We start from the raw sequence: 56,750 nt of genomic DNA, 5'->3' as shown, positions 1-56,750 counted from the left end.
CAGCGCTGCTGACGCGCCTCTTCGCCTTCGCCGGCTTCCCTGACTACGTTCAGGGACTGATTGGCGAGGACATGTCGCCGCTGCTCATAATCATCTCCGTTTCGCTGATCTATCTCGTTCTGGGAATGTTCCTCGACCCGATCGGCGTGATGCTTTTGACGCTGCCCGTTCTGCTGCCGATCTTCGAGACCGCAGACATCAGCCTCATCTATGCGGGCGTGATGATCACCAAATATTTGGAGATCGGCCTCATCACACCGCCTGTCGGGCTCAATGTGTTCGTCATCAAAAATGTCATTGCGGACAGGGTGTCGGTCAGCGACGTCTTCCGTGGCGTAGGCTGGTTCCTGTTTGCCGATTTGGTGACGGTGGCCATACTCATAGTCTTCCCCGCGACCATTCTGTGGTTGCCCAGCCTGATAAGCGGGTGACATCATGACCGAGACTCCTACCCTTGAAACCCTGAACCAGCGAATGATTGCTGAGATGGAAGCCTTGCCGCGTCGACTTGCCGATGGCGCACGCTATCTGCTTGATCATCCCGATGATGTGGTGCTCCTTTCGATGCGAGAAATCGCCACGCGCGCCGGCATCGCGCCGGCAACGCTGGTGCGGTTGGCGCGCACGCTGGAGTTTGCCGATTGGACGGAATTGCGGGCGGTCTATGCCGACAGTTTTCGCACCGGCCCGGCCCGCTATGCCGACAAGGCGGTGGCGGCGGTACAGCAAGACAGGGGAGCGGGGCTTCTGGCCGAAACGTTTCGCGCGCAGGAGGCGTGCCTCGCCTTTGCGCTTGAAAGTAATACGCTTGAGGACATCACGGCGGCGGCGCGCACTCTTTCCTACGCCGAGCGCATATATGTGGCCGCTTTCATGAGCTGCAGGGGACCGGGCCTCACCTTCACCTATCTGTGCAAGATGCTGCGCCCGAATGTGGAGTTTCTCGGCAGCGAAGGTTCATCGTTGGTGGCCGACCTTTCCATGCTTACCGGGGGTGATGCGGTTCTCTCGATCAACTTTCAGCCCTATGCGCGCGAGATCGACATGGTGGCTGAAGCTGTCGGGAAGTCTGGGGCGAGCCTGATCAGTCTGAGCGACAGCCGCGCCACACCTCTTCAGCCGCACGCCTCCACCTGCCTGCTGTTCTCCGCAGAGAGCCCCTCCTTCTTCCCCTCCGTCATATCTGCGGTCGGTGTTGTCGAGGGGCTTGCAGCGGCCATGCTGACCGAGCTGCAGGAAACGGCCACTGAGCGGATCGGCCGCATCGAAGAACAACTTTATGCGTCCGGTTCCTACCACGCGCACCGCCGTGTGCGATAACAGAGACGTCCCAATGACCCACGTGTTTCATCGCTCCCCTAAAAACCCGCTGCCACTCGCAGTGAAAGGGGCTGGCGCCTATATCACCGACGAGAACGGCAAGCGTTATATCGATGCCTGCGGCGGTGCGGCCGTTTCTTGCATAGGACATGGGGACGTGCGCGTTCTCGAGGCTGTTCAGCGTCAGATGAGTGAAATCAGCTATGCCCATACGGGCTTCTTCTCGTCGGCACCTGCCGAGGCGCTTGCAGACCATCTGTGCGCGGCAAGCTCCGTGCCACTCGACAAAGTCTATCTTGTGGGCTCCGGTTCAGAGGCCGTTGAAGCGGCCATCAAGCTGGCGCGCCAGTATCACCTGGAGCACGGAGAAGCGTCACGCAAGCTCGTGATATCCCGCCACCAGAGCTATCACGGTAACACGCTGGGAGCGCTTTCCGTTGGAGGCAACCCACCACGGCGCAAGCCCTATGGCCCCTTACTTCTGGAAGAGCCGAAGATTGAGCCCTGCTTTGCCTATCGCTATGCGAAGGAAGGCGAGAGCGTGGAAGACTACGCCCTGCGCGCGGCGAACCTTTTGGAAGACAAGATCCTTGAGCTCGGTTCGGAAAATGTCGTGGCGTTTCTGGCGGAGACTGTGGTGGGGGCAACGGCCGGCGCAGTGGTAGCAGAAGTCGGTTACTTCCGCCGCATACGCGAAATCTGCGACCGCTACGGCGTGCTTCTCATCCTTGATGAAGTGATGTGTGGCTCTGGCCGGACGGGCACATTCTTCGCCTGCGAAGAGGAGAATGTCATGCCGGACATCCTGACGCTCGCCAAGGGACTGGGCGGCGGATATCAGCCCATCGCGGCTGTGATGTGCACAGCGAATGTCTATGACACCATCGTCAAGGGCAGCGGCGGTTTCGTACATGGGCACACCTACTCGGCCCATCCACTCGCATGCGCGGCAGCGCTTGCGGTTCAGCAGGTCATTCGCGACGATGACCTGCTTGCCAATGTGCGTGCGCGTGGCGCGCAACTGCAGGAGCGGCTTCAGGCGCGTTTCGGCAGCTGTCCCCATGTGGGCGATGTGCGCGGGCGCGGACTTCTGCAGGCCGTCGAACTAGTTGAGCATCGCGATGCCAAGACGCCGTTTCCGCCCGAGCGACGGATCGGCGCGGCGATCAAGAAGGAAGCGATGGCCGCTGGCCTTATGGTCTATCCAGGAGCCGGCACTATCGATGGCGTCTCGGGCGATCACGTGTTGCTCGCGCCGCCTTACAATGTCGACGCAGAGACCATTGACCTGATTGTCGACAAGCTGGGACTGGCGGTGGACTCGGTCCTCTCCCGTTGAGGTTGGCTTAAAGCGACGAACGTTGGGTTTCAGCTGGCCGTGGAGTTCGAATGCCCGATCACCGACCAAAACCCGTTCCGAGAGAACAAAAGAACGATCAAATTGTCGCACAATCCGAACGGGTGTTTGGGTATAGAATAAGGTTAGCGAAATGAATTGGTGAACTTTTATTCGAGGAGCTGCTCTTGATGGATAGTCTCCGCTTTTTGAGCGTTTGGGACCACATTTCGAAAATTAGATTGGCTTTTGATAGTGGTCAACGACGATATTGGATTCACGGATACTCTACGGCCGAGATACGGGCGTTAAAAACAAAATTAAAGAAAGAATTTCCGGCGATGGAAATGAGAGAGATGTCGGAGCTCGATATTGCTGTGTTTTGCGCGAATCCGGAAGAATACCACGCTCCGAACTTGTGGAACATAGCCTATGAAAGGCAAAAGCTCCTCGAAACAGGAAAGACAAAAGATTTACCTACATGAATCTTGATCAATAGTTACGAGGCTAAGTACCCTTAGTAAGGTCTAATTACTATCAAAACACTCACAATTTTGACATAGAACCTCAAACACGCGTCAGAATTTTGATCAACCCCACCTGAGTGGTCCATTTTGATTGTTAGTGCACGACTGGGCTTTGGTCCATCCGGGCGATAGTTTCTGCTGCCGGTGGTCGGTAGCCCAAGGCGCTGTGTGGACGCTTGGTATTGTAATGTTTTCTCCATTGTTCAGTCAGGATCTGTGCTTCCTTCAAGCTGTAGAAGAATTCACGGCATTGCCAAGTTGTTTTGGGCAGCCAGTACGAGTCCCATCTTGGACGGATTTCAGGCGTTCATTTCGACGGCGTATTCCTCCCATATGTCGAACGCATCAGCTCTTGCATGCCGGTATGAGGGCGCGGACAGTTTGTATCGGCCCGGCCGGAAGATCGTGTTGATCTGATCGTGGGCGGACAGAAACCGTTGATCTTGGCGGGGCGATTTGAACCGGCCAAAAATCTTCTCCCGCTTGCGTGTCGGACGATGACGCCCCGCTCGGCGAGCAGATCCTCTACATCCGCCGTGCTCAGCTCAAACCGGTGGTAGACCCAAACAGCGTAAGCGACGACTTCGCGAGGGAACCGGTAGTCTTTCAAGCGTAGCATCTCAGATGATATCTTCATGAAGACCGCCTAAACTCCACTGCAGGCGACGACAAGTTGGCAATGCCGACCAAGCATTTGCAACAGGTGTCGAGAGCGATCATTTCAGGGTGAAGAAGAACATGCCGAAGGTCGGCGATTTCCGTTCGTTCAATTCAGCCAGAAAATCCATCGCCGGTTTGAAGCCATGCTGAGACTCAGGAAGGGCTTCGACTTTGCCGTTCAGTGGAGCGTCAGTGAACAGAACGATCTGCTTACGATGTTCTTCGGAATTGAAAAAATTATTCAAGCCTTAGAGCCGCTCCCAAATTGGGACAGATCTGCCTTTTGGGGAGTGCCCTTCAGGCGGCGAATGCTTGGCCATGACACCTGGAGATCGGGAATTAAGCAGCCTTTGCGAACTCCCGACACCAAGGTTTCATGATCTGGATGCGATATCTGCTTCTAGCGTTTCCTTGGCTAAGCAAAATCACACACACCTTTTCGGCGACTGGCAGAAGTTTTCGCAGCTCCGACCTCGACACCGTGCAAAGGCGTGAGACGGGTGAATGGCCGGTTCAGCAAGGCAGCACTGCGACGAGATCCAACACAACGAATGGTGGCTTTGGGTCGTTCGTGTGGCCACCCGTAGCTAAAATTCAGCTGATGCTGCGGAGCATCGGAGGTCGGCTCTGAGCCCAAACCAATTGATGCTGCTAGCCGACGAATGACTGCTCAATTCCGATTTCTCAATCAGAATTGATGATTGCCGTTGTAATCGCCTGCCATTGGTCCCGCGACACCGCTTGTGGGCTGGCGAGCAGCCAATAGCTTTGGTGATGAGAAAGAGACCCGGGGTCCAAGCGCACCAACGCTCCCGTTGATAAGGCCTCCGCGCACAAAGGCAGCGATGCCAGAAAAACGCCCAACCCCGCCTTGGCCGCGCCAAGTGCCGACAGATGGGTATCAAAGCGCAGGTCGGGCAATGGGGTGGTCGGGATGCCGAACGCGGCTGCCCAGGCGTGCCAGCCGGGTCGCTGACCGGCGCAAGCGATGCGTGGTAACATTGTCCAATGCTCCGGGCGGGCAACCAGAGAGGGCGCCGCCACCGGGGCGATTTGTTCGGCATAGAGCCGGGCGCGATAAGGGTGCGGCCAGTCGCCTGTCCCATAACGGATGCGAATGACGTCATCCTGCGGGGCGTCATGTGTGCCGACAACCATCGACTGAATCGAGAGTTCGGCTTTTGTCAGGGTTTGCAGATGACCCAGCCTGGGGAGCAACCACAGGTCGATGATGGTCTGGCTGGCGGACAGTGTCAGGTGTCGGTGTCCGGTGCCGAAAACCGCTTCGGTGCTGTCGCGCAGCCCTTCCAGCGCAAGGCGGACGTGGGGCAACCAGGCCTCGCCCTCGACGGTTAGAGAGATGGCCCGCGCCCGACGGTCGAACAGGGGTGTGCCGAGGTGTTTCTCCAACTGTCCGATCCGCTGGCTGACCGCGGCCTGCGTCAGGCCGACATCTTCGGCGGCGGCGGTAAAGCTGCCAAGCCGCGCCGCTGCCTCAAAGGCGCGGATCCATTCGAGCGGAGGAAGACGATCCCTTTTCATAAGTCAAACGATGCCTCAGGCCATAAATTCCTGATTTGAAGTTATCCATTGCGCTTGCGAAACTCCAGCCAAGTCGCAATCAACTCTTGGGAAATCTCATGCTGTCCGTCACACTCGATCCGTCCGGAACCTTTCTGACGCTGGAATCCACCGCTGGCCCGCAGCGGTTTCATGCGATCTGGCTGCGGGACAACGCGCAGGATGCCGAAACACGCGCCCCGGGCAACGGGCAGCGGTTGATCGCCCTGCGCGACATCCCGGCCGACACCCGGATAGCGGCGGCCGAGATCGCCCCGGATGGCGCGCTTCAGGTGCGTTTCATGCCGGAGGACAAGACCGTTCGTTTTGATCCCGCATGGCTTGCAGCGCATGCCTATGACCATGCGGCACCAACCGCGCGCGGCTGGCTGCCTGACGGGATCCAGGCGTGGGATGCAGGGCTGATGGCTGCCGTGCCCTGCGGTGATTTTGCCCAGTTGCAACAAGGCGGAGCCCCTTTGCGCGACTGGCTGGGCCAGATCGTCCGCTTTGGGTTTGCCAAGGTGGTGAACGCGCCGGTCGAACCCGGGGCGCTGTTCCGGATCGTCGATCTTTTCGGCTTTGTGCGCGAGACGAACTATGGCCGCCACTTTGAGGTTCGGACCGAGGTGAACCCGACCAACCTCGCCTTCACCGGTCTTGGGCTTCAGGCGCATACCGACAATCCCTATCGCGACCCGGTGCCGACGATCCAGGTTCTCTACTGCCTCGAGAGCTCTGCTGCGGGGGGCGAGAACATGGTGGTCGACGGGTTCGCTGCGGCCTTGCGCCTGCGCGAGGAAAACCCCGAGGAGTTCGACCTGCTGGCCGATCATTGCGCACGGTTCGAATATGCCGGCGAGGCGGGCGTTTGCCTGACCTCGCGTCGGCCGATGATCGAACTGGCACCTGACGGCGAGCTGACCGGCATCCGTTTCAACAACCGCTCATGCGCGGCCATCACGGAGGTACCCTTCGACAAGATGGAGGCCTATTACGCCGCCTATCGCCGTCTGGGCGAGATCATCGACGACACGGCCATGGAGCTGACGTTCCGGTTGGAGCCGGGCGAAGCCTTTGTCGTCGACAACACCCGCGTGCTGCACGCGCGCAAAGGCTATTCCGGTGAAGGGACGCGCTGGCTGCAAGGCTGCTACGCCGACAAGGACGGGCTGCGGTCCGCTCATGACGCGATGTGCCGTGAAGGTGTGCTGGAGGCCGCGGAATGAGGCCAGATATCGACACTTTGACGGCCGAGACAATTGTCGCCTTCATCGGCTCCATCTTCGATCGGCGCGGCGGTGAGGAATACCTGGGCGAGCCCGTGACAATGGGCGAACACATGCTGCAGGGCGCCACGATCGCCGAGCGCAACGGCAAATCCGAAGAAATCATCGTCGGCGCGCTACTGCATGACATCGGCCATTTCACCAGCGAATTCGGGACCTTCACGATGGACGACACCGAGGATCGGCATCACGAAGACGCAGGCGCCGATGTGTTAGAGCGGTACTTTCCTTCTGTCGTGACCGATTGCTGCCGATACCACGTCGCGGCAAAGCGTTACCTCTGCGCGACCCGCCCCGAGTATTTCAAGCGCTTGTCCGAGGCCTCGATCCATTCGCTGAATCTGCAGGGCGGCCCAATGTCGCGCGAGGAAGTGGCCGAGTTCGAGAAGAACCCGAACCTCAAGCAGATCATCGCCGTTCGATATCTCGACGAGGCTGGGAAGGTCGCGGGGATGGAAACACCCGACTTCTGGCATTTCGCACCCATGGTGCAGCGGCTGGTCGACATACGTTGCGGGCGCGGTGCATGACCCGCGTTCTACTTGTCATCATGGACGGTGCTGGCTACGACGCGGCCCTTTCCGAATGCGGCTGGCTCGAAGGGGCTGTCGCGCTTGGGCAGGCACGCCGGTGGAAGATGCGCACAGCGCTGCCCAGTCTTTCGGGGCCAATGTACGAAACCATTCACACCGGCCTCTGGCCGCATCAGCATGGTATCGTCTCTAATGACGGGATGCGCGCATCCTCCTCACCCAACGTTTTTTCTCTGACCCGCGCGGCCGGCAAGCGCACGGGCGCGGTGGCGCAAGCCTACTTTCACCATCTCTACGTCGGACAACCGTGGGATCCTTTGCGCTCCATCGAGCATCTGGATAAGAATGCGGATATCCAAGCCGCCCGGTTTTATTCGATGGAGGGCTACGGCCCGATGAACGCCTGTGCCCCCGCCGAAATCGATCTTTGCGCACAGGCGACGCTGATGATAGAATGGCATGCTCCCGACTACATGCTGCTGCATTCCTGCTCCGCCGACACGCTGGGACATACGTTTGGCGGTGACAGCAAAGAATATCGCCGCCAGATTTGGCAAATCGACAATGCGCTGTCGCGATCGATCCCAGTGTGGCGCGATCTTGGCTACGATGTCATCGTCACCGCAGACCACGGCATGACATCAGACCACTGGCACGGTGGAACGGCACTGGCCGCAACCGAAGTTCCGTTCTATTTGTTTTCGGATGCTGAAGGCCCTGAAAAGGGGGCGGAGCTGTCCCAACTGGGAATCGCCGCCTCGGTTCTGGCGCTGATGGATGTCCAGCCAGCGGAGGGCATGGGCGATGCTTTTCTCATGCCACTACCACATGCCAAGTGACTTCCCAAACTTTTCCCGACCGAATTTTTCGCATCCGTTCCAATAAGACGAGCTGCGGTCGTCACAGACTTCTTCGGGTTTTGGGCAAACGCAGCGAACACGCGCTGCTCGTCATTGTTGCTTTTCAACACAAACAAAAAAGGACTGACAGCGGACGTTCAGCCCATTGGCGAGGTGTTCCTTAGCTCGTTGCAGCTTGCCAGCTTTGACGACCGGTTTGCGGCCACCTTTTCGTCCGCGCGCAGTGGCAGCAGTCAACCCAGCCTTGCTGCGCTCCAAAATCAGGTCGCGCTCGAACTAGCGCAGTGCACCGAATACATGGAAGGTGAGCCGTCCGCCCGGGGTTGTGGAGTCGTTGTTTTCGGCCAGAGACCGGAAACCGACACCGTTCGACTCAAGCGCGCTTAGCGTCTCGATCTGGTGATGCATCGAGCGGCTGAGCCGATCCAACCGCCAGACTCCCAGCACGCCGCCTTCGCGCAGGTAAGACAGTGCATCGTCCAAACCACGCAGATCGGCCCTGGCCGAAGAGGCAATGTCCTCGAATACCCGCGGGCAACCTGCTTTTGGCAGCGCATCCGTCTGAAGGGCTGTTTCCCGTCCCGCCGTCGATATCCGCGCGTAACCGATCAGAGCCATTTCCACGGTCTTTGTCCGTCGTCCCGTCCGCCTAGTTTATTGTCCGAACATCCGTCGTTCAAACAGGTTGCCGGACTATGTTCTGTATCACCGGCTAACGGACACTTGACGGACTGCAATGAACGGGCAAGTTGATCACTAGGGATCACCAAGTAATAGGAGGGTTGTAATGGCAACGTCGCTCAAGATCGACGATGTGCTGAAAGGCCGTGTCCAACACCTCGCTGTTAAGCGCCGCCGCTCGCCGCACTGGATCATGCTTGAAGCCATCCGGCAATTCTTCGAGAGGGAAGAGGCTCGTGAGTGCCTCAAGCAGGAAGCCTTAGCTTCCCGGTCGACTTATCAGGAAACCGGACGGCATCTGACCGGACAGGAAGTGCGCACCTGGTTGAACACCTAGGGCAACGAAGAGGAAAAGACGGTGCCTGAGTGCCACGAGTAATCGTTACCGAAGGCGCGGCGCTCGGCTTGGAACGATGTCGACGGTTTCTTGCAGTCAAGTCTTCGGAAGCTGGCAGACGAGCGGGTCAGGCCATCGAGCGCCAATTCTTGCTACTGGAAACGCCCCCCGACTTTGGCCGACCTAACCCTGATTTGCCTGAGCTGCGTGAGTTGCTGATTACCTTTGGGGATTCAGGCTATGTGTCCCTCTACCGCTATGAACCGGCGGTCGATGTGCTCTATGTCCTGGCATTCCGACACCAGAAAAAGCAGGCTACTGAGGAAAGAGTAAGCGTGGTTTAGCTGAAGCCTGTATCGGAGCGACCCCAGTCCCTGTAGGGAGAGAACCGGGGCCTGAAGCGAGCTTGCGGACATGCCTTTCTCCAAACTCAGTTCACTCTTGGAGAAGTTGGAAACTGAGTGGTGGTATCATAGTAAGTGCAATCAGAAGATGCCAGTGGATTATGCACTCGTATGCTGCCGCTCCTGCTGACACAGTCTTGATGTTTGTCTTGGAGAAAAAGATGGCGGCGTTACGGCAGTGGGTTGAAGGCGACGTAGCCGCGGATTTGGATCTGGCACAGGGAAGAGGTCGGTTCCTGGAGTAGAAGACGGCTTTCCAATGTGCGATGGCGCCGATCCGATGCAGATGGATGGTGAGGGATGAAGATTTCGAGCGAGGTGGAACGAAGAGATTTCGAACCGCGGAGAAGACATACAGGAAACGTTGCAATCCGCTCGGCGACCGAAATCCCTGCATACCCCGTTCTCGTTTTCGCAAAGACCGCTATTCGTCACACGCAAAATTTTTGCGACAGAACCTGCGAACACGCGTCATCCGTACTTGAATATCAACTCTTTGAATAGTTGATTGGTGTAGAGCTAACCCAAAGCTCCGACGACGTTTCATTACCCAAAACTTTCGAATAATGCGGTTTAGATGTGTCGTGGTGAATGCTGTCGCCGGGTCTCATGATGAAGACTTTGTCACCGAGGTGGTATTCTAGGCTACCTTCCAACAAATAACAGAAGACTTCACCTTCGTGCTTCATATGTTCGGAAATGTGCCCAGGTGGGCGATGAATGATGCACGGATATGTAAGTGCACCGGGAAAACCGGGCCCGAGTTTTTCATAGAGCCGTTTGGATTTTCCGAGAACATAAGTTTGACGATTGTCCTTCGAAACGAACTCTGAATAAGGTTCGGGCAACTTGATCAGTTGTTCCAGGCTAGTTTGAAGAGCTCCAGCTATCCTCTGAAACGAGGAAAGCGACGGCGATGAAATGCCTCGTTCCACCTGTGACAGGAACCCGATCGTCAGATTGGTTGCTTTGGCGACGTCGTCCAGAGTCATGCCGAGAGCCTTTCGCCGCTGCCGTATTATGGGACCGTAGTTAGGCGTGTCCTGGTCCGCTTGTCCTGTGGCTGTTGGTTCGCTCAGCGTCATTGCTTTTCTCCATTTCGGCAGCGTCTTATACCCGCCGGAGACAGTAAACACCAGTCGTATCGGAAAGTGACTTTATCTATGCTAAAAATTTTTTAAGCATAAAATTATCTCCCTTAAATTCTAATTACTCCATTATTTCATATACTTGAGCAAAAATCGAAGTTTAATATTGGTTCAAAAAAGTTGCAAAAACAAAAGCCTGACTAAAAAATCACTTGCAGCGGCAATAGTGTTGGATAAGCTCCGAGGCATCATCACATGTGCGTCTGGGAGGACACAAAATGAAGGCGACGGCACTTGCAACTGTGCTGGCAATGAGCACGGCCCTGAGCGTTTTCACATATGAAGCTGCAAGCGCAGTCGAGCGTGGCGGTACACTCCAATTCGCCCGTTACGACGGATCCAAGCTGATTGACCCTATCTATGCCGACCGCAATCCGGACATCTGGATGGTGGGCAGCCTATTCTCGACACTTCTGGAAAGCGACCCGCAAAGCGGCGCAATCATCGGTGCGCTGGCAGAAAAATATGAGGTCGCTGCCGACGGTATGTCGATCACCCTGACCCTGCGCGACGGCCTGAAGTTCTCCGATGGCAGCCCGTTGACAGGCGAGGACGTTGTGTTCTCGCTGGATCGGGCAAGAAATCCGGACCTTGGACCCTGGTCCGGGCTTTTCTCGGCGATCTCTTCGGTAACCGCGGACGGTGAGGCCATCACTATCTCGCTCGCCAACCCCGACCCGGCACTGCTTTCGATGCTGGCGACTTTTAATTCGGCTATTGTTTCCAAGAAGGCCTTCGAGGCAGCACCAGGTGCGACCGACCAGGAAAAATCCGCAGCTATCTTCGCTTCCGGTGGTCCCGGTGTCGGTGCTGGCCCATTTTATCTCAGCGGGTTCGAGCAGGGCTCATCAATGACATTTACCGCCAATCCGCACTACTGGAAAATGGGTGAGGACGGGAAGCCACTGCCCTATCTGGACAAGGTGCATTTCCAGGACATTCCGGACGACGCCACCCGCATTCTCAAGCTTACGGCAGGCGAGGTCGATATCGCCGAGTTTATACCGTTCTCGCGCGTTGCCGAGCTGGATGCGGATCCTGCCGTTAACATGTATCTGTTTCCGTCGACCCGGATCATCTATTCACCGATCAACACCCGCGAGACCCGCGCCGACGGATCGCCAAATCCTCTCGCCGACAAACGGGTGCGACAGGCCCTCAACTATGCCACCCACAAAGATGCGCTGATCCAGCTCGTTCTGCAGGGTGCCGGCAAACCGATGTCCTCGCCGCTGATGTCGTCATCGACTCCGCTGGCCATCGACATGAGCCCGCTTTACGGCTTCGATATTGAGAAAGCCAAGGCCCTGGTTGCCGAGGCGGGTCTCGCGCCAGGAACGGAAATTGCGCTGACCACCCTGGCGGGGTCTGCGGACGACGCCACCATCTTCGCCGCCCTGCAACAGATGTGGGCGCCGCTTGGCATCAACCTCGTCGCCGAACAGGTGGATGGTCCGACGCGTGGCGCCAAGAACCGCACTGGCGAGTTCGACATACACACCTATGGCTGGGTGGACGATGTCTCCGATCCGAGCCAGGTCACTGGCTGGCTCGGTTACTTCCCGACGCGCGAGGCGGTCGGAACGGGTTGGAATAATGCCGAATTCAATGCCCTATACGAAGCCTCCTCCACCGAGATGGATCCGGAAAAGCGCGCGGACCAGTATCGTAATATGCAGGAACTCTACGCGGATGCAGCTCCGCTCCTGTTCATGTACGAGACTCCGTTCGCGGTCGCTGTATCCGGAAAGGTCTCCGGCTACGTCCAGACGCCGCTCGGTGCGAACATCTTCGAAAAGGCCTCGATGGAACGATAGGGCATCTTGCGTTCGAATGAACGCAGACACGATGCCCGACACTTGGAGACGATCAGGTTTTCGATGTTCGAACGGCACTGATCCAACATCCGCTGATCTCACACGTTCCTTCCACGAGCGGGAGGCCCGAATGTCCATCCCACTGGCATGCGAGCCTCCCGAATCCTGTTCTGCAAATGATGGCACAATAAAATGGCTGGTGTGCAATACACCCTGAACCGACTGGTTCTGATGATCCCGACCTTCCTCCTGGTGATGATCATCATCTTTCTTCTGGTGCGTCTTCTTCCCGGCGACCCGGCCATCGCGATCGCGGGCGACAAGGCATCCGATGCCGATATAGCTGCGATCCGTGAAAAGCTCGGCTTGACCGCTCCGCTCTGGACGCAGTTCTGGCTGTTCCTAACGAACACCCTTCAAGGTGATCTCGGGCGATCCATCCTGTTGCGCGCCCCGGTGCTGGACGTAATCCTGGCGCGGCTGCCAACGACGATTTTCCTGACCCTTTATGCGGTAACGCTTTCGGTCCTGATCGCCGGGCCGCTAGCCTTTCTTGCGGCGGTCAATCGCGGCAAGTGGCAGGACAATTTCATTCGGGCGGTGTTCCAGGTCGGACTTTCCATGCCGGTCTTCTACATCGGCCTGATCCTGCTAACGTTTCTCGCAGCGCAGCTCCGGCTCTTTCCCGTCGGTGGCTACGGCGAAACCTTTGCTGATCGGCTCTATCACCTGTTCCTGCCGGCCGCCACCGTGGCGCTTTATACCTCGGCCATTCTGCTGCGGAACTTGCGCTCCGCTATCATTGAAGTGCTGGACGCCGAATTCGTGCAGTTCGCTCGGGCCAAAGGATTGCCGAACCGATTGGTTCTCGGTCGGCATGTCCTGAAAAATGCGCTGATCTCGACCGTAACCCTGCTTGGTCTTTCCATTGGACAGTTGATGAGCGGCACGCTCGTCACGGAAACGGTCTTCGCCGTGCCGGGTGTCGGCCGGTCAATGCTCGACGCAATCTTCGCTCGTGACTATCCGCTTATCCAAGGCCTGACCCTGACTTTCGCCGTGCTGGTATCGCTGGTCTTCCTTCTGACCGACCTCTTCCAGAGCTGGCTTGACCCGAGGATGCGCCTGACATGAGCGATATCTCCCTTGCCCCGAGTGCGGCCCTTTTAAAAAAGCCGGGTCTCTTGAAACAGGCCCTGTCGAAGCCGGGCTTCATGACCGGTGTCGGCATCATTGGCTTTTCCACCTTGCTTGCCCTCTTTCCGGGTCTCTTTGCACCCTACGATCCCAATCAGATCGATTATGTCGCGGTGCGCCAGGCGCCAAGCTGGGAACATATCTTCGGCACGGACCTGCTGGGGCGGGATACCTTTTCCCGCGTCATCTGGGCCTATTCCGTCGACATGCGCATGGCGTTTTTCGCCACCGTCTTTGCCCTTGTCATCGGCGTAGTCGTCGGGGCGCTGGTCGGTTATTACCGCGGCATCGCGGATCTCGTTTTCGGCCGCGTTGTCGATGCTGTCATCACGTTCCCGTTCCTGGTGCTGGTGATTGCCATCGTCGCTGTGCTCGGGCCCGGGCTCACCAACATGTATATTGCGATCACGCTGGTGAACTGGGTCTATTACGCCCGGCTGATGCGGGCTGAGGTGATCTCGCAAAAGGCAAACGACTATGCGTCGGCGGGCATCGTCATGGGATATTCCGATCAGCGTATCATCTTTCGGCATCTGCTGCCGAACGCGATCACACCGATTATCGTCTACTGGATGACCGACATGGCGCTCGCTATCCTGCTCGGCTCGTCGCTCGGCTACCTTGGCCTCGGTGCGCAGCCGCCTCAAGCGGAATGGGGTGTTCTGATCGCCGAGGGGCGCAATTTCATCACTACCGCCTGGTGGCTAAGCCTGATGCCGGGCATTGCCATCGTCATGACCGGGCTCGGTTTCTCGCTGATCGGCGACGGCCTGGCGGATCTGTTGAGGCCGCGCGGATGACCCTGACCTCTGTTCACACCCCTGTTCTGCAAGTGGAAGGTCTCTCGACCACCTTCAAGGCTGGCAGCCTGTCCATCCCCTCCGTGCGCGACGTCGGCTTCAAGCTCTGCAAGGGCGAAGTCCTCGGCCTTGTCGGCGAAAGCGGTTCGGGCAAGAGCGTGACCTTGCGCTCCATCCTCGGTCTTTCCCGGCGCTACGGCAGCACGACAGGCAAGGTCATGTGGCACGGCGACAATCTGGTCGAGTTGTCGGAGGCGAGACTGCGCAAGATCCGCGGTGGCGAGATCGCGATGATCTTCCAGGAACCGATGACCTCGCTCAATCCGCTGCTGACGGTCGGGCTGCAAATCGACGAAACGCTGAAGGCCCATACGGTGATGCGGGCATCGGAGCGCCGCAAGCGCGCTATCGAAATGCTGGATCTTGTCGGTATCCCGGCAGCTTCTTCGCGGCTCAATGAATATCCGCACCAGTTCTCCGGCGGCATGCGCCAGCGGGTGATGATCGCAATCGCGCTTGCCGCCAGACCGAAGCTTCTCCTGGCGGACGAGCCGACCACGGCTCTCGACGTCACGATCCAGGCACAGATCCTCGACCTGATCCTGTCACTGGCGAAGGATTTCGACATGGGCGTTATCCTGGTAACCCACGATCTGGGCGTCGTCGCCCAGACCTGTGATCAGGTGGCGGTGATGTATGCCGGACGGATCGTCGAAGAAGGGGCGGTGCGCTCCGTGCTGAAGGCGCCGCAACATCCCTATACGGTCGGCCTGATGCGCTCGGTGCCACAGGACGTGCCGCCGCGAACGCCGCTATATTCCATCCCGGGAACGCCGCCGAGCCTGCTTGCCCTACCAGTGGGCTGTGCTTTCGCGCCGCGATGCCCGAACAAGAGTTCGACCTGTGAACTGGTTCGGCCGGAGCTTCTACCCTCCGGCGACTGCCGCGCGATCGCCTGTTTCAACAAGTTCGAAAAACACAACGGAGCGGCGGCGTGAGCGAGACGGTTCTGGACATTTGCGACGTCAGCCTGACCTTCAAGGGCAAGCGGGGAGTGCTTGATATGGTCGCGGGCCGCACGCCGCGGGATGTCAACGCGCTGAACGGCGTCTCCTTGCAGCTGCACCGCGGAGAGACCCTCGGCGTTGTTGGAGAATCCGGCTGCGGCAAGTCAACCCTCGCGCGCTGCATCGTGCGGCTCTACAAGCCGAAAGTCGGCGAGATCCGGTTCAAAGGGACGAATATTTTTGCAGCCGGAGAGCTGCGGGACCGGAGCTACAACCGCCGCGTCCAGATGATGTTCCAGGACCCGTATTCGTCACTCAATCCGCGCATGACCACCGGTCAGATCCTGAAAGAGGCGCTGCTGGTGCATGAGATGTGCAGCGCGGCCCAGGTGCCGGCGCGACTGGCGGAGCTGATGGATCTTGTGCAGCTGCCTCATGACGCGCTGGAGAAACTGCCGCACGAGTTTTCAGGAGGGCAGCGGCAGCGCATTGCCATCGCCAGGGCGCTCGCCGTCGAGCCCGAAGTGCTGATTGCCGACGAACTTGTCTCCGCGCTGGATGTCTCCGTGCAGGCGCAGATCGTCAATCTGCTCTTACAGCTGCAGCAGCAGCTTGGTCTGACGATTTTGTTCGTCGCCCATGATCTGCGCCTTGTGCGCCACGTCTCCAACCGGGTTGCCGTCATCTATCTTGGCCGGATTGTGGAGATCGGCGACAGCGAAACCCTGTTCGCAAGGCCGATGCATCCCTACAGTCAGGCGCTGCTCAGCGCCGCGCCGTCGCTGGATCCGGACGACAAGGGCCGGAAAATCCATCTTGAGGGGGAATTGCCCTCGCCGATGGATATTCCGACGGGCTGCCCCTTTCACGTCCGCTGCCGCCACAAGACCCCGAAATGCACAACGGATTTGCCGGTGCTGCGCGCCATTGAAAGCCGCGGCTCGGTTGCCTGTCACCATGCCGAAGAGATTGAGAATGCCTGAAACGACCCGTGCCGTGATTGCCGGCCGTCTTACCGACCTGCGTGCGGAAATGTCTTCCCGCGGCCTGAACGCCCTGATCGTTCCGCGCTTCGATGCACATCAGGGCGAATATATCGCTCCACATGACATGCGCCTTGCCTTCGTTACCGGCTTCACCGGCTCGGCGGGTGTTGCCATCGTCACCGTGGACGGCGTGCGCCTCTTCGTCGATGGCCGCTATACGGTACAGGCGCAGAACCAGTGTCCGGCTGGGCTGATCGACCGGGATCATCTCCATGAGAGCCCGCCGGAAAGCTGGCTCGGCGTCGTGGCCGACCCCGGCTGGAGCATCGGCTATGACGCCATGCTGCTGCCTCCCGCCTGGGTGGCACGATTCGAGACTGCAGCAGCTCGCGCCGGGGCGAAGCTGATGCCGGTCGACTGCAATCCGGTCGATGCCGTCTGGCACGACCAGCCCGCGGAGCCCGCAGGCCTCATCAGCGCCTTTCCGATGCAGTTCGCGGGGCTCTCGGCGACCGAAAAGCGCGCCGGGCTGATCGCTGTTTTGGAGAAGGACGGTATCGATCTGCTGGTAGACTCCCAGCCGGACAACATTTGCTGGCTTCTAAACGTGCGCGGCGACGACGTTGCCTTCAATCCGATGCCGCTGTCGTTTTTTTTGCTGGAGCGTGAGGGTAAGGGGCACTGGTTTGTCAACGCGGACAATTTCGTGGGTGGTCTCAGAGATACGCTGCCCGGCTGGCTGACTGTGCATTCGAAAGACGCCTTTCTGAATGTACTGAACGAGAAATTACGCGCCGGCGCGAGAGTATTGGTTGACCCGGATTTCTCGCCGGCTGCCGTCGGTCAGGCCGTTGTTGCGGCTAAGGCCGAGCCGGTGGCGCATCGCAGCCCCGTGACACTTGCCAAGGCGCAGAAGAACACCACCGAACTGGAGGGCATCAGGGCCTGTCACATACAGGATGCGGTCGCCTGGGTGGAATTCGGTGCTTGGCTTCAAGAAACCGTCCCGGCGCGGGCCGCAGGTGGCGATCCGGTCAGCGAGTTTGAGGCGGAAGAGAAGATGCTTGCGTGCCGAAAGGCGCGTCCGGAATTTCTGTCGGAGAGCTTCCGGACAATCTCCTGTGCCGGGGGCAACGCCGCCATGTGCCACTATGCGGCCGATCCGAAGTCTTCAGCGCCGATCCTTCCCTCCACCTGTTACCTGATGGACAGCGGCGGACAATATGAGACCGGAACCACCGACGCGACCCGCTCCTATACCTTCGGTACTCTGCCGGAAGGGTATAAAGAAGCCTATACGGCCGTCTTCAAGGCACTGGTCGCGATGGCGACGTTGCGTTTTCCGAAAGGCACGCAGGGCCATCACATTGATGCCATCTGCCGCCGCCCGTTGTGGGATCTCGGCCTCGATTACGATCATGGCACCGGCCACGGCATAGGCCATCGCCTGTCGGTGCATGAACAACCGCAACGGATCGGCAAGCCACACAATCCTGTCGACCTTGGCGCCGGCATGGTGATGTCCATAGAGCCAGGTCACTACAAGGCTGGCCACTACGGTATCCGCATCGAGAACCTGTTCGAGATCATTGAGGCGGATGACGGTTTTCTGGAGTTTTCAAATCTGACGTGGATCCCCATCCAGACCGATGCGCTCATCGCAGAGCGGTTGAGTGCCGCCGAAATCGCCTGGCTGGACAGCTATCATGCACTGGTGGATAAGCAGCTTGGGCCGCATTGTGTGGGCAGGTCGGCGCACTGGCTGCACGAAGCCTGCAAACCCTTAACGAGAAAACAGGAGTGGCGTAAGGCGATATAGGCGCCTAAACCGATGCAGCCAAGTCGAACGATAGGCTTTATCGTCAGCGTTCGGGTAACATAATTTGGTTAGGTTGGGCCGCGGTCCGGAATTTATCGACGCTGTGGCCATAGAATCTGGTGACGATCTCCTTCTCCTCAAACGCGTGGACACCGGCCGGAACATGAATCGGTTCTACCACCTGTCGGTGGAGCAGACCCTGTTCGGCGGGTTTGGGGTCCGCCGGATATGGGGGCGTGTGGGCACCCGGGGCCGGTCGCGCCTGGATCTTTTTGCGGATGCTCCCTCGGCCCGCGCGCACCAGCAGCACCAAAGACAGGCGCGGGTATCGTCCGAAATGAGGCTGTTGCATGGTGCCTGATCCTTGACCCGTGAGATCCACCTCAGATAGCCAGGCTCTGTACCGGTCGAGGCCGGTGAGCTCGAACGGCGGCGCGGGGCCGAGCTGGCGGATCATGCGGTCGACGGCGGCGGCGGTGTCGCCAAGGTCATGGCGGGCCATGGGAATGGTGACAAGCGGGTGTTGCAGGAACAGGTCTTGTCGCAAATTATTGTTGGCCTCGTTGTGCTGAGATCGACAAACGGCGTGGCAGTCGAGGTGGAAGTTTCCTCTAAAGGTGCGCATCACCCGAAGGAAGTCTTTCTTGACGCGGTCTCTTGCGATCCGCGGTACGCGGTGTTGTATCGCGACCTTGAGGAAATCCTCGCTGAGCGTGGTTTGACGATCGATCATGCAACACTCAACGACCTGTGAAGAAATCGCGCCGATCAGCTTGGACAGGCTGAGGATGACCTCGACGGCCCGCTTCAACGTCGGGAAAGAGCCGAATGTCAATTTGAATGGATTTGGGGAGCTTTACAGGCAGCCTATGGCCTGGATTTCCCCCCTACATTGCCAGACTTGGCTTCCAGCGGAGCCTGATCCATTGCCGAACATTATGGGCAAGGATAGCTCATAGGGCTTCCGTCCGCGCCTTTTGAAGGCCCCGTACACGGAAACGCCGCAGGCCAAGCTTTTCCTTCAGCCAGGCATTCACGAATTCTGCCAGCCTTGCCCGTTCACGCATCAGACCACGTGCCTCGGCCGTCGTCTGACGTTCTCGGAAAGAACTGACGACTGGGTCTTCCTGCGTGACGACGATTGATCGTCCATATCGCTTGTTACTTGAGCAGCATTGTTGCTTGCTGGGGCAGGACCAGCAATCGTTTTGTTTGCTTGGTAGCGCGTCATCGTTCTGCCTGGACGTGCAGAATGGCTGTGGCGGGCCGTAAGGTTTTTTCCTTCCGGACAAACATAAACGTCGGAGCTCGGATCGTACCGGAACTGCTCGGGCAAGAAGGCATCAGTAACGCCGGCGCGTTGGAACCGCTGCTTCACCCGACCATCGGTTTGAACCCAAGGTCCGGCAAGCTCCACATTCATGTCGTGCGCCATTAGAACGTTCTGTCGACTTGTATAACCTGCATCCACCAACAATTTGTCAGGCAATTCGCCCAAGCGCTCTTCAATCTGTCGCATCGCAGCCGGCAGATATCCGTAGTCGGGCGCTGTTTGCCCAATGTCCACGCCAATGGCAATTCCGTGGCTGGTGTCAGTCACTATCTGGACATTGTAGCTCAAGGCATAGTGACCATCGCCGTGTCGCATGATCCGCGATTGCGGATCGCTCGAACTGGCACCGATCTGGCGCTTATGTGAGTTCCCGTAGCCTGCAGGCTTATCTGCGCTGATCTGGCGAACGTTATCGAGTGCCTCCTCTAGCCGTTCCACCCGCTCCCGGCGGGCTCGCGCCTGGGCGGCTTCTTGACGAGAGGTCGCCCCGCGTTTTCTTGGATCCCCCATTGAGGAAAGATGTTCCTTTGCGAACGCCAGATTTTTAACGAGTTGATCCTCCTTCCGGAACGTACCTGATCCCGCCTGCGCTGCGATCTTGGTTCCGTCCAGTGTGGCGGTCTCCAATGAAATCAATCCCTCAGCACTCTAAGCGGCAAGCAATTGTGTGAACAAGAGATCCAGGACCGAATGATGCGCAACCCGAAAATCCGACAAGGTGTGATGATTGATGATCATTAGCCCTGCAAGCCACCGAAACCCAGGATCGAACGCCAAGCGCCGTTCGATCTCCCGAGCAGAGCCGATCCTACGACTATAAGCGTAGATCCATAGCGAAACCAGGAGCGCAGGGTCATAGGCCGGGCGACCAGCGGCGCCTTCAAACGACCCAACACGCGATGCGAACGCAGAAAGATCGAGGCGGCCGACTAATTCCCAGATCGCGCGAACGGAATCATCGGGCCCAACCAGAAGCTCAACATCCAGCATCGTCCAGCACAACTGTCGACGATCGGCGTAGATCAGCCGAAGGGCCGGGTCTCCTGAAGGTGTATCAAAAACGCCACCGGATCGCGGGGCGTCAGGGGGGTTATTCATGCCAAAACCTCCCCAAATCACACTCATAAAAATAGCACGAAAGGGGTCCAAAAGTGATTTCTTCACAGGTCGTCAACCGCTGGGTGACGAAGCATGCCCGCCAGGTGACCGCCGAGGCCCGTCACCGCAAACGCCCGCTAAACCGTTGCCGGCAGATGGATGAGGCCTACATGCGCGTCAAGGGCAAATGGATCTATCTCTACCGAGCGGTCGACAAGTTCGGAAAGACGCTGGACTTCATACTGTCCAGACGTCGGAACAAGGCGGCAGCAATAGAATTCTTCGCGCGCGCCCCTGTAACGAACGGAATGTCGCGCAAAATCTTAATCGACAAGAGTGGCGCCAACACCGCCGGCATCAATGAAATCAATCGAATGTTGAAGAGCTTCGGCTGCCCGATCCCGATCGAGATGGTGGGGACCAAATACCTAAGTAACATCGTTGAGCTGGATTACCGATTTGTCAAACGCCGGATCCGTCCCATGCTCGGCTTCAAGTCCTTTGAAGCCGTCGCTTCGACGCTGGCAGGCATTGAGGCTGCCGGCATGATCCGCAAGGCTCAGTTCAGGGGTGAAGTCTGTCCATTTAAGCAGTTTGCGAACTTCGCCATCTGATCTGGGTATTGCAAAGACCGCTAATCGTCACCCGTAAATTCTTCCGACAGAACCAAGCCCAAACAGTTATGGACGATAAACCCAGCGACGCGGATTTCAAGGGAATGGCGGTCACGCTACTTATACAACATCAAACTTTAATATTTTGACAGTTTGCACACAGATCCCTTTGGTCTTGCGGGTGATGCCATCCCTGGGAGTCTTACCTACCTGCAGGAACCTTCAGATGCAGCGTGTTGATATCAAATGGCTATTCTCAGCACAGACCCTAATGTTCGCGCTCCGCAAACCGTTCGAGGAGGGCGACATTCATGCAAAGAATTTGCGCGTATCGGTGCGCTTTCTTCATTTGCATCGCCTTGGACGTGAAGATCGAAATTGCCGCAATCATGGCCTCGTCTTCACCGCAGTCCAGCGCTGTCTTTTCGAACGCCTCAGACAGGCTGTCGATTGCCCGGACTTCAGAGTGGACGGGGAGTGAAATTGCGTACCTTTGAGGTGCATTCTCAACCATTTGCGGAACTCCGAATTAAGTGAGGCTCAGTCCTTCCCGCTTCAACGTCGTGTCGTCCTGATCAGGTCTCCAAAAGACTTGCTTTCAGTCAGTCAGTCTGACCAGTCGTAGATAAGGACGCAGTGTCTTGAAGCCTTGCGGAAATTTTGCCATTGCTGCGTCGTCCGTGAGCTTGGGGGAAATGATGACTTCATGTCCTTTGGTCCAGTTCACAGGCGTGGATACGCCATATTTGTCGGTCAGTTGAAGGCTATCGATGCTGCGCAGGATTTCGGAAAAGTTCCGACCGGTGCTGGGCGGATAGGTTATTGAAAGGCGTATTCTTTTTGCAGGGTCGATTACAAACACCGTTCGGACCGTTACTGCCGGGTCGCATTCCGGATGGATCATGTTGTAAAGCTGGGAGACCTTCTGGTCGGCATCGGCCAGCATCGGGAAATTAACCGCGTATCCCTGCGTGGCTTCGATATCGCTTTCCCATTCCTGGTGAGACTCTACCGGATCAACTGAAATTCCTATCACCTTCACATTCCGGGCTTCCCACTGTTTCCGGAGGCGTGCAACTTCACCGAGCTCCGTAGTACAGACCGGCGTGAAGTCTTTCGGATGGCTAAACAGGACGCACCAGGAGTCTCCGAGCCATTCATGAAATCGGATTTTGCCATGGGTGCTCTCCTGCTCGAAATCAGGAGCCAGTTGTCCCAGCTGCAATGTCATTTCCCGCCTCCTTGCATCTTTTCAGCTACGTTCCCGGAAAAAAACACATGAAGCAAACGAAAATAATTGTTAGTTTATATAAGAAAATTTCATGTAAACTGACATGGGTATGTCGGGAATTTACGAAGCGTTGCGCCGAGGCCACTGATGGACATCAACGTCGCAAAGACTTTTCTTGAAATAGTAAAAACCGGTAGCTTCGGGGGAGCGGCTTCCAATCTCAACCTGACCCAGACAGCAGTCAGTGCGCGCATCCGTGCACTGGAAGACGTGTTGGAACGGCCCGTCTTCGTTCGCAACAAGGCAGGTGCCCGGCTTACTCCGGAAGGTGAAAGGTTTCTACGGTTTGCGACAAGCCTGGTGCAGGTCTGGGATCGCGCAAGACGTGCTGTTGCCTTGCCGCCCGGACATGACAACGTTGCCCTGGTCGGGGCCGAACTCAGCTTGTGGAATCCATTGCTAATGCACTGGCTTTTGTGGATGCGCCGCGAAGCACCGGGAGTTGCCATCAGTACAGTTATCGAGCGTTCCGAAACGCTGATGTCGCGCGTACAAGACGGCACGATCGATGTCGCGGTAATTTATGGAGCACCGCAACGGCCGGGAATCGTCACCGAGCTGCTATTTGAAGAAAAGCTCGTTCTTGTACAAACCGCGTCAGCCGGTGAGGCATTGGACCCGGGCTCACATGTGCTGGTCGATTGGGGAGGGGATTTTCTGGCCGGTTACAAGGCAGCCTTTCCGGACAACTCCAGCCCAGTGGTGACCATCGATTATGGCCCGCTGGCGCTCGAATACATGATCGCGGCGGGTGGCAGTGGCTATTTTCGGAAAGGCTTCGTACGGTCTCATCTGGAGTCGGGTCAGTTGCGGCTTGTATCCGATGCGCCGGAATTTCCCTATTCGGCATACCTGGTTCATTCGACCAAGTCCGACAAGGGAGTGATCGATCTTGTCCGGAGCGGTTTCAAGTTGGCGGCGGCACTCTCTGCATGACAAAATTAGCATGTGGGACTGGCCTGTGAGGAAGAAGGCGATATACACAAAACACTGGTTTGAAACAGAATAATTGCAACTAAAGTGATCTCAATTCGTGGGTCTTCCGTTTCGGAGTGCATTCATTGGCGGCACGAATTTCACAATGTCCGTTGTCGGAAGAACGATATCTACGAAGGCATCTGTCGGCTTGTTCAAGCGACTTTGCTTCTCCGGGTTTCTTGCTCAGTGCGGAAGCGGGAGAAGCACGTGATGTCATTGTTCCGCCGCCCAGCCGAGAAGGAGGGGCGACGGTCAAGTCCAGTTGCTGAATTGCCGGCTTCTTGAACCAGCGAATATCGGGGCACCAGCCAACCGGTTTTTGTGGTTTGGGGAGGCCCGAAGCTGGATGCGGTGGCCCTGCTATTCGGCAAACCCTTCCACGCGTCCTTTTTCCAGGATCGCTTCAAGAGAAGGTAGGGCCGCCATCACCTCAGCCGAAATATCGTCCGTTGCAGGAGCAGGACCTTCCCATCCCGGGTCTCCAGGTCGCCCCACGACGATCCTGCCAACCATCGCGGCCATTTCGTGAGGGATGCAGTAGTAGTCGTAGACACCAGGGGTCTCGAGGGCTACCTCGGCGCTTTCTCCGGGCAACAGAAACCCGGTGTCCCAAGGTGCGGCAGCCGCAGGTATTCGCCGCAAGCGATCGAACTTGGCAGGGTGGTAGCACGTGGCAGTGTGGCTGTTGCCCTTGTCCCTATTGACAAAGCGCACGATTGTGCCGGGCGCAACCGCAAGTCCGTTTGGCCCGAACCAGATACGCTCACCGCGCGCAGTTCCACGCATTTCGACCACTTCGACGGGTGCGGCTCGAAGCCCACGAGGGAGGAGGGGGGCGGCGACAAGGCCACCTCCCATTGCAAGAAATTGCCGTCGACGCATCATCATTCGGCAAGACGTCCTTTCGCGTCGACGTCATGATAAAGCACGACATGCGCGTGAGGTTTTTCCACGCCTGGATGTCCTGCGTTGTAATAGATGTCGACGCTGCTGACCGTGTGGGAGCCGATTGCCAGCTCATCATAGGCGGTCCCGTTCTGGAGCTCCTCGAGCGGCGTCATGTAAACCGTCGCCGACAGCTTGCCGTCATGATCGTACGCAAGGAAGGGGCCAGCCGGCAACGTCTGGGGGTCAACGAACAGCGTACCGAGACCCGGAATAAACGCGGGCAGAGGCAACGCATCGCTGACCTGAACATATGGTTCGCCCGGAGGCGCTGCCTTCAGGGCTTCTTCATCATGAGCGAGTGCAGAACCGGCCGCAAACAGCGATGCGGCAAGGACCAGGGATGGCAATAGTTTCATGAGATGTCCTTTCCATTTTTCCGAGGGCCTTTCGATGGCGCTCGAAACAATTGGATGCGGACTGACCAAAAATGTTCCCGGACGTCTTCGCAGCGGATACGGCACGATCTCATCTGGCTGCGGGAGTTGCGAGACAGCGTGGCCAGTGTTTCGCGGGAGTTCTCTTTCATTTCGATTGGATGGTCGAAACCGTGCTGTTGCCGGATCCAGTAGTGCAATGTGTTTTCAAGCCGGAAAAAGCATACGTCTCCGGGAACGCCGCCTCGTGTTGCCGCATCGAACGTTCAGATCGAGTCAATCCGGGCAGAAACGCACAATGAGGTTCCCCCGTTACCCGTTCGTATCGAGAAGGAAACGAGATGATCAATTACGCTGTTCTCTTATTCACGATCGCTACCCTCGGTGGCGTTTTTCTTGCTGCTCACGTCATGCGGGACAAGTTTGCGCCTTGGGCAGCTTCCCTCGTACATGCGGGTTTCGGAGCGTTGGGACTTTTCCTGCTGATTGCCGTATTTGTCCGGGAAGGGGCTTCACAGGTTCTCTTCGTCGGGTTTCTCATCCTGCTGGTAGCAGCGCTTGGCGGGTTCTTCCTCGCCTCGTTTCACCTTGGCAATCGTTTGCCACCCAAAGCTGTTGTCGTGATCCATGCCGGAGCCGCGGTGGCAGGGTTTCTAACCATTCTGTCGCAGGTGGTCTGAAGCCATGCGACATCCCCTCCATCCCGTTTTCGTACACTTTCCCGTCGCTTGTTGGTCTCTTGCCGTCGTCACCGATTTCGCCAGCCTGTGGCTGGGGCAATCAGCCTGGAGCTGGTCGGGAGGTTTGCTCGCCGTCGGTTGTGCAACGACCGTTGTCGCGATGCTGTCCGGTCTCTTGGAATTGGTGCGGATTCCCGAGGGTGCAGCCATGCGAGACGCATGGCTGCACATGGGAGCGATGCTGACAGCTTTCACATTTTTCGTTTCAGGGCTGATGCTGCGGCTGGATGATCTGCAAGCCATCGCGCCGAATGTGGTTTCGCTGGTGCTGGATGCCGGCGGAATAATCGCTCTGGCAATTGGCGGATGGTTTGGCGGCCGACTGGTTTACAGCCACGGGATCGGCGGGCACTAGCCTCGTTCAGGCACGCAGTCGGGTCGCGCGAGCTGCCCGATGAAAACCAACAGGTGCGCGTCGTGTGCGCCCAGCAGGAGTTCGATTTTGCTCAAGGCACCACCCAGCTCCACACGCTCAAGTGAGATTGCATCTGTATCGAAGAGGATCCGGACGCGGCTTGAGAACGCAAACCACACATTCCGTGCAAATGACAATATCGCTGAATTCATCGAAGACGGGGAACTGGAGGAACTGCGACTGGGAGTGGAAGACCGGATGAACGAGGTGTTGGACGCACTGGTGATCGACACCGAGAATGACCACAACGCGATGGACACCGCACGCCGTGTGGCGAAGTTGTTCGTTGACGAAGTGTTTGCCGGACGGTACCGGGTAGCCCCCTCTCTCACGAGCTTTCCCAACGTTGCGCGCTTGAACCAATTGATGATTGTAGGGCCGATCACTGTGCGGAGTGCCTGTTCGCACCATCTGTGCCCTATCCTTGGAAAGATCTGGTTCGGGGTTCTGCCCAACATAGACTCGGAACTGATTGGGCTGTCCAAATTTGCTCGCCTTTGCAACTGGATCATGAACCGGCCGCAGATTCAGGAAGAAGCAATGATGATGTTGGCGGACGAGCTTGAAAGGCGTCTTCGACCGGATGGCCTGGCGATCGTGATGCAGGCGGACCACTTTTGCATGCATTGGCGCGGGATAATGGACGAACAACCAGAGACGACCACATCGATCATGCGCGGCGCTTTTCTGGAGAGCGATACTCTTCGCCGAGAGTTTTTTGAGCTGAGAGGCCGGCGATCTCAGTGAACTGACACACCGGGGAACAACGACACTGTTGTGGATCATGGAAGCTCAATGACGGCAGAAACCAACTGTTTGCAACGGCGTCTCGGAGACCATTCAGGCGAGGAAACACTCAAACCATGGGAAACGGATATGAAAAAGGCAACACAAGAGGTTTATAGCTCGTGCTCAGATGAGATCTGCGACACCGAATTGGCGAAACTTGCAGCAAACGGAGATGGCGCATCTTTCGAGATGATCATGCGCAGGCATAACCAGCTCCTGTTTCGCACGGCGCGCGGCATTGTCCGAAGCGATGAAGAAGCAGAGGACGTCGCTCAAGAAGCCTGGATGCAATGTTGGCGGGCACTTTCTCGATTCCGCGCCGAAAGCAAGCTGTCCACCTGGCTTGTCCGTATCACGGTGAATGAAGCACTCGGTCGGTTGCGCCGAAAAAGCGCTCAAATTATTCCTCTGGAGGCAGCAATGGTCTCGTCCGATAACGACACCCGGTCGGCATTGACCCAGGACGCTGAAGGTGGACCGGAATTTTCAGTCCAGCGTTTGCAGGTCCGCGCGCTGCTGGAGGCAAGGATCGATCTGCTGCCGGAGGTTTTTCGGTGCGTCTTCATGCTGCGTGCCGTCGAGGAGATGAGCGTCGATGAAGTTGCTCAGGTACTGGACATCCCCGCAGCAACCGTGAGGACGCGATACTTCCGAGCCCGTGCCTTGCTGCGTAAAAGCCTGGCACAGGAGTTCGACGTTGCAGTTGGCGATGTCTTCAGCTTCGCGGGAGAGCGGTGCAACCGTATCGTTTCAAACGTCATGGCACGCGCGCTTGAAGTAGGGCTGTTGGAGGGCAAGTCCTGACGTTTGGAAGCTAAGCAAGTTGTAAGCAGGTTCGCGATTTTAACAGCGGTGAATTTTCGCGGAGAAAATCTCGAGATGGTGTCGCAAATCAGAACGTTTGAAGCTGAAAGATCGTACTTTGGTCACGGTGCCCGTTCACAAGGCGGATTTCCGTTTCGAGGGGAAACAGTATCCTCTGTTTAGTTGCAGTAGCCATCGACCGTAAAAACAGTGCGCTCCTCGAGAACGCGCCACTCGTAGCCTTCCAGCAGGAGATCCTGCTCGGTGCATTCCTTGAGCTCCCAATCGCCTTTCCATCGCACCTTCAGGAGACGGCTATCCGGCGAATAGAGAAGCTTCAACTGGTAATACTCTTCGCCGCCGTAGGGAAAGTCGAAGACCTGCCCGGTTTGCAAATCGACCACGAAGCCAATCCGGCAACTCGTTCCGCAACCAATCTCGATGAATGCATGATGCCCGGCGAAGTTCAAACCTTCGGCAACGCCGTTTCGGATCCGGGTTCGGAAAGTGCGGTAGTCCTTGTCCCTGCCGTTGAAGTCCGGAGACTGCGCAGAGCCTGTGAGATAACCGTCCGGCAGGTAGTCGGCGAATTTGAATTTCGACGTCATGTCGCCTGGCGCATACGTCGGCGCCGACTGAGCGACGGCCACATCCGTTGCGTCGCCCGGGAGATCCCGATTGATGCCTAGTTCGGCAATTTCGTAGTCGGGGATCCAGTACATGTCCGAGGGTAGGGTGGTTAGCATCCTTTGCGTGATCGCCCATGGGATTCCAAAGCGCTGGAACGCGTCCAGTTGTTTTGCGAGAACGAATTGCAGAGCCGATGCCGTTCCCCTGCCGCCGTCGTCCATCTGATGTACGCCGAGCCGCCCCTTGACCAAGCGATCATGGCCGGCGAAGAAAATCAGAGAGCAGGCCGCGGCGCAGGTATCGCCGTCAGCAATGTAGGTGCTGAGTTTTCTCTTCGAGATCTCGTCGGCCATCTCGATGGCGCTGACGACCACTCCACCCGGGCTATCGAGTTGCAAGCCAATGATGCCCGGGTTTTGTTTGAGGAATTCGAGGAAGCGCTCATCGCCGTCGAGCTGGATCGATCCTTCGATGCGGGCAAACTTGCCGCCAGTGATGAGCGAGATTTCCTGTGCATCCGCGCCTCGAAGTCCGGCGACGTTTAATGCCGTCATCGCGAGGAGCGCCATCAATGCTTGTCTGATCAATGTGGGGATCCTTGTGCTGAAATCACGGTCTGCCGGGGGCGAAAATCAGGAACAGTAAGAAGAGCAAGTTCACAAGCGGGACGAAGGACAGGAAGACGAAGAAGCGGGATTGCCCCATATCCTGGAGCCGCAAAATCTGAATACGGAACGAATAGAAACCGATCAGAACCACGGTTGCCAGGATAAGCAAAGCGATCACCGGATTTCCCGGAGGTGCTACCGCGCCGATGCCGCCGACAAAAATCGCGATGGCGCTGATGACCAGCAACCGCAGAAAGAATTCAGTGCGGCCGAGCTTGCCCGCTTTCGAGGTCAGGAGAAGCGCGACGAGCGTGAAGATAAGCGGACTTGTGATGATCAGGATCTGCCAAATAGAAATAACCACTTTATGCTCCCCAACGGCCTTATTGCATCAATACTTGCGGTAAAGTTATCACACAACCTCACACTCAACCGATTATGCCTCGAAGTCCCATATGAACAGAAGCCTCGTCCTAATCCTGATTGCCGCCATTGGTGCCGCCGCCTGGTTCGGATACAATGGAAACCGGTCTTCTGAGGCCGACGCCCGACGGCAGGCACTTAGGCAATCTGTTTGCCAAAGGTTGGCTGATATCCGGCAGGTATCCGAAGATGATGTCTCAGCTTGCTTGGCAGATCCAGGGGTCTACAAAGCGCAGCTGAACGCGGTGATGAGAAACCGGTTGCCTGCCATGCGGGAGCATCTGAATTCGAAAATCAAAAAGGTGAACGCCATGTTGGCCCACCTGGACATCGAGAAATTCAAGCAAATCGATAGCGCGATCTTCGCGGAAACGTACGACCCTTTCGCCTTTGACCCGGCAACCAATCGCAATGCGAAATTGGATCGAACGAGAGTGAAGATTCAAGGAATTCAAATAAGCGATTTCCAAGACCCGGACATGTCGACCAAGTTGCCGTCGCTTTCCTTCACGGATCCCGTCGCGTCGGATGGTTCCAGCACCTTCGGTATCGACATGAATCCCGCGATATACGAGACGATTTCATCGGTAGCGGAATTCGCTTGCCTCATCGTATCCGACTTGGACGGAGGATGCCTTGGTGAAATCTTCGTCGTAAACCGTGAGGACACTTTTGGAGATCAGCCATACATCGTCGGCCTGATGATGGATGAGTTTAAGGATGACCAGGCGATCGCATACTTCAGCGAATTCCTGATGCCGACATTCGAGGATGGCTCCGAAGACGCCGATGAAACCAAAATGGGTAGAACGCTTGGAGTCTTTCCGGCCGAATGATGGCGCGCCTATGAGCGGAAAACACCGTTCCGGATAAGGATTTCGCGAATTGTATCGTCCATGGGAGATGGCCGACCGCCTGCCATGATGTTCTGAATTATGGGGATGTGGGCGTCGAGCTGGCGCACCAAATTTACTCGCCAATTCTTGTCCTCGGCGCGGCCATGTGAGGAAAGTCGATTCATCGTCGCCATGCCGCGTGCGCCCTTTAGGCAAAATTGCACGATCTCATTTATGGCGCTGTCAGGAATGCGCGCTACGTCACCGCGCTGAAGTTGGCGCCCCCTAAATCATTCCTGGCAGCCACACCGCCAGTCCTGGTACGACTATTAGGAGGGCCATAAGCGCCAACAGCACGAAGAAATACGGTATGACCGCACGGGCGATCCTGCTTATCGTCTCGCCGGTGATCCCCTGGATGACGAAAAGATTGAAGCCAACCGGCGGTGTCAATTGCGCCATTTCGATCGTCACAACGAGGAAAATCCCGAACCAGAGCGGATCCCACCCGGCACTCACCACCGCGGGGAGTGTTATTGGAAGCGTCACAACGATCATCGACATGCCGTCGAGGATACAACCGAGGACGATATAAAGTGCCAGAAGCAATATGACCACACCATAGGGCCCGAGACTCGCGCCGTTGACCAACCCGACCACATAGGTCGGGATTCCGAGATAGTTAAAGGACACGGACAGAAACGCGCCACCGCTCGTGATAAGTGCCAACATGCTTGAGGTGCGTACTGTTGCAATCGCGGCGTCGTATAAAGCCTTGAAACTGAGATCGCGACCGAGGGCAGCCAGACCGATGGCGCCGACGACACCAATCGCAGCGGCTTCAGTGGGGCTAGCGAAACCACCATAGAGCCCACCGATTAGAAGAACGATCAGTGCGGAAATCGGGCCAAGCTTGCGAATGCTCTCGACCCGATCGTTCCAGGTAAAGACGTCGCCGCCCGCGTAACCTCTTTTGCGATAAAGCGTCAATGACATGGTCATCAACGAAAACCCCAGGGCAAGAACCAGTCCGGGGACGATGCCGGCGATGAAAAGCTTCAGGATCGAAACCTCGGCTAACATTCCATAGACAATCATGGGGAGGCTGGGTGGAATCAGGAAGCCGATGGTGCTGGCTCCGGCGAGCGAGCCGATAGAGAGCCCGCGGTCATAACCGCGCTTCTCGAGCTCATTCAGTGTAATCCGGCCAACTGTAGCCGTCGTGGCGGCGGAAGAGCCCGAGACCGCGGCAAAAAGAGTCGAGGCAATAATATTGATATGCAACAGCCTGCCCGGCAAGCGGGTCGTCCAGGGGGCCAGGCCGGTGAACATGTTATCCGAGATCCGAGTGCGAAACAGCACTTCGGCCATCAGGATGAACAAGGGCAACGCGAGAAGTTCGGTCGAGCTAATGGTGTTAAACAGGTTCTGTGCCAGAACCTTGTCTACAGGCAGAGTATGAAAGGACTCCAGCCCGAGGACACCTGTCGCCATCAATGCAAGGCCAATCCAGAGACCACCTGCGAGGAGAACCGCGAACAGAACGATGAGTGATGCAATAGCGATGCTCATTCACGCACCTTCGGCTTCGCCGGTTCCTTGCCCGCCACAAGCAGAAAGAACCTGACCGCAAAGGCGCAAGTGAAGAGCGCCATACCAAGAGCAACAAGGCCCTGCGGCAGTGCAAGTGGCAGAGAGAGTTCCCAAGATTTCGATCCGCGAGACAGGGACGTGAGACAGAGATTAGTCAATGCAATTGTCGCATAACTGCTGATCACCACCGCCAGGATCAATACGACACCTTCGAGTACTCGTGCGGGAAACCCATTGAGCAAACCTGACATCATAGCAACGCGGACATGGCTGTTGGCGCGCAGTGCCGGCGCCAGCCCAAGGTAGAACATCGCCGACATCATAAAGGCAGCCAACTCCCAACTGCCTGCCAACGAATGAGACAAGAGATTGCGCGACAGAAGTTCAGCCATTAACACCAGGAAGATAAGACAGAGCAGGATCGCGGAAAGGGCTTCCGCGGCTCCCGTGAGTAGGTTCACGCTGCGCTCTGCGGCATGAACAAATGTGCGTCGTGCCATCATTTCCGCCCGGAGAGATATGCGTCGAGTACTAGCCGAGCTTCGGGACCGCCGTTTTCAGCGAATGCTTCCCATTGTTTCTTCGCCGCCTCTTCCAGTGCGGACGAGAATGCATCACTCGGCGCCGACACCGTCATGCCATTCTCGCCCAGTGCCTTTAGACGTACGGTATCCTCGGTCTCGGCAACGGAACGGAATTCCTGCTGCATTCTCGCGGCGATGTCGGTTATGGACTTTTGGTCTTCGGGCGAAAGTGCGTTGAATGCATCAAGGTTCACGGCCACCACGGCGGTTGGGTTCACATAGCTGATCGTGTTCACGGCCCCCATGAATTCCCAGAACTTGCCGTCCACACCGGAGGTCGAGGAAGTTGCGATACCGTCAAGTCCACCCGAGGCAAGTGCAACGAGAGCGTCCGCCCAAGGCATCAGAACTGGTGCAGCCCCAACATCGGACAAGAAATCGGTGCTGGACTTGTTGGCGGTGCGGATCTTGAGCGCATCGAGATCGGCCACGTCGGCAACCGAATCCTTGGTGTAGAGTTGGGCTCCTGGCCAGAAGACCGAATAGAGAATTTTCTGGTTATTGCGCTCGGCAATCTTTTCGTAGGTTGGGCTGGCCAATTCATTCAGCCTGGCTGCATCCGCGAAACCGCGAGTCAGATAGGGCAGACCCTGAATTGCGAAAAACGGCTCGTCGCCCACGGCAGTATCCAGATGGTAGTGCGCTATCGGCACAATCCCGTCGCGCACCGCACCCTGCACCTCAGGTCCCTTGAGGCCCAACGATCCGCCGGCCATGACTTCGATCACGACTTCGCCGTTTGTCTCGGCTTTGACAGCGTCAGCAAATTTAATGGCGTTCTGTGTATCAAAGTTTCCAGCTGGGAAATTGACATGCATTTGCCAGATTGTTTCGGCCTGTGCGGCTGTTGTGCACAACAGGAATCCGGCGAATAAAGCTCTCATTGTCATTTCATGGCCCTTCCTTGGTGGGATTCACTCTTGATGGGTTCAGGTCTTGCGTCGCAGGTTTTTCCCTATGTCGGGGCAACTCTTGACCTTGTGGCTTCGGGCAATTCATAGCGCGTTGAAAAAGGCTTGCATGCGATCCATCGCGGCGTTTAGACGCTCCGTGCTTTCCGATCCGAAGCACACACGCAACCGTCCTTCACCTGAGGTGCCGTAGAAAGCTCCGGCTTCGACCACTACGTCAGCCTCGTCCAGAAGCTTGTCGGCGGCATCCTGGCTGCTCAGACCGGTGCCGGAGATGTCGGGGAAGGCGTAGATTGTACCTTGCGGCCGCGCGCAAACTACACCGGGCATCTGGTTGAGGCGCTCCACGACGAGATTACGCTTCCTTCGGTCGTCCTCAACCAGTTCTGCTAAGATCTCGTCTGGGCCAAGCAGTGCGGCACGTCCGCCATGCTGGATAAACGTATTCACGTGCGTCACTTCGGTAGCAACGATTTTGGCGATGGCATCAAGCAGGTGAGGAGCACTGGTCAGATAGCCCAGGCGCCATCCATCCATCGCATAAGCCTTGGTGAAGGCGTACATCGAGACCGTTCGCTCCAGCATGCCGGGCAACGAAGCGATGCTGACATGGGTGGCGTCATCGAACACGATCTGGTCGTAAACTTCGTCAGCAACAACGTAAAGATCATGTCGCCGAGCAATATCTGCCAGGCTCTCAAGTTCGTCCCGAGTGTAAACCCGCCCCGTCGGATTGCAGGGATTGACGATTACAATGGCCTTGGTCCGGCTCGTGACGGCCGCCTCGATGGCTTTTGGGTCGATCGAAAAGTCTGTGTCCGGACCCAGTTTCACAATGACCGGCCGGGCACCGGCCATCTCGATCTTGCCGAGATGCTGCGGGTAATAGGGTTCCAGAAGAATCACCTCGTCACCATCGTCGATCAAGGCCATGAAGGTCGCGAATGATGCCTGGGTCAGTCCGTTTGTGACGATAATGTCCTGAGGACTGACATCCAACGCGTTGTAGGAGCGCAACTTGCCGGCTATCGCGGCGCGAAATTCGGGAAGGCCGGCTAGGTCGCTGTAGTGCACTTCACCTGCACGTAATGCGTCGATTGTTGCGTCAACAATGTGGCGCGGTGTGGTCTGAAAAGGGCGGCCTAGTTCCAAGTGAATGAGGTCTCGCGCCGGATCAGAGAGACCTGCCGCTTTCGCGAACATCCCATAGCTCTTTTTTGAAGTCTGTGTCACGCGTCGGGCGAGTTCTAGCATATTGCCTCTTGTTGCTTAGGCAACAGGATCGTTGCCGGTCCGGTGAGGCTATGATAACCATCATTTGATCAAATGATCAAACTATAAATGGTGGAAAATATGACTAAGAGATGGGCCATCTCATCGGGATCGAAATTCGAGACGCTTGCGGGTTACAGCCGCGCCATCGTGGACGGGGAGTTCATTTTTGTTTCCGGGACTGTCGGATACGACTTCAAGACCGGAATAATCCCTGAAGGCAGCGAAGCGCAGACCCGCCAGGCGCTTGCCAATATTGCCGAAGCGTTGGCCAAAGCCGGTGCAACGTTAAAGGATATTGTGCGCGTTCGGGTCTTCCTTACCCGGCGCGAGGATATCATCCCCGTTTCTCATATTCTGGGCGCGACTTTCAGCGATCCACGGCCGACCAATACCACGGTGATTGTTACGCTTGCTGAAGAGGAGATGCGCGTGGAATTGGAAGTCACGGCACTGAAACGCTGATTACGGAACGCTGCTAGCTTTCGAGCTTGTCTAGCGCTGCTTGCATCTCTCGGCGAGTACTCCGGATGTCCGCTTCGATCGCGTTTGCTGCACGTTCCACTTCGCGGTTGTGAAAAGCGTCGACGATTTTTCGGTGCCCGGCGGTATAAACTTCGTGACCGCGTCGGCCATGTACCTGTTCCAGGTGATCCGACAGAAGACGCATATATGGGCCATATTGAAGCCATAGTGACTCGATCAGCGGCGGCAACACGGTTGAACCCGACGCCCTGTAGATAGCGAAATGAAACGCGCGATTGCTCAGCAGCATGTCGAAGATATCGCGTTGATTGCCGACCTCGGCATGAATACGAGCCAGCCGATCGATCTCCCCGATCGTGTCGGCGTCCGCGCGTTCCACCGCCAGCATCGTTGCCCGGCGTTCCAGCATAACGCGGGCTTCAGTGATGTCCTCGAGCCTATGTGGATCAACTGCCGGGACCCTGGCCGATCCACTGGTGCCGACATCGAGCGCTCCTTCCGCAACCAGCCGGCGCAAGGCTTCGCGTACCGGCATGTGAGAGGTGCTGAATGCCTGGGAGATTGCTCCGATCGTCAGAACCTGGCTGGGGTCGAAACGACCTACCGAAAGGGCATCACGCAAGTCGCGATAAACCGTTTCGCTTAAGGTAGTCCGGGAGGAAACCGGTTTGAGATGCGAAAGACTTGGTTTGGCGCTCATCTATGACCTTCACTCGGGAATCTGGGCTGTCGATAGAACATCGTCATGCGTGTTACGTCACATAGAGCACTTCGCCGACGGGCGCCATATCGGACAAGGTGACACCCACGGGAATAGGATTGGCATCATGACTCGGACCGCGACAAATACGCAGAACATCATACGCTTCTACCGGGCTTGTCATGTAAATTGGGCTTGATGATGTAGACGCCCACCGCTGGCTTTGATGTGGGAAGGTAGGATTTCCTCGATCCTACAGGAGGCGTCAATGTCTGAAGTACACACAATCGGTCTTGATCTTACGAAGTCTGTTTTCCAAGCCCACAGAGCTGATGAATCAGGCGCGGTTGTTTTCGCAAGCGACTGCGTCGGAAACAGGTTTTGGCTTTTTTCGCTGATCAGCCGGGCGTTGTCACGTTAACCGGCTTGCAGTTGGCAGGGTTTCGGTTGGGACGTAGATTTCGGCAATGCAGACATCAGATATCAGATATCAGTTTCAAGCGTCACCGTTTTGCGCCGCAAATTGTCGCTCACGCAGTTTGGCTTTACCTACGGTTCAATCTGAGCCTGCGTGAAGTTGAGGAAATGTTGCTTGAGCGTGGGATCGACGTTTCCTATGAGACAGTCCGTCGTTGGATCGCCAAATTCGGCCCCCAGATTGCACGAAATCTGCGAAAACGGCAGTCCCACCCTAGCGATGTTTGGTATCTGGACGAGGTCGTCGTGAAATGCGCTGGAGAAAAGTTCTGGCTCTGGCGCGCGGTCGATCAGCATGGCACCGTCCTTGAGGAAATATTACAGAAGCGCCGCGACAAAAGGGCTGCCAGGCACCTCCTGCTCCGATTGATGAAACAGCAGGGATGCCTGCCAAAGCGTATCGTCACCGACAAGCTTCGTTCCTATGGAGCGACACGACGCCAAGTCATTCCGGCAGTCGAGCATCGATCACACAAGGGTCTCAACAATCGCGCTGAGAACTCGCATCTGCCTTTGCAAAAACGAGAACGGGTTATGCAGGGATTTCGGTCGCCGGGCGGATTGCTAGGTTTCCTGTCTGTCTTCTCCGCGGTTCGAAGTCTCTTCGTTCCACCTCGCTCGAAATCCTCAGCCCTCACCGTCCATCTGCATCACATTGGCGCCATCGCACATTGGAAAGCCGTTGCAGACGTGACCGATTGATCAACGAGTGCCTGCCCAATATCACCCCAACGGATTTCATCTGACAACACCGCGCAGCCGTCAACAGAAAGAGCGCCCGATCGATTTTTTAGCTGTCCCAATATGCTGTTTCATCGAGGGTTTTTGTCGTTTCATCGATCCAAACTTGCAGTGTGTTCGACCGAAATGAAATGGATTGCGCATTGAGGCTTCGCATAACCGACCCACGCCTATGCGACTGAATTTTGCTTCCGGAGTTCCTTTAAATGATGTGCCGCATGCTGTCCGCTCGCCGTTTCCACAATCGCGACAAGCACACAGGCTGGGTTCGAGCCCATTCCGCCAAGCACGGATTGCTGGTCTCTACATCCGCGTTTGCTCTCATGTATACAATTCCTGGCCATGCCAATGACTGTACCTATCCGGTGCCCGAAACGGCGAACTGCACTATAGCAGCAGGGACCACAAGCGGTGTCTCTATCGTGCAATGGGGCTTTGCGACCGGCGGCTCGATGACACTCGAAAACGACGCGGCGCTCTCGCAGAACACTGACGCGGCGAGTTATAGTGAATACAGCAATTCCCTGTTCCTCGACTTCTTTGGCTTAAACGGCACAACCAGTGAAGGTGTCGATGCTGATGATGGGCCGTCATTAACAGTCACCAACAATGGTGACATCACAGCGACAGGAACTGCGTCACAGCAAGACACGATCACTGAAATCACGCCGGTTGACATCAATAGCACCGGCGGTAGCGGAGCGGAGCCGGACGACAACGCCACCGGAGGTTCGGGCGGCGACGGCGGCACTGTGACTATCACAAACAATGCCAGCATCATAATCGACGCTTCCGCGACGCAGGACGTCGATTCGCAACTTCGCGGCATTCGCGCGCGCAGCAACGGCGGCAACGGTGGCGACGAAAATCCAAGCTTTGTATTTGGTGATCAGTACGGCGGTCCGGCAGGTGACGGCAACACGGTCTCGGTGACAAATTCGGCGAGCGGGACCATCGCACTCGGCAGCGATGGCGTGCCCGTGTCCGGCGCAAACCTGGGCCGTGCCATTGAAGCCATAAGCGAAGGCGGCACCGGTGGCGACGACAACGGCCCGGGAGGTCAGGGCGGATCAGTCACCATAACCAACCACGGCACCGTCAACGTCTTTTACAGCGAGCGTGCAACCGGCTCCTACGGCGTTGCCGGCCTTTATGCCCGCAGCGAGGGGGGCAGCGGAACGGCGTCAGAGGATGATAGCGACAATGGTGGTGCAGGCGCGTCCTCCGGATCGGTCAGTGTCTCCAGCGACGGTTCGGTCCGTGTGGATACCTCGGTCACGGCAAATCCGATCCAGGGCGAGTCGGCGGCGATCCTTTCCGTTTCGCTCGGGGGCACTGGAGGAACTTCGTCCGACAAGTCCACGGGCGGCACCGGTGGCGCGGCCGGAACGGTTACCGCCAATCCCTCAGGCACGATCGTGACCAATGGCGACGGTGTCGCGGGGTTGATTGCTCGTTCCCAAGGTGGCGCGGGTGGTAACGGCAACGGCAATACAGACTCGACCGGTGGGCGCGGCGGTGCCGGCGGTGACATCCAGGTGAATCTTGGCGGCTCGGTCACGACTTCGGGAGATGAAGCCTATGGCGTCATGGGCCAATCCATCGGCGCGCTCGGCGGTGGCAATGCCGGGACCGGCGGTCTTGGGGGCAACGGAGGCTACCTCGGCTTTTATAGCACTTCGGGGTCGGTGACCACGACCGGCGACTTTGCCTCCGGCATCACTCTGCACTCAGTGGGCGGCGGCGGCGGGACAGGCGATAATTTCACGGGCGTGCTGGCAGGTTCCGGCGGAAACGGAGGCAACGGTGGTGATGCCGGAAAGGTGGAAATCACATCCGGCACCGCAGTCACCACGAGCGGTGACTACGCGGCGGGCATCATCGCACAGTCGATTGGCGGGTCCGGCGGTACGGGCGGAATTGGCGCGGGGCTCTTCCTGGGGCTCGGCGGTGACGGCGGTGCCGGCGGTTCGGCTGGAGAGGCGATTGTCAACAACACGGGCGTAATCGTGACCGAGGGCTATGGCTCCAACGGCATCATCGTCCAGTCGTTGAGCGGTGGCGGCGGCGTGGCTGGCGTCAACGGAGGCGTATTGTCCATTGGCGGCCAGGCAGGTGCCGGCTCCGGTGGCGAGCGCGCTTACACCACGAACAATGGCAATGTGACGACCAGCGGAGATGCGTCCGTGGGGATCGCTGTCCAGTCCATCGGCGGTGGCGGCGGCTCGGCGGCCGGTAGCGCGGGGATTTTTGTCGTCGGCGGTTCAGGGTCCGCAGGCGGCAATGGAGGCGAGGTTGAGGTCTATCATGTCGGCGGCGCGATAAACACCTCAGGCGAGTTCTCTCATGGCATCACGGCGCAATCCATCGGCGGCGGCGGCGGTAACGGCGGCAACGTGTTCGACCTGTCGGTCGGTAATCTTGGCCGGGGCGGTGTTGGCGGCTCAGGCAGTGTCGCCGGCGATGGCGGGTCGGCGTGTATCACCAATTTCTACGACACATCATTCGGCTGCTCGAATGCCCCGAGCGATGACAACTCGAAGGCACCGGTGAAGGGTTTGGCCAGTATCCTGACGACAGGAGACTTTGCAGTGGGCGCCATGGCTCAATCCATCGGTGGTGGCGGCGGTAACGGTGGCACGGCAACGGGCGTCGGCCTTGTTACCGTCGCCAATATCCAGTTGGGTGCTTCTGGGAGCGCAGGCGGCAACGGCGGTGAAACGAAGCTCTCATTCAATGGGTTTGCTGTCGAAACGCGAGGAAACAACGCCACAGGCTTGCTCAACCAGTCTATCGGTGGCGGTGGCGGCAACGGAGGCAATGCGGTTGCAATTGACGTCCTTTCTCTTCTTCCGGTGCAGGTAGGCGGCAACTCTGGCGTCGGCGGATCCGGAGGCAACGCGACTACCAGCCTCAAAGACACTTTTGTCGCCACCCGCGGAGCCAATGCGGCAGCCATTGTCAACCAGTCAATTGGTGGCGGAGGCGGAACCGGGGGATCTGCGTCGGGATATGATGGCAGCGTCGGGATCAGCATCGAGACCGCCGTTGGCGGCAGCGGTGGACCCGGCGGTGACGGCGGCACTTCCGAGGTCCGGTTGGAAGAGGCGATTGTCATCGCCACCGGCATCAATCAAGGGGCGAACGGACTGGTCCTCAATGCTTCCGCAACGGACTCGCATGGTGTGATCGCACAATCCATCGGCGGCGGCGGCGGCACCGGCGGCACTGCGACCGCGGATGCCTTTACCCTGGCCGCCCCCACCGGTGAAGACATTTCCTTCGCCGTTACGATTTCCACCGCGGTCGGCGGATCGGGCGGCGTGGGCGGCAACGGCGACTATGTAGGCGTCGGCCTCACCGGCCTGAATGAACCATCGCAGATTACTACAGGCGGTGACGGCTCCTTCGGCATCCTGGCGCAGTCTATCGGCGGCGGAGGGGGCGATGGCGGCGGCTCGTCCTCCCTCGCAGACACAATCGGCGATGCCGATACGATTTCGGTCGATGTCTCTACCAGTATCGGTGGCACCGGCGGGTCCGGCGGGAATTCCGATGTGGTTATCGTCGGCATCGATACAGGCTCCAGCGTCCAAACCTATGGAGACCACGCCAACGCAATCGTTGCACAAACCATTAGTGGTGGCGGCGGCAACGGCGGTGTCGGCAGTTCCAGCAGCAACAAAATCGGTGGCGGCTTCAATGCCACGGTGAATATCGGTCTTGGCGGCACAGGTGGAACGTCAGGTTCCAACCATAATGCCACCGTCGAGTTGGACACAGGGTCTACCGTTGCAACCTACGGCGCAAACTCACATGGGGTGGTGGCGCAGGCGATCACTGGCGGTGGCGGCACCAGCCAGGGGGGGAACATCGGTCTGTCGGCCTCCGGGGAGACCGGCGGTGACGACGACGACGACTCGTCGGATCTTTCAGCCTCCGTCACCGTCAACGTGGGGAGCACCGGAGGCAGCAGCACGACCGCAGGAACTGCCGAAGTTACCGCCCTGGGTTGGGTTTCTACAACTGGAGGCGATTCCGACGGTATCGTTATTCAATCCATCGGCGGTTCTGGTGGCATTGGTGGCTCGGCCGGTAGCGACGCCGGCGATGATGGTGACGGGGACGAAAACGACGGCGGATTCCAGGGCGGCGACGAAGAGACAAGCTACACGCTCACGGCTTCCGTCGGCGGCACAGGCGGCACAGGGGGGAATGGCGGCGGCGCCGTCCTTTCCTTCGGTGGCAACGTAACCACCAAGGGCGATTGGGCCGATGGTATCGTGATGCAATCCATTGGTGGCGGTGGCGGTACGGCCGGGACTGCCGTCGCCGCCGGCAGCGAAGCCACCGCCTCTCTCGATCTCGCTGTGGGCGGTACGGGCGGCTCAGGCGGAAACGGCGGTGAAGTTTCGGTAACCCTCACAGACACGGCTGCTTCGGTCGCGACAATGGGCTATGGCGCACACGCCATGCTCCTCCAAAGCATTGGCGGTGGGGGTGGTCACGGCGCGGACGGTTCCGATTCTGCCGATGCCCAGATTGCGGTCGGTGGCGGTATCGGTGGTAGCGGAGGTGCGACCGGCAACGGCGGCGCGGTATCTGTAAGTGGCGATTGGCTGTCGGCCAGCACGCAGGGCGATGATGCGTTTGCTCTTTTCGCCCAATCCATTGGCGGTGGCGGCGGCACCGGTGGCGCCGGCAGCAGCGAAGCGTCGGACAACGACGATAGCCACGATCTTAGGCTGTCCTTGGGTGGCGACGGCGGAGGCAGCGGCAATGGCGGCACGGTCACTATCGACACCGGCGTAACCATTAAAACTATTGGCGACCGCGCCTACGGCATCCTGGCTCAATCCATTGGCGGTGGTGGTGGCGTATCGGGCAGTGCTGACGGCGGCAGTATCAGTAGCCTGTCTCTCAACGGCACTGATGGCACGACCGGCAATGGCGCGGAGGTGTCGGTGACCCTGGACTCGGGATCCACAGTTACCACCACAGGGCGCGGAGCGCATGCCGTCATCGCACAGTCGATTGGCGGTGGTGGCGGCTTGATGGGTGATATCAGCGGGGCGTTCAACAACGACTCAATCGGAGTAAGAGACGGCGATGGTACCGGTGGCACTATCTATGTGGACGTCGATGCGGACATCACCACATCCGGCGACGGCGCCTTCGGAATTCTGGCGCAGTCCGTCGGTGGCGGTGGCGGTCTCGCCGGAGACAGCAACGGTGTTTACGCCGGCAGTAGCGCGACTTCGCCTGCGGGTGGCGACGGCACCGGCAGCGGCGGAGCCGTTACAGTCGTCCAGTCCGGTACCATATCGGCGGGCGGTGAAGGCTCGATCGGCATTTACGCCCAAAGCGCGGGTTATGCGAACACGCAGGCCATCAATGTTACGACAAACGGAACCGTAACGGGGGGAACCGGATCGAACGGCACGGCGGTCCTCACATCGGGGGGCACGACGGACAACACGGTTGAAGTGACGGAAGGTGCGCTCGTTCTTGCCGGCACCGGAGGCGACGCAATTCGACATGAAACACTCGATGACGAAGGCGTCTCTGGAGAGAGTACCCTGCTGGTGGACAACAGCGGTGTCATCGACGGATCCATCAGACTCCACGCGGATGGCGACCCGGTGGCGGGTCTGATCCAGAACAACACCGGTGGCACGCTTCGGGGCGCTACTGTCTATACCGGTACGTTGACCAACTCCGGGACGGTGGCAATCGGCGATCGGGGTAATAAAGGCACCACACGGCTCTCGGGCGATTTCACACAAAGCGAGAACGGGATCTTGCAGGTTGGCGTTGATTTTTCTGGCGCGCGGAGCGACCTGTTTTCGATTGAAGGAAATGCGACGTTTTCTGGACAACTGTCGGTGGATGCCGGCACACTTGCGCCTAATGTTGAGCTCGAAGTCGTGAATGTCGTTGGCGCTCTCAACGGATCGCTGGAAGCCGCCGACACCGCCGCCGTCGACTACAGTCTCCGCACTGAAGGCGGCTCCGTGAAGGTATCTGTGGCGGACACCCGGTTTGAAAGTGCGTTCAGTGTGTTCAACCGAAATCAACGAAACATGGGGGCTCACCTGGATGCGATCTTCGACGCCGGGAGTGGTCCTTATGGAGGGTTGCTCGCAGATTTGGATCGCTTGTCGAAAAGCGATACCAGCGGTCAGTCTTTTGCAAAAGCTCTGTCCGCTCTTGCACCTGGAGGCTCGCAGGCAGCCGCCGCAGCACAGGCTCAACTGGCCTCGGGTCGCCTCGGTAAAGTTTTGAGCTGCCCGGTGTTTGCCGGGGACACGGCAATCCTTGAGGAAGAAGCCTGTATCTGGAGCAAAGTCGGCGCCGCAGCTGTCACACAAGGCGGCAGCCCTGGCTATGATGGCAACGTCTACGGTCTGGCCGCCGGAGCTCAATTCGAGGTGCGCCCCGATTGGTTCGTTGGTTTTGCCGCAGGCTACGAGAACGCCTCCTATGACAGCAATGACGGCTTGTCCAACGTGGAAGGCGACACCGGCTTCGTCGCAGCGGCATTGAAACGGCAATGGGAAGGATGGCTGCTGGCGGGCGCGGTGTCGGCTGGCTATGGCACCTTCAACACAACTCGCCTGATCGACCTGCCCAGCTTCAGGGGAACAGCAAACGGCGATATGGATGTGACAACTGTGGCCGGCCGCATCCGGGCCGCCTACACCTTCGGCAATGAAACGGGTTATGTGCGTCCCTTCGTGGACCTCGACGTGATCAACACCTACACCAGCGGCTATGACGAGCGCGGGGCGGGAATCTATAACCTCCGGGTCGACAGTGAGAGCCAGACTACGTTCGTGGCGACACCGGCACTGGAACTGGGTGCACGTCTTGCGCTCCAGGAGGGCTGGGTCGCCCGCGGCTTTGTGCGGGGGGGCGTAAGCTTTTCCTCCGAGGACAACTGGACCACCTCGGCCGCACTCATTGAAGCGCCTGTGGGTTCCGGTACTTTCGAAGGCTCTCTTGCACTTGCAGATGTCGCTGGCCGAGTGGCAACCGGCGCGCAATTTACCCACACCTCCGGTTTCGATCTGACCGCGGAATACGAAGGTGCGTTCGGCAACGACTATTCAAGCCACAGTGGCGCGCTCAAGTTTTCCTTCAGGTTCTAGTTTGTTCGAGGCCCTTGTCGGGGATCTGGCTAACGCCCGAAAACGGTGCTTTCTCGCCAGTAAATTCATATAAACCGATTTAGTGGTTTCGGTTTTCAGCGGGAACACTGCAGGAGTGGGAAAAGGGTCATGTCGCAAAGTTTTTCTGGGTTTCTTGCCCGTGCTGGTACTACTGCCGTTTCCCAAGGGATCAAAGGCGATTTGTGGCAAATCGCTGAGGGTGAGTGGTGACACGATCTACGTAATGCACATCTTCGTCTGGGCTCAATGGCTATTTGGGGTTCCGGCGACCGCTCTGGCGGTGCTCTACATCGACCTTACAGCAGTATGGGTGCTGTCACTGCTGCTCTGGGAAGAACAGGTGAAGTTCCCGGCCTCTCCGGCTCATCAAGGGAGACTGGAAAGATGGAGGAACTCCGGATTGATACTGCTTGCGCGCGCATCATGGGAAATAACGCAAACATCATGTGAACCGGTGTGATTGTATTGATGCGTGGTTGCTTTCCGGAATTCTAGAAACGTACAATTGCCAACTCCAAAGCCGAGTGGACGAAAGGAACTGTCGCAAACGCAGTGGCCTATAGTACCGCGACCTCGAGGAAATCCTTGCCGACCACCGAGTGACTGTCGATCATGCAACGTTCAATCGCCCGGTCCGGCAATCATTCCGATGCGTAGCAGACCGCCTGGAGCTTGTTTCCATCGGGGTCGCGAACGTAGGCCGCGTAGTAATTCGGGCCGTAGTGCGGCCGCGGTCCGGGGTCTCCCTCGCTCCTGCCACCCCATTTCAGTGCTTGTTCATGGAAAGTATGAACCTGAGCCCTGGTATCGGCGACAAAAGCAACATGTGTTCCATTGCCCCACGTCGCTGGGAGACCGTTCTCCGGTGTATAGATATAGATCGTTGGCATTCGCTCATCGCGTTCGTACGCTAGAGGCTTTTCCGGCGGCTTCGGCAATCTTGAAAATCCGATTGCTCCCAACACGGCATCGTAGAATTTTGTGGACCGATCCTTGTCGTTCGTTCCCAATGTGATGTGGCTAATGACGGACACTAGGTATGGTCTCCCTCGTTTGTTTGGTAGCAAATGGAGCGGTGGCTCGGTTGGTCTGGTCGGGTCCGATTCATTAGCATATTCGCGGCGTGCAGAGGGCAGGTTTCGGGATGAGTTTGACCACGAAGTCGATCTCTTCATGAACTCGGCTTCATGTCGCTCTCAAAGACCGGCATCTGTCATTTTTTTTAATTCCTCCATAAGTGTCTATTCTTGTGCTCCCGCACTTTTCCCTTGTTCCCGCAAGATCGTGAAGACGCCGCTGGCGACGATGATCGCCGCGCCGAGGATCGTCATTGTGTCCAGACTTTCTCGCCAGATGAGCCAGCCAAAAAGCGTAGCCCAGAGAAGACCGGTATAATCGAGCGGTGCAACGAGGACCGCCGGAGCCTGGCGAAAGGCCTGTGTCATCATCGTCATGCCCGCCGTACCGAAGAAGGCAAGCGCCATGAAGAGCCAGACATCTTCAGCGCGAACCGGGACCCAGACGAACGGAGCGATGAGCGAGCTGACAAGCGCCCCCGACCCTGTCAGGTAAAGCAGAAGTGTCCACACATTCTCTCTTGGATCGACCCAGCGGGCGCTGAGCATAAGCACCGCATAGACAAGAGCCGTAGCTACAGGCAGCAGGGTGATCAATTGAAATGTTGCCCCACCCGGTCGGACGATGATGAGCACTCCAACGAAACCGAACAGGACAACAAGCCAGCGTGACCTGCCAACCTTTTCCCCCAGAAAAAGGGCCGAGATCAGCGTAATAAAGAAAGGGGCGATAAAGATCAGCGCCGTGGCCTCCGCCAGACCGAGATGCTTGAAGCTTGTGAAGAACATCATCGTAGCACCGACCCAGAGTGCGCCGCGCAGCAGGTGCGCAGCAGGTCGATGCGAGCGCAAGACCGAGGGGCCGCCCAACAAAAGGGACAGGGCCAGGGTGAACGGCAACGCGATGACATTCCGCAGAAACAGGATCTGGAGGGGCGAATAGCCTGCAGTCAAGGTCTTCGCCAAAGCATCATTGGCGCTCAGGCAGGCAACACCGACACACATCAGGATGATACCTCCTGCATCGGTTCGAGGCGATCGGAAAGTCCCGATCTTCATGAGGAACTCCCAGACATCTATTGTCACTTGACGAAAAAGGCACGGTACGATTTCGCACTAGAAAATCGAGGGCGTGAAGGCGATCAGGAAATACACAGCGATGAGGACCAACAGATAAGGCACGACGGCGCGCGCAATCTTTTCAATCGGGATGTTCGCGGTCGTCGATGCAACAAACAGATTCACCGCGACCGGGGGCGTCACCATCCCGATCGCTAGCCCAACGACAATGATGATCCCGAAATGTACGGTGTCGATACCCAGTTGAGTGGCTAGGGGCAGAAGCATGGGCGTCAGAATGATCAGAGCACTGGCGGTTTCCAGGATGACGCCCGTGACGAGAATCAGCAGCATGATCAAGAAAAGCAAAACGTAGAAATTGTCAGACAGGTCCAGTGCCAAGGAGGCGATTGTATCGGGGACTTGCCAGCTTGCCAGGATCCAGCTCAAGACAGACGAGGCGGATATGACAAACATGATGACAGCGGTGGTCACGCCGGCGCGCAGGACGATCATGTAAAAGCTACGCAGAGTTAGATCCCGATAGATGAAGGATGAAACGAAGATCGCATAGTTCACCGCCACGACGGCAGCCTCGCTGGGCGTGAAGATGCCAGAGAAGATCCCGCCGAGAATGATCAGCGGTGCCATTAGGCCCCAACTTGCGGACACGAGCGTGCGGCCTATAGTCGAAAGAGAAAGTTCGGCGCCACGGGGATAGGCGCGTCTGTGTCCCTGAAAAAGCGCAACGACAATCAGCCCCGCGCCCATTGCCAATCCGGGCAAAAAACCGTTGAAGAAGAGTTTCGCGACGGACTCCTGTGCGATCACAGCGTAAATGATGATCGGAACCGATGGGGGGATGACCACACCAATTGTGCCTGAAGCAGCGATCAGCGATGCTGCCGATGCAGGGTCGTACCCCTTACGCTTGAGTTCCGGTACAAGGCTTGCTCCCACCGCAGCCGTTGTGGCAGCTCCTGAACCGGAGATCGCGGCAAAGAAAATACCCGCCAAAACCGAGACCACCGACAGCCCACCCTTGACGAAGCCGAAGAGGCTGTCGGCAAAGGCCACCAGGCGGCGCGAAATCTCGCCCTGCGCCATGATGTCCCCAGTCAGGATGAACATTGGAACAGCGACGAGCGCGAAGCTGTTGATGCCGGAGAACATTTGTTGAGGCACCACCATCAACGGCACATTACCCGCGTACAGCGTGGCCGATGCCGCCGCACCGATGACGATGGCAATAGGCAGACCCATAATCAGAAACAGAACAAATAGGAGGGCGAGCAGAAAGATCATTCCATCGCCTCCGGGGCGGCGTGCCTGCGTGTTTCGCCGCCCCTCAGAAGGCGGAACAGGTCAAGAGCAGACAGTGCCGCCATGAGAACGGCACAGACCGGCATGACAGCATAGACCAGGCCCATGGATATCCGCAGGGACGGTGATTTCTGGAAACTTTGGAGGCCCATGTAATGCCACCCAACCATCGCCAACATGACAAGGAAGGCGATAACTACGAGCAAACCAGTACAGGTGACCGCCCGGCGCAGACCGGACGGAAGACTGTCACAGAGCAAAGTGACTGCGATATGGCGGCCCTGCTGATAGGCTAGAGCCGCACCCAGGAAGGTAATCCAGATCAACAGGAAACGCGCGACTTCCTCGGTCCAACTTACGGATGTGAAAAATACGCGGGAAACGATTTGCACGCTTATCACACCGATTAGTGCAATCATTCCCGCGAACACAACAGGACCAAGCACCGCGCCGATCACCCTGTCGATCTGCTTCAGCAGTCTGAACATGATTACCGAAGCTCTTCCTGAATGCGTCCCAGATAACCGCGGAACGCCTCGCCATATTTCTCGTAGACTGGGGCTACCTTTTCGGAAAACGCAGTCAAGTCTACGTCGTCAACGATCTCCATACCGGCTTCACTCAGGGCTTGAAGCTGCCTTTGCTCCATATTTGCGTTGAGCCCGCGCTCGAACTCTGCGGCCTGCTGGGCCGCCTCCGCCACAATCTTCTGCTCCTCCGGTGACAGTCTCTGCCAGACAGGCATTCCAATCACGAAAACTGCGGGTGCATAAGTGTGGCGGGTCATTGTCATGTGCGTCTGGGTCTCGTTAAGCTTGAACGAATGCACAACTCCAACCGGGTTTTCCTGTCCGTCGATCGTACCCTGCTGCATGGCTGTAAGAGCTTCGGTCCATGCCATGGGGATGGCATCGGCACCCAGTTCACGGAACGTGTCAATGTAGACCGGGTTCTCCATGACACGGATTTTCAGCCCCACGACGTCGTCTGGACTTTTTATTGGGCGAACCGAATTGGTTAGGTTGCGAAATCCGCGTTCGGCGTAGGCGAGTCCCTTGAGATTCACCTCCGAAAGTCGCTCCAGCAATTCCTGTCCGATCGGCCCGTCCAGAACCTCGTAGGCGGTTTCAGCGGAGGGAAAGAGGAACGGCAGCTCGAACACCGCCATTTCTTCAAGAAAATTCGACACCGGGCCGTTGGTTATCACGCCCATGTCTACCGTTCCGATCTGCATACCTTCCAACAGAGTGCGCTCGTCACCTAACGAGGCGTTGGGAAAGATCTTGACGGAAATCGCGCCGTCAGAACGTTCCGCCACCAGTTCCTGAAAGCGTGTGGCGGCGGCATGAAAGCCATCCTGCTCATTCACCACGTGCGCCAGGCGCAAATTAACAGGTTCGATATCTGCAAGCGCCGGAGACACCAGTCCAAAGACAACAGCCCCTGCAACAGCAAGCATCGAGCGTCGGAAAATAGTCATGAACTCCTCCATTTTTCATGAGCGGCCACAAGACAATGAATGGATATGCGCCGCGAGGGCTCCTCCTGCCCTAGTTACAAGCGTATGCAAGAAATCGGGACTTCTTCTTGCTTTTTCTCCGCTTTATCGCTTGAATTCGGCATGAAGTAGCGAAGAACTGACGTATTGGGAGATGTGTTATGCACGAGATTGATGAGGTTGATCGACGAATTCTGCGGGTGATGCAATCAGACGGATCGCTCTCGGTGACTGAGGTCGCAGACCGCGTCGGACTTTCTCAATCCCCATGTTCACGACGTGTCTCCAGGCTCGTGGAAAACGGCATCATTCTGGGTAGAACGGTTGTCCTCGACCGAAAGAAGCTGGGCTTTAATGCGATCATTCTCGTGCGGATCAAACTGACATCACATGGCCGGAAGTCCTTCGAGGAATTCCAGAAAACCGTGCTGCGAATCCCCGAAGTTCAGGTCGTCCAGCTGATGCTTGGTGAGTATGACTTCAATGTGCGCGTAGTCGTGCGAGACATGGACCACTTTCACGCGCTTCTGCGAGATCAGCTAGTTCTGTTGCCTGGAGTTCAGGAGCTTCAGAGCTCCGTTCTCCTCGATGAGCTGAAATACACAACACAACTTCCATTATGAGAATTTGCTCCCTGAGAAGGGGCTGAAGTGGTCCCAAGTTCCGGACAGGTTGGTAAGGTGTATCCCAATGATTTGAAGGGATACGAGAATGGCGAAAAGCCGGAACTTTTCGGACGCGTTTGAGGCTTAGCGCGGTGACAAGAAGATCCTGGAGATCGCAGCCAAGTATCAGGTACACCCGAAACAGGTGAGCACGTGGAAACGTCAGGCTGTCGAAGGCATGGCGGATGTGTTCGCCCGCGGAGGCAACTCCGAGGGATCGACGGAAGCGGAGGTCAAGGAATTGCACGTCAAGATTGGGAGGCTGACCGTCGAGAACGATTTTTTAGCGCAAGGGCTCAAGAAGTGAGCCCGGCAAAGAAAAAAGCGATGATCCTCCGGGACCATCCGGCTCTGAGCATCAGTCAGCACTGCAAAATGGTGAAGCTGAGCCGGTCGGCGTTCTACTCCATGCCAGTCGGGGTCAGCGCGGCAACGCTGGAGTTGATGAAGGCCATCGACCGAGCCTTCACCAAATATCCGTTCTTCGGAAGACGGCAGATCGCTGCCTACCTCGGCCGGGACGGTATCGTGGTCGGCCGCCATCGGGTTCGCCGTCTGATGGCGAAGATGGGACTGGAAGCAATCTACAAACGGCCGAGAACCAGCTAGCCGCATCCGCAGCAAAAGGTTTATCCCTATCTGCTGCAGGGCATGACTATCAAAAGGCCAAACCAGGTTTGGTGTTCGGACATCACGTTCATTCCTGTGAAACACGGTTTTCTGTATCTGGTTGTGATTATGGATTGGGCGACACGGAAAGTGCTGAGCTGGCGGCTGCCGAACACGATGCACGCAGACGTCTGCGTTGAAGCCTTGAACGTGGCCATCGTCCGGTTCGGACCGCCGGAGATCATGAATACCGACCAGGGATCACAGTTCACCGGGTCGACCTGGATCAGCACGCTGACCGCAGCTGGCATACGCATCTCGATGGATGAGCGCGGCCGGTGCATGAACAACATCTTCATCGAAGGGCTGTGGCTATCCTTGAAGCAGGAAGCGGTTTATCTGGAAGACCTGACCGACGGCTACAAGGCACATCGCGTTATCCGGGACTGGATGATCTTCTACAACACCGACCGGCCTCATTCAGCCCTTGAGCACAAATCTCCCAAAGAGGCATATTGGGCTGACAGGAACCTGAAATTGGCGGCATGAAAACCAACCCGGATACACCTTAATTTAGCCGCTGACCTGTCCAGAAAACCGGGACCACTTCAATCGGGCGAGACGCGCAACGCTGCCCAGCGACCCAGACCGCATCAACCGTATGATCATTCCTTATATTGAAAACAGCGCCTGCAAATGGGTTTGCGCCTGAAGACCAGATGGTTTGGAGCCAAGGCCTGATGTGCGGCTGCAGTCATTCGAGGACTTGACGAAGGCATGTTCGCTTGCAAAATGTGCGGCTTCACTGTCTTTTCAAGACGAGATGAGAGCACGGTTTCCTAAGGAAAATCGCATTTCCGAACCACTCGGCAGAAAAGCCTCCCTAGAGGCAGTTTGAGAGCGTACGTTAGCGGTATGTACCAGACAGCACACGTCAAGGACCCTGCAGAGCAGGCGCGCCTTCAACCATGGGTGCAAATGGAATGCTATCAGCTTAGCCACTCCCGCCAGGTTTCGCAAGTTGAGTGTTTGGAGCTGGGAAGTCAGAAGATTTGCCGGGAGCGCCAGGATGCCTCAATCCAGAAGTTGGGAATTGCCCCAGCAGACTTCTGCACCCTTTCCATTTCGAGGTGCGGGCCGGCTGTTCGCTTTTCAGAACAGCAATGTGAAACCGGTGATACAGTCTATTTCATGCCGGGTAATGTCGAATTCGACGTTTATGTGCCAGCAGGTGTCGAGACGATCTATGTGGGTTTCAACCAGGATGAATTCCTACAAGGAATCCGAGCCCTTAATCCGGCACTGTGGGAGGTCCCGCCGCAGGATGTAGTGCCGTTGGCGACCGGCTGCCATCATACCTTCAGGGAAACGATTGACCACTGTTTGACAGCGGCACGTGATGCACGCCAACGAGGCCAAATGCTGCATATGCCCGTTCTGCGTAGCCTTTTGGTAGAATCGGTTTCGTTGATCGCCGCAGCTACGCCCCGTGGGCGCATGCCCTCATACTCGAACCGTAGACGTGCCCTGCGGATCGGGCGCGCGGCCCGGCGTTTTGCTGAAGACCAGATTATGGCTGACGAACTGCCGACTGTAACAGATATCTGCAAGGAGCTCAGGGTATCTGAGCGGACCCTGCAATATTCCTTTCGCGAGTATATCGGCCTGTCGCCGATTGCCTATCTGCGCGCCTTGCGGTTGAACCGTGTGCGGGCAGAGTTGGCGAACGCTGACCCGCAAAGCACTACCGTAACTCAAGTTGCCATGCGGTACGGCTTTGTGCATCTGGGTCGCTTTGCTGGGGACTACAAGCGTATGTTCGGCGTTACACCTTCTGAAACCTTCAATTCTTGACACTATTGTCTGTTCCGTCAACGGTGCCGACCTCGCCCCTCATTGCGGAAATCGGATAGCCCGCCGAGTCTCATACACTTACTCTATGCAGTCAGCTATCATTATGGAAGCGCCTACTTTTATGCGGATGACCCGATGCAGGAAACTTTGGGGTCTTCACGCGCACCTTTAGGACTTGGCTTTGTTTGAGCATTTGCAATTACGGCACCTGCGAAGCAGTGGGTATTCCGTACGACACTTAGATTTAGCATCGTGGACGTTTGTTCTTTTTGTATCTGGTGCACCCATGCCTGCTATTGCTCAGGCGATAGCCGGGGCGAACGGCACCGACGGGACGTCAGTCGGCCTCAATGACACCGTCGTGCGCACCAGCACGACGACCGGTCTCAATGGCAGCGTGACGGATTTGACCACTCTGTCCGGGATCAACAACGGAGACCAGATTCGGGTCAGCGTGAATGGTGCTTTCGTTGCCAATGTCTCGGTCAATACCGGCGATACACTCCAAAGCCTTGCGGCAAAGCTTACCGCGCTAAACGGCGTCCAGGCTACAGCGACGGCCACCGGCACAAATGACACGATCAGCATCACGCCGGAGGACGTCAACACGCGCATTCAACTCGCCAATGTGACCGGTACCCCTGTGTCGGCCACGGGCGTCACAATCCCCGGGTTTCCAGGAACGATTACCGCCAATACGACGCCGGGCGGGGATGGTACCGATGGTGGTGCCGCGCAGTATTCCGGCCCGGTGATCGCGGTGTTCGGCGCCACCAGCTACACTGGCGGCGCGGGCGGTGCCGGGGGGACCACCGCCTACAACCTGGCTGCGACCGATGGCGGTGACGCTGGCGATGGCGGTGACGGCTTTCTGATCAATTCAGCAATTACACGCGCTGAACTCTCGAGCAATGCGACGACGATCACCGGCGGAAATGGCGGCGCCGGTGGCGCCGGGAGCGGTGGCGGCAATAACGGGACGGATGGCGCCGGCGGTATAGGCATCCATTTAGTGGGCGCGGGGCTAGGGGCTGTAGAGATCGTAAATCGCGGCACCATTTCCGGCGGGCTGAGCGGCGACGGCGCCACCCGAAACTACGCCATTATGATGGAAAATGCGGGCAACACGTTACAGATGCTGACCGGCAGCAGCCTGGTTGGCGATGTGAATCTGGGGACGTCGAACGGTACGCTTGTGCTTGACGGACACGGAACGGAAGACGCCAATTTCACAGGTGTCGGCACACTCACGGCGAATGACGCTTCGACTTGGACGCTGACCGGCAACATCAACCCGAATGTCGGCGGCATCAATGTCAACACGGTGGGCAGCAGCACCCTGACCGTCGCTGGCACGTTGAGCGGCACGGCGCTGACGAAAACCGGCGACGGTCGCCTTGTCATCAACGGCACCGCCGGCACCGTCAACTTCAACGGCGGCACGCTGAGCGGCTCAGGCACTGTCGGCAATCTGACCGCCAATACCGGCAGCACGGTTGCGCCGGGCAATTCCATCGGCACGCTGAACGTTGCGGGCAATGCCGGGTTTGCCAATGGCTCGGTATATGCCGTTGAGGTAGACAAAAACGGCAATGCCGACAGGCTGGCGGCCACGGGCACTGTGACCATTGACAATGGGGCAACCGTCACCGTCACAGCAGAAAACGGCACTGATGAGGGCTCTAATTATGCCGCTTCCACTGTCTACACAATAATCACTGCGGGCACAGGAGTGACTGGCACATTTGGCTCCGTCAGCGAAAACTTCGCCTTCCTTGATGCTGCGCTTGGGTATACTGCCAACAGTGTTACGCTGACGCTTACTCGCAATGCTTCGGGCTTTGCCTCGGCAGCCAGAACGGCAAACCAACGCGCCACGGGCAACGGTCTGAGTAGACTCAACCCGGGAAACTCCGTTTACGATTCAGTTGTGGTACTCAACCAAGCCGATGCCAGACCTGCCTTTGATAGCCTGTCCGGCGAGATACATGCTTCCGCGGCCGGACTGTTTCTTCGTGAGAGCCGTTCAGTCCATGCCGCTGCAAACAACCGTTTGAGCCAACTCCCTGGAGGCCTGCCAATTGAAAATGACCCAACATCCAGGGCGACGGAGCAGGCTGGCGGTCCGGGGGCTGCTGTATGGGGCCACGCCCATGGCTATTGGGCCAGGTCTGGCGGCAATGGCAATGCCGCCACCATGACCTATAACGCTGGAGGCTTTCTAACAGGGGCGGATGGTGAGATAGCCCCAAATTGGAACGGTGGGCTAATAGCCGGTTATGGCGTAACCAGTTTTAATGTCGGGGCACGCAATTCTTCCGGCGAAGCCCAAAGCTATACATTCGGCGCTTATGCCGGCGGCCCGCTCGGAAGCCTCGATCTGCGCATGGGTGGCAGTTACACATTTCATGATATTTCGGTCAGCCGCACCACTAATGCGGGGGCGCTACGCGACACTCTGAGCGCAGACTATTCGGCTTCAACCACACAGTTCTTTGGCGAAGCAGGCCAGACCGTGGATACAACTGCAGCACGTTTCGAACCCACCGTTGGGTTTGCGCTCCTCCAACAACGCACCTCAGCGTTCACCGAGACCGGCGGCAATGCGGCGCTTTCGGGAACTGCGGCATCACAGACTCTTGGGGTTACGACCTTGGGGCTTCGCGCCGAACGGCAGCTGGCCGCCGACAGCCGTTACAATGCCACACTTGGGGGCTCGGTTGCCTGGTCCCATATCATTGGCGATCCCGAGCCGGCCGCTACTATGCGCTTTGCGTCGGGCAGCGACTTCACAGTTACAGGAGTGCCACTTGATCGCGATGTCGCACTCGTCGAAGCTGGGCTTAAGCTCGACTTTTTAAACGGCGCCAACCTCAATCTCAATTACCAGGCTGAGCTGGGTACCAATACGCAGGTTCATGGTGCGGCCGCCAGGTTTTCGCTTGTGTTCTGATTCTCGACCGCGCCGAATACCTGCGCAGGAACATCCCTCGGTATTTTGCTGAAGATCGACCAAATCGGACGCGGACCGTCAGCTGAAGTTCTAGGCTTCAGACTCATAACCAGTAGCATACGGTTGCCGCGAGGCAGAGGGACGACAGAAAGTTTCTGGCGTTGCGATCATAGCGTGTGACGATCCCGCGGAACTCTTTGAGCCTGCCGAACATCCTCTCGATGACGTTTTTGTCCTTGTAAAGGTATGGCGAGAAACAATTTTTCCATTTCCGCGTTTTGCGGGGTGGTATGTTTGGCAGTGAGCCACGCGCTTCGACGGTTCGGCGGATACTCTCACTGTTGTAACCTTTGTCTCCATGCAGAACGCCATTTGCCGGCACGAATCGCAAGAGTGCCTCTGCTCCGGTGAAATCCAATACGTTGGCTCCCGTCAGGTGGAAAGGCGATTGGCCGTCCCCTGTTGTCGCTCAGGGCGTGGATTTTGGTTCCCGGACCACCACGAGCTCGGCCCAGGGCATGGGCTTAAGCCCCCCTTTGCCGCCATGGGCAACCCGATGCGCCCGAACGGCTGTACTGTCGATCATCACTTCCAGAAAAGGACCGCCGGTTTGGGACAGTGTGTCGAAGAGCCCTGTCCAGACGCCTTTCTCCGACCAGCGAACTGATGTGCTCCCGTTAAACACCCCCGATATGGGTTAGAGTTTTCCGCGACGATTTTCCTTGCTGCGAAGGAGCGGAATTGATGAAGGCATCGAAGTTTTCGGGGATCAGAGCAAATCCGTTTAGGCTGTCTCCGGTCACGCCCCAGGTACGACTGACACCGATGCCTGCAAGGATTTCCGCGAGATAGTCGGCACATGTAAAACTACTCATCACTGTTCTTCAAGTTGGGCATCCATGTTTGTTGGATTTTCGAATGGACGATCGCAGGACTTTAACCTGTTTTCTAGCTACCACAGCTGTGAGCTGTGGAGCTTTACGAAGTCACCTATCGAGTCCAATTTTTTGCAAGTTTGCAATGCGCAATTTAGAGTCTATAGCTCCAATTCAGTTCATGAATTGTTTGTGAAATTTCCCTTTGAACGGGAGGCTTCATATTCGTCCAATTGTTCGCCCGACAGAAAGCCATAGTGGAAATGATATGCGTTGAGTTCGCACTCTCTGTATTGATTGAGCTGTTCTAGATCCTCGACGCGGTTACGATATCTTGAGATCTCTTCATTCCGGCCCTTGATCAGAACGTAGGCGAGGCCGACAACAATAAACAATCCGGTTAGTGTCACTTCCATCGAGTACAGCTCCTGATGGTCGATACGAAGAGTTTTAACCGTTTCGCCGGAAGTTGAGTAGCCCTCAATCATGTCGAATTCCTGATATTCGCTTGGACCTTCTCTTACTGGCAAGATGGTGATGATCTCTATGTTGGCGATCCAGTTTATGTTGCATTCATCAAGGTAGCAGGTGACCTCTCATAAATTAACTCGGTAACCTCATGAACGCACTTGTTCCAAGGCTTGGCCCTCAAGGCCATGTCGAACCCAATAGGCACCCTTCTATCGGTGTTCAGATTCTGAACACCTGAGGCGTACCTCTGTAAGCGGCGGCTGTCCCCC

At 57.3% G+C, this 56,750-nt stretch carries 50 protein-coding genes and 12 pseudogenes (1 of these 62 running past the window's edge); 33 read left to right on the top strand and 29 right to left on the bottom strand.

Features of this window, described 5'->3' with window-relative positions; translation table 11 throughout:
- From Q666_RS34685 to Q666_RS34670, 4 genes are all read left to right on the top strand, one after another.
- Positions 1-431 carry the 3' end of a TRAP transporter large permease gene (locus Q666_RS34685; protein WP_023000303.1) on the top strand. The gene continues 874 nt to the left of window position 1, outside the view, so the window shows 431 of its 1,305 coding nt (coding positions 875-1,305); the start codon falls outside the window, past its left edge; it ends in the stop codon at positions 429-431.
- A 4-nt stretch (positions 432-435) separates the two neighbouring features.
- Positions 436-1,320 (top strand): MurR/RpiR family transcriptional regulator, encoded by an 885-nt coding sequence (locus Q666_RS34680; protein ID WP_023000304.1) that lies wholly within the window; start codon positions 436-438, stop codon positions 1,318-1,320.
- A 13-nt stretch (positions 1,321-1,333) separates the two neighbouring features.
- Complete coding sequence (locus tag Q666_RS34675; RefSeq protein ID WP_031269051.1) at positions 1,334-2,659, top strand: aspartate aminotransferase family protein; 1,326 nt, start codon at positions 1,334-1,336, stop codon at positions 2,657-2,659.
- Between the two features lie 188 nt (positions 2,660-2,847).
- Complete coding sequence (locus Q666_RS34670) at positions 2,848-3,141, top strand: hypothetical protein (protein ID WP_023000306.1); 294 nt, start codon at positions 2,848-2,850, stop codon at positions 3,139-3,141.
- Positions 3,142-3,277: 136 nt separating this feature from the next.
- On the opposite strand, the pseudogene Q666_RS65385 reads toward Q666_RS34670, so the two are convergent.
- Positions 3,278-3,436, bottom strand: a pseudogene (locus Q666_RS65385) (integrase core domain-containing protein); the annotation flags it as partial.
- A gap of 46 nt (positions 3,437-3,482) precedes the next feature.
- Positions 3,483-3,820: pseudogene (locus Q666_RS65380) on the bottom strand (hypothetical protein).
- A 65-nt stretch (positions 3,821-3,885) separates the two neighbouring features.
- Between Q666_RS65380 and Q666_RS66660 the strand changes: the two are divergent.
- A pseudogene (locus tag Q666_RS66660) lies at positions 3,886-4,091 on the top strand (DDE-type integrase/transposase/recombinase); the annotation flags it as partial.
- A 436-nt stretch (positions 4,092-4,527) separates the two neighbouring features.
- Here the strand turns inward: Q666_RS66660 and Q666_RS34660 are convergent.
- Entirely contained in the window at positions 4,528-5,385 is an 858-nt protein-coding gene (locus tag Q666_RS34660) for a LysR family transcriptional regulator (protein ID WP_023000309.1), read from the bottom strand.
- A 98-nt stretch (positions 5,386-5,483) separates the two neighbouring features.
- Between Q666_RS34660 and Q666_RS34655 the strand changes: the two genes are divergently transcribed.
- The 3 genes from Q666_RS34655 to Q666_RS34645 are packed head-to-tail and all read left to right on the top strand — an operon-like array spanning position 5,484 to position 8,064.
- On the top strand, positions 5,484-6,632 hold the full coding sequence (locus Q666_RS34655) for a TauD/TfdA family dioxygenase (protein WP_023000310.1): 1,149 nt from the start codon (positions 5,484-5,486) through the stop codon (positions 6,630-6,632).
- The gene (locus tag Q666_RS34650; protein ID WP_023000311.1) at positions 6,629-7,222 is read left to right on the top strand and encodes an HD domain-containing protein; all 594 of its coding nucleotides are present in this window, start codon (positions 6,629-6,631) and stop codon (positions 7,220-7,222) included. Before Q666_RS34655 ends, Q666_RS34650 begins: the two co-directional genes overlap by 4 nt.
- On the top strand, positions 7,219-8,064 hold the full coding sequence (locus Q666_RS34645; protein WP_023000312.1) for an alkaline phosphatase family protein: 846 nt from the start codon (positions 7,219-7,221) through the stop codon (positions 8,062-8,064). The genes Q666_RS34650 and Q666_RS34645 overlap by 4 nt, the downstream gene beginning before the upstream one ends.
- Positions 8,065-8,175: 111 nt before the next feature.
- Here the strand turns inward: Q666_RS34645 and Q666_RS34640 are convergent.
- Positions 8,176-8,703, bottom strand: a pseudogene (locus Q666_RS34640) (recombinase family protein).
- 169 nt (positions 8,704-8,872) lie between these two features.
- Between Q666_RS34640 and Q666_RS34635 the strand changes: the two are divergent.
- Both Q666_RS34635 and Q666_RS65370 read left to right on the top strand, forming a co-directional pair.
- Positions 8,873-9,103 (top strand): CopG family ribbon-helix-helix protein, encoded by a 231-nt coding sequence (locus Q666_RS34635; RefSeq protein WP_023000313.1) that lies wholly within the window; start codon positions 8,873-8,875, stop codon positions 9,101-9,103.
- Between the two features lie 29 nt (positions 9,104-9,132).
- Positions 9,133-9,447 carry a type II toxin-antitoxin system RelE/ParE family toxin gene (locus tag Q666_RS65370; protein ID WP_081713154.1) on the top strand — a complete coding sequence of 105 codons (315 nt, stop codon included), beginning with the start codon at positions 9,133-9,135 and terminating at the stop codon, positions 9,445-9,447.
- 307 nt (positions 9,448-9,754) lie between these two features.
- Here the strand turns inward: Q666_RS65370 and Q666_RS66655 are convergent.
- Both Q666_RS66655 and Q666_RS34625 read right to left on the bottom strand, forming a co-directional pair.
- Positions 9,755-9,925: pseudogene (locus Q666_RS66655) on the bottom strand (IS6 family transposase); the annotation flags it as partial.
- Between the two features lie 70 nt (positions 9,926-9,995).
- Positions 9,996-10,592 carry an XRE family transcriptional regulator gene (locus Q666_RS34625; protein WP_051990042.1) on the bottom strand — a complete coding sequence of 199 codons (597 nt, stop codon included), beginning with the start codon at positions 10,590-10,592 and terminating at the stop codon, positions 9,996-9,998.
- 281 nt (positions 10,593-10,873) lie between these two features.
- On the opposite strand from Q666_RS34625, the gene Q666_RS34620 reads away from it, so the two are divergent.
- From Q666_RS34620 to Q666_RS65360, 7 genes are all read left to right on the top strand, one after another.
- The gene (locus Q666_RS34620; RefSeq protein ID WP_023000317.1) at positions 10,874-12,472 is read left to right on the top strand and encodes an ABC transporter substrate-binding protein; all 1,599 of its coding nucleotides are present in this window, start codon (positions 10,874-10,876) and stop codon (positions 12,470-12,472) included.
- Between the two features lie 192 nt (positions 12,473-12,664).
- The gene (locus Q666_RS34615) at positions 12,665-13,606 is read left to right on the top strand and encodes an ABC transporter permease (RefSeq protein ID WP_023000318.1); all 942 of its coding nucleotides are present in this window, start codon (positions 12,665-12,667) and stop codon (positions 13,604-13,606) included.
- Complete coding sequence (locus tag Q666_RS34610; protein WP_023000319.1) at positions 13,603-14,469, top strand: ABC transporter permease; 867 nt, start codon at positions 13,603-13,605, stop codon at positions 14,467-14,469. The genes Q666_RS34615 and Q666_RS34610 overlap by 4 nt, the downstream gene beginning before the upstream one ends.
- Complete coding sequence (locus Q666_RS34605; RefSeq protein ID WP_023000320.1) at positions 14,466-15,467, top strand: ABC transporter ATP-binding protein; 1,002 nt, start codon at positions 14,466-14,468, stop codon at positions 15,465-15,467. The genes Q666_RS34610 and Q666_RS34605 overlap by 4 nt, the downstream gene beginning before the upstream one ends.
- Positions 15,464-16,459: an oligopeptide/dipeptide ABC transporter ATP-binding protein gene (locus tag Q666_RS34600; RefSeq protein WP_023000321.1), complete on the top strand. Its 996-nt coding sequence runs from the start codon at positions 15,464-15,466 to the stop codon at positions 16,457-16,459. Before Q666_RS34605 ends, Q666_RS34600 begins: the two co-directional genes overlap by 4 nt.
- Positions 16,452-18,281, top strand: coding sequence for an aminopeptidase P family protein (locus Q666_RS34595; protein ID WP_023000322.1), 1,830 nt, complete (start codon positions 16,452-16,454; stop codon positions 18,279-18,281). Before Q666_RS34600 ends, Q666_RS34595 begins: the two co-directional genes overlap by 8 nt.
- 163 nt (positions 18,282-18,444) lie before the next feature.
- The gene (locus tag Q666_RS65360) at positions 18,445-18,642 is read left to right on the top strand and encodes a WGR domain-containing protein (protein WP_208993881.1); all 198 of its coding nucleotides are present in this window, start codon (positions 18,445-18,447) and stop codon (positions 18,640-18,642) included.
- Positions 18,643-18,684: 42 nt separating this feature from the next.
- Here the strand turns inward: Q666_RS65360 and Q666_RS66650 are convergent.
- Positions 18,685-18,906: pseudogene (locus Q666_RS66650) on the bottom strand (helix-turn-helix domain-containing protein); the annotation flags it as partial.
- Between Q666_RS66650 and Q666_RS65350 the strand changes: the two are divergent.
- Positions 18,880-19,026, top strand: a pseudogene (locus Q666_RS65350) (IS6 family transposase); the annotation flags it as partial. The pseudogenes Q666_RS66650 and Q666_RS65350 sit on opposite strands and share 27 nt — an antisense overlap.
- Before the next feature lie 208 nt (positions 19,027-19,234).
- Here the strand turns inward: Q666_RS65350 and Q666_RS66910 are convergent.
- From Q666_RS66910 to Q666_RS34580, 3 genes and pseudogenes are all read right to left on the bottom strand, one after another.
- Complete coding sequence (locus Q666_RS66910; RefSeq protein ID WP_081713153.1) at positions 19,235-19,573, bottom strand: transposase; 339 nt, start codon at positions 19,571-19,573, stop codon at positions 19,235-19,237.
- A 140-nt stretch (positions 19,574-19,713) separates the two neighbouring features.
- Positions 19,714-19,929: pseudogene (locus Q666_RS66905) on the bottom strand (transposase); the annotation flags it as partial.
- 333 nt (positions 19,930-20,262) lie between these two features.
- Positions 20,263-20,778 carry a transposase gene (locus tag Q666_RS34580; RefSeq protein WP_152533243.1) on the bottom strand — a complete coding sequence of 172 codons (516 nt, stop codon included), beginning with the start codon at positions 20,776-20,778 and terminating at the stop codon, positions 20,263-20,265.
- Positions 20,779-20,783: 5 nt separating this feature from the next.
- Between Q666_RS34580 and Q666_RS34575 the strand changes: the two are divergent.
- Positions 20,784-21,326 (top strand): annotated as a pseudogene (locus Q666_RS34575) (IS6 family transposase); the annotation flags it as partial.
- Positions 21,327-21,594: 268 nt separating this feature from the next.
- On the opposite strand, the gene Q666_RS34570 reads toward Q666_RS34575, so the two are convergent.
- A complete protein-coding gene (locus Q666_RS34570) occupies positions 21,595-21,840 on the bottom strand; it encodes a hypothetical protein (RefSeq protein WP_023000328.1) in 246 nt (81 codons plus the stop codon).
- 84 nt (positions 21,841-21,924) lie between these two features.
- The gene (locus tag Q666_RS0132640; protein ID WP_023000329.1) at positions 21,925-22,557 is read right to left on the bottom strand and encodes a peroxiredoxin; all 633 of its coding nucleotides are present in this window, start codon (positions 22,555-22,557) and stop codon (positions 21,925-21,927) included.
- Between the two features lie 147 nt (positions 22,558-22,704).
- Here Q666_RS0132640 and Q666_RS34565 point away from each other — a divergent pair, with 147 nt between their 5' ends.
- The gene (locus Q666_RS34565) at positions 22,705-23,553 is read left to right on the top strand and encodes a LysR family transcriptional regulator (protein WP_023000330.1); all 849 of its coding nucleotides are present in this window, start codon (positions 22,705-22,707) and stop codon (positions 23,551-23,553) included.
- Positions 23,554-23,955: 402 nt separating this feature from the next.
- On the opposite strand, the gene Q666_RS34560 is transcribed toward Q666_RS34565, so the two are convergent.
- Positions 23,956-24,381 (bottom strand): plastocyanin/azurin family copper-binding protein, encoded by a 426-nt coding sequence (locus Q666_RS34560; RefSeq protein WP_286133773.1) that lies wholly within the window; start codon positions 24,379-24,381, stop codon positions 23,956-23,958.
- A gap of 98 nt (positions 24,382-24,479) precedes the next feature.
- Positions 24,480-24,899 carry a hypothetical protein gene (locus Q666_RS34555; protein WP_031269059.1) on the bottom strand — a complete coding sequence of 140 codons (420 nt, stop codon included), beginning with the start codon at positions 24,897-24,899 and terminating at the stop codon, positions 24,480-24,482.
- Positions 24,900-25,258: 359 nt separating this feature from the next.
- Between Q666_RS34555 and Q666_RS34550 the strand changes: the two genes are divergently transcribed.
- The 4 genes from Q666_RS34550 to Q666_RS34545 are packed head-to-tail and all read left to right on the top strand — an operon-like array spanning position 25,259 to position 27,665.
- Positions 25,259-25,597 (top strand): hypothetical protein, encoded by a 339-nt coding sequence (locus tag Q666_RS34550; protein ID WP_023000333.1) that lies wholly within the window; start codon positions 25,259-25,261, stop codon positions 25,595-25,597.
- A gap of 4 nt (positions 25,598-25,601) precedes the next feature.
- Positions 25,602-26,012, top strand: a complete 411-nt coding sequence (locus Q666_RS65340; RefSeq protein WP_031269060.1) for a DUF2231 domain-containing protein — start codon at positions 25,602-25,604, stop codon at positions 26,010-26,012.
- Positions 26,013-26,051: 39 nt separating this feature from the next.
- Positions 26,052-26,819: a GTP cyclohydrolase I gene (locus Q666_RS0132630; RefSeq protein WP_023000335.1), complete on the top strand. Its 768-nt coding sequence runs from the start codon at positions 26,052-26,054 to the stop codon at positions 26,817-26,819.
- 48 nt (positions 26,820-26,867) lie between these two features.
- Positions 26,868-27,665 (top strand): RNA polymerase sigma factor, encoded by a 798-nt coding sequence (locus Q666_RS34545; RefSeq protein ID WP_023000336.1) that lies wholly within the window; start codon positions 26,868-26,870, stop codon positions 27,663-27,665.
- 179 nt (positions 27,666-27,844) lie between these two features.
- Here Q666_RS34545 and Q666_RS64635 read toward each other — a convergent pair whose 3' ends face one another.
- Both Q666_RS64635 and Q666_RS34535 read right to left on the bottom strand, forming a co-directional pair.
- Entirely contained in the window at positions 27,845-28,882 is a 1,038-nt protein-coding gene (locus Q666_RS64635) for a hypothetical protein (RefSeq protein WP_152533242.1), read from the bottom strand.
- Between the two features lie 22 nt (positions 28,883-28,904).
- Positions 28,905-29,267 carry a DUF805 domain-containing protein gene (locus tag Q666_RS34535; protein WP_023000338.1) on the bottom strand — a complete coding sequence of 121 codons (363 nt, stop codon included), beginning with the start codon at positions 29,265-29,267 and terminating at the stop codon, positions 28,905-28,907.
- A gap of 91 nt (positions 29,268-29,358) precedes the next feature.
- On the opposite strand from Q666_RS34535, the gene Q666_RS34530 reads away from it, so the two are divergent.
- Entirely contained in the window at positions 29,359-30,162 is an 804-nt protein-coding gene (locus Q666_RS34530) for a hypothetical protein (RefSeq protein WP_023000339.1), read from the top strand.
- A 285-nt stretch (positions 30,163-30,447) separates the two neighbouring features.
- Here Q666_RS34530 and Q666_RS34520 read toward each other — a convergent pair whose 3' ends face one another.
- The 4 genes from Q666_RS34520 to Q666_RS34510 all read right to left on the bottom strand — a co-directional run bounded on the left by Q666_RS34520 (position 30,448) and on the right by Q666_RS34510 (position 34,504).
- Positions 30,448-31,734, bottom strand: a complete 1,287-nt coding sequence (locus tag Q666_RS34520) for a TRAP transporter large permease subunit (RefSeq protein WP_023000341.1) — start codon at positions 31,732-31,734, stop codon at positions 30,448-30,450.
- Positions 31,731-32,258 (bottom strand): TRAP transporter small permease, encoded by a 528-nt coding sequence (locus tag Q666_RS64630; RefSeq protein ID WP_023000342.1) that lies wholly within the window; start codon positions 32,256-32,258, stop codon positions 31,731-31,733. The genes Q666_RS34520 and Q666_RS64630 overlap by 4 nt, the downstream gene beginning before the upstream one ends.
- Complete coding sequence (locus Q666_RS34515) at positions 32,255-33,157, bottom strand: TRAP transporter substrate-binding protein (protein WP_286158859.1); 903 nt, start codon at positions 33,155-33,157, stop codon at positions 32,255-32,257. The genes Q666_RS64630 and Q666_RS34515 overlap by 4 nt, the downstream gene beginning before the upstream one ends.
- A gap of 177 nt (positions 33,158-33,334) precedes the next feature.
- Positions 33,335-34,504 (bottom strand): pyridoxal phosphate-dependent aminotransferase, encoded by a 1,170-nt coding sequence (locus tag Q666_RS34510; RefSeq protein ID WP_031269067.1) that lies wholly within the window; start codon positions 34,502-34,504, stop codon positions 33,335-33,337.
- Between the two features lie 87 nt (positions 34,505-34,591).
- Here Q666_RS34510 and Q666_RS34505 point away from each other — a divergent pair, with 87 nt between their 5' ends.
- Positions 34,592-34,987: a RidA family protein gene (locus tag Q666_RS34505; RefSeq protein ID WP_023000345.1), complete on the top strand. Its 396-nt coding sequence runs from the start codon at positions 34,592-34,594 to the stop codon at positions 34,985-34,987.
- 13 nt (positions 34,988-35,000) lie between these two features.
- Here the strand turns inward: Q666_RS34505 and Q666_RS34500 are convergent, their stop codons facing one another.
- Positions 35,001-35,708, bottom strand: coding sequence for a GntR family transcriptional regulator (locus Q666_RS34500; protein WP_023000346.1), 708 nt, complete (start codon positions 35,706-35,708; stop codon positions 35,001-35,003).
- Positions 35,709-35,976: 268 nt separating this feature from the next.
- On the opposite strand from Q666_RS34500, the pseudogene Q666_RS66505 reads away from it, so the two are divergent.
- From Q666_RS66505 to Q666_RS34490, 3 genes and pseudogenes are all read left to right on the top strand, one after another.
- Positions 35,977-36,104 (top strand): annotated as a pseudogene (locus Q666_RS66505) (IS110 family transposase); the annotation flags it as partial.
- A gap of 84 nt (positions 36,105-36,188) precedes the next feature.
- A complete protein-coding gene (locus Q666_RS34495; RefSeq protein WP_031284921.1) occupies positions 36,189-36,887 on the top strand; it encodes an IS6 family transposase in 699 nt (232 codons plus the stop codon).
- A 245-nt stretch (positions 36,888-37,132) separates the two neighbouring features.
- On the top strand, positions 37,133-44,077 hold the full coding sequence (locus tag Q666_RS34490) for an autotransporter outer membrane beta-barrel domain-containing protein (RefSeq protein WP_051990039.1): 6,945 nt from the start codon (positions 37,133-37,135) through the stop codon (positions 44,075-44,077).
- Positions 44,078-44,739: 662 nt separating this feature from the next.
- Here Q666_RS34490 and Q666_RS34480 read toward each other — a convergent pair.
- The 5 genes from Q666_RS34480 to Q666_RS34460 all read right to left on the bottom strand — a co-directional run bounded on the left by Q666_RS34480 (position 44,740) and on the right by Q666_RS34460 (position 49,048).
- Positions 44,740-45,273, bottom strand: a complete 534-nt coding sequence (locus Q666_RS34480) for a VOC family protein (protein WP_200863765.1) — start codon at positions 45,271-45,273, stop codon at positions 44,740-44,742.
- Positions 45,274-45,339: 66 nt separating this feature from the next.
- Entirely contained in the window at positions 45,340-46,233 is an 894-nt protein-coding gene (locus tag Q666_RS34475; protein WP_022999869.1) for a DMT family transporter, read from the bottom strand.
- A gap of 57 nt (positions 46,234-46,290) precedes the next feature.
- A complete protein-coding gene (locus tag Q666_RS34470; protein ID WP_022999870.1) occupies positions 46,291-47,538 on the bottom strand; it encodes a TRAP transporter large permease in 1,248 nt (415 codons plus the stop codon).
- Positions 47,535-48,044 (bottom strand): TRAP transporter small permease, encoded by a 510-nt coding sequence (locus Q666_RS34465; RefSeq protein WP_022999871.1) that lies wholly within the window; start codon positions 48,042-48,044, stop codon positions 47,535-47,537. Before Q666_RS34465 ends, Q666_RS34470 begins: the two co-directional genes overlap by 4 nt.
- Before the next feature lie 2 nt (positions 48,045-48,046).
- Positions 48,047-49,048 (bottom strand): TRAP transporter substrate-binding protein, encoded by a 1,002-nt coding sequence (locus tag Q666_RS34460; RefSeq protein ID WP_200863766.1) that lies wholly within the window; start codon positions 49,046-49,048, stop codon positions 48,047-48,049.
- A gap of 167 nt (positions 49,049-49,215) precedes the next feature.
- Here Q666_RS34460 and Q666_RS0132620 point away from each other — a divergent pair, with 167 nt between their 5' ends.
- From Q666_RS0132620 to Q666_RS64620, 4 genes and pseudogenes are all read left to right on the top strand, one after another.
- A complete protein-coding gene (locus tag Q666_RS0132620; RefSeq protein WP_031268937.1) occupies positions 49,216-49,677 on the top strand; it encodes an Lrp/AsnC family transcriptional regulator in 462 nt (153 codons plus the stop codon).
- Between the two features lie 88 nt (positions 49,678-49,765).
- A pseudogene (locus Q666_RS34450) lies at positions 49,766-50,877 on the top strand (IS3 family transposase).
- A 366-nt stretch (positions 50,878-51,243) separates the two neighbouring features.
- On the top strand, positions 51,244-52,182 hold the full coding sequence (locus Q666_RS64625) for a helix-turn-helix domain-containing protein (RefSeq protein WP_022999877.1): 939 nt from the start codon (positions 51,244-51,246) through the stop codon (positions 52,180-52,182).
- A gap of 286 nt (positions 52,183-52,468) precedes the next feature.
- Positions 52,469-55,135: an autotransporter domain-containing protein gene (locus tag Q666_RS64620; protein ID WP_022999878.1), complete on the top strand. Its 2,667-nt coding sequence runs from the start codon at positions 52,469-52,471 to the stop codon at positions 55,133-55,135.
- 103 nt (positions 55,136-55,238) lie between these two features.
- Here Q666_RS64620 and Q666_RS66645 read toward each other — a convergent pair.
- The 3 genes and pseudogenes from Q666_RS66645 to Q666_RS34440 form a co-directional block, all read right to left on the bottom strand.
- Positions 55,239-55,799, bottom strand: a pseudogene (locus Q666_RS66645) (IS5 family transposase); the annotation flags it as partial.
- Between the two features lie 13 nt (positions 55,800-55,812).
- Entirely contained in the window at positions 55,813-56,010 is a 198-nt protein-coding gene (locus tag Q666_RS66340; protein WP_152533241.1) for a hypothetical protein, read from the bottom strand.
- A 179-nt stretch (positions 56,011-56,189) separates the two neighbouring features.
- The gene (locus Q666_RS34440; protein ID WP_022999879.1) at positions 56,190-56,498 is read right to left on the bottom strand and encodes a hypothetical protein; all 309 of its coding nucleotides are present in this window, start codon (positions 56,496-56,498) and stop codon (positions 56,190-56,192) included.
- Between the last annotated feature and the right edge of the window lie 252 nt (positions 56,499-56,750).

This window comes from Labrenzia sp. C1B70, from assembly GCF_000475395.1.
Lineage (GTDB): Bacteria > Pseudomonadota > Alphaproteobacteria > Rhizobiales > Stappiaceae > Roseibium > Roseibium algicola.
Note: the sequence above shows the minus strand (reverse complement) of the source record. Positions and strands in the feature narration are given on the sequence as shown.

What these genes read in the sequence shown, in the direction of transcription:
- Q666_RS34680 (WP_023000304.1), top strand. Translation starts at nt 436, where the DNA reads ATGACCGAGACTCCTACCCTTGAAACCCTGAACCAGCGAATGATTGCT.
- Q666_RS34675 (WP_031269051.1), top strand. Translation starts at nt 1,334, where the DNA reads ATGACCCACGTGTTTCATCGCTCCCCTAAAAACCCGCTGCCACTCGCA.
- Q666_RS34670 (WP_023000306.1), top strand. Translation starts at nt 2,848, where the DNA reads ATGGATAGTCTCCGCTTTTTGAGCGTTTGGGACCACATTTCGAAAATT.
- Q666_RS34660 (WP_023000309.1), bottom strand. Translation starts at nt 5,385, where the DNA reads ATGAAAAGGGATCGTCTTCCTCCGCTCGAATGGATCCGCGCCTTTGAG.
- Q666_RS34655 (WP_023000310.1), top strand. Translation starts at nt 5,484, where the DNA reads ATGCTGTCCGTCACACTCGATCCGTCCGGAACCTTTCTGACGCTGGAA.
- Q666_RS34650 (WP_023000311.1), top strand. Translation starts at nt 6,629, where the DNA reads ATGAGGCCAGATATCGACACTTTGACGGCCGAGACAATTGTCGCCTTC.
- Q666_RS34645 (WP_023000312.1), top strand. Translation starts at nt 7,219, where the DNA reads ATGACCCGCGTTCTACTTGTCATCATGGACGGTGCTGGCTACGACGCG.
- Q666_RS34635 (WP_023000313.1), top strand. Translation starts at nt 8,873, where the DNA reads ATGGCAACGTCGCTCAAGATCGACGATGTGCTGAAAGGCCGTGTCCAA.
- Q666_RS34625 (WP_051990042.1), bottom strand. Translation starts at nt 10,592, where the DNA reads ATGACGCTGAGCGAACCAACAGCCACAGGACAAGCGGACCAGGACACG.
- Q666_RS34620 (WP_023000317.1), top strand. Translation starts at nt 10,874, where the DNA reads ATGAAGGCGACGGCACTTGCAACTGTGCTGGCAATGAGCACGGCCCTG.
- Q666_RS34615 (WP_023000318.1), top strand. Translation starts at nt 12,665, where the DNA reads ATGGCTGGTGTGCAATACACCCTGAACCGACTGGTTCTGATGATCCCG.
- Q666_RS34610 (WP_023000319.1), top strand. Translation starts at nt 13,603, where the DNA reads ATGAGCGATATCTCCCTTGCCCCGAGTGCGGCCCTTTTAAAAAAGCCG.
- Q666_RS34605 (WP_023000320.1), top strand. Translation starts at nt 14,466, where the DNA reads ATGACCCTGACCTCTGTTCACACCCCTGTTCTGCAAGTGGAAGGTCTC.
- Q666_RS34595 (WP_023000322.1), top strand. Translation starts at nt 16,452, where the DNA reads ATGCCTGAAACGACCCGTGCCGTGATTGCCGGCCGTCTTACCGACCTG.
- Q666_RS65360 (WP_208993881.1), top strand. Translation starts at nt 18,445, where the DNA reads ATGAATCGGTTCTACCACCTGTCGGTGGAGCAGACCCTGTTCGGCGGG.
- Q666_RS34570 (WP_023000328.1), bottom strand. Translation starts at nt 21,840, where the DNA reads ATGGTTGAGAATGCACCTCAAAGGTACGCAATTTCACTCCCCGTCCAC.
- Q666_RS0132640 (WP_023000329.1), bottom strand. Translation starts at nt 22,557, where the DNA reads ATGACATTGCAGCTGGGACAACTGGCTCCTGATTTCGAGCAGGAGAGC.
- Q666_RS34565 (WP_023000330.1), top strand. Translation starts at nt 22,705, where the DNA reads ATGGACATCAACGTCGCAAAGACTTTTCTTGAAATAGTAAAAACCGGT.
- Q666_RS34560 (WP_286133773.1), bottom strand. Translation starts at nt 24,381, where the DNA reads ATGCGTGGAACTGCGCGCGGTGAGCGTATCTGGTTCGGGCCAAACGGA.
- Q666_RS34555 (WP_031269059.1), bottom strand. Translation starts at nt 24,899, where the DNA reads ATGAAACTATTGCCATCCCTGGTCCTTGCCGCATCGCTGTTTGCGGCC.
- Q666_RS34550 (WP_023000333.1), top strand. Translation starts at nt 25,259, where the DNA reads ATGATCAATTACGCTGTTCTCTTATTCACGATCGCTACCCTCGGTGGC.
- Q666_RS65340 (WP_031269060.1), top strand. Translation starts at nt 25,602, where the DNA reads ATGCGACATCCCCTCCATCCCGTTTTCGTACACTTTCCCGTCGCTTGT.
- Q666_RS0132630 (WP_023000335.1), top strand. Translation starts at nt 26,052, where the DNA reads ATGAAAACCAACAGGTGCGCGTCGTGTGCGCCCAGCAGGAGTTCGATT.
- Q666_RS34545 (WP_023000336.1), top strand. Translation starts at nt 26,868, where the DNA reads ATGACGGCAGAAACCAACTGTTTGCAACGGCGTCTCGGAGACCATTCA.
- Q666_RS34530 (WP_023000339.1), top strand. Translation starts at nt 29,359, where the DNA reads ATGAACAGAAGCCTCGTCCTAATCCTGATTGCCGCCATTGGTGCCGCC.
- Q666_RS34520 (WP_023000341.1), bottom strand. Translation starts at nt 31,734, where the DNA reads ATGAGCATCGCTATTGCATCACTCATCGTTCTGTTCGCGGTTCTCCTC.
- Q666_RS64630 (WP_023000342.1), bottom strand. Translation starts at nt 32,258, where the DNA reads ATGATGGCACGACGCACATTTGTTCATGCCGCAGAGCGCAGCGTGAAC.
- Q666_RS34515 (WP_286158859.1), bottom strand. Translation starts at nt 33,157, where the DNA reads ATGCATGTCAATTTCCCAGCTGGAAACTTTGATACACAGAACGCCATT.
- Q666_RS34510 (WP_031269067.1), bottom strand. Translation starts at nt 34,504, where the DNA reads ATGCTAGAACTCGCCCGACGCGTGACACAGACTTCAAAAAAGAGCTAT.
- Q666_RS34505 (WP_023000345.1), top strand. Translation starts at nt 34,592, where the DNA reads ATGGTGGAAAATATGACTAAGAGATGGGCCATCTCATCGGGATCGAAA.
- Q666_RS34500 (WP_023000346.1), bottom strand. Translation starts at nt 35,708, where the DNA reads ATGAGCGCCAAACCAAGTCTTTCGCATCTCAAACCGGTTTCCTCCCGG.
- Q666_RS34490 (WP_051990039.1), top strand. Translation starts at nt 37,133, where the DNA reads ATGATGTGCCGCATGCTGTCCGCTCGCCGTTTCCACAATCGCGACAAG.
- Q666_RS34480 (WP_200863765.1), bottom strand. Translation starts at nt 45,273, where the DNA reads ATGAAGAGATCGACTTCGTGGTCAAACTCATCCCGAAACCTGCCCTCT.
- Q666_RS34475 (WP_022999869.1), bottom strand. Translation starts at nt 46,233, where the DNA reads ATGAAGATCGGGACTTTCCGATCGCCTCGAACCGATGCAGGAGGTATC.
- Q666_RS34470 (WP_022999870.1), bottom strand. Translation starts at nt 47,538, where the DNA reads ATGATCTTTCTGCTCGCCCTCCTATTTGTTCTGTTTCTGATTATGGGT.
- Q666_RS34465 (WP_022999871.1), bottom strand. Translation starts at nt 48,044, where the DNA reads ATGTTCAGACTGCTGAAGCAGATCGACAGGGTGATCGGCGCGGTGCTT.
- Q666_RS34460 (WP_200863766.1), bottom strand. Translation starts at nt 49,048, where the DNA reads ATGGAGGAGTTCATGACTATTTTCCGACGCTCGATGCTTGCTGTTGCA.
- Q666_RS0132620 (WP_031268937.1), top strand. Translation starts at nt 49,216, where the DNA reads ATGCACGAGATTGATGAGGTTGATCGACGAATTCTGCGGGTGATGCAA.
- Q666_RS64625 (WP_022999877.1), top strand. Translation starts at nt 51,244, where the DNA reads ATGTACCAGACAGCACACGTCAAGGACCCTGCAGAGCAGGCGCGCCTT.
- Q666_RS64620 (WP_022999878.1), top strand. Translation starts at nt 52,469, where the DNA reads ATGCCTGCTATTGCTCAGGCGATAGCCGGGGCGAACGGCACCGACGGG.
- Q666_RS66340 (WP_152533241.1), bottom strand. Translation starts at nt 56,010, where the DNA reads ATGAGTAGTTTTACATGTGCCGACTATCTCGCGGAAATCCTTGCAGGC.
- Q666_RS34440 (WP_022999879.1), bottom strand. Translation starts at nt 56,498, where the DNA reads ATGATTGAGGGCTACTCAACTTCCGGCGAAACGGTTAAAACTCTTCGT.